The 55,539-nt window shown below is 71.2% G+C and carries 57 protein-coding genes (2 of these 57 running past the window's edge); 30 read left to right on the top strand and 27 right to left on the bottom strand.

The window, feature by feature from the left end:
• A protein-coding gene (locus FHS44_RS34245; RefSeq protein ID WP_312863926.1) for a Xaa-Pro dipeptidyl-peptidase crosses the window boundary here: on the top strand, positions 1–1,608 show its 3' portion. It extends 339 nt beyond the left edge of the window; 1,608 of the gene's 1,947 nt are visible here — the last part of the coding sequence; its start codon lies off the left edge, out of view; the stop codon is at positions 1,606–1,608.
• Positions 1,609–1,628: 20 nt separating this feature from the next.
• Here FHS44_RS34245 and FHS44_RS34250 read toward each other — a convergent pair whose 3' ends face one another.
• The 4 genes from FHS44_RS34250 to FHS44_RS34265 all read right to left on the bottom strand — a co-directional run bounded on the left by FHS44_RS34250 (position 1,629) and on the right by FHS44_RS34265 (position 4,595).
• On the bottom strand, positions 1,629–1,961 hold the full coding sequence (locus FHS44_RS34250) for a hypothetical protein (RefSeq protein WP_184722774.1): 333 nt from the start codon (positions 1,959–1,961) through the stop codon (positions 1,629–1,631).
• Positions 1,962–2,066: 105 nt separating this feature from the next.
• A complete protein-coding gene (locus tag FHS44_RS34255) occupies positions 2,067–2,924 on the bottom strand; it encodes a polysaccharide deacetylase family protein (protein ID WP_184722792.1) in 858 nt (285 codons plus the stop codon).
• Between the two features lie 86 nt (positions 2,925–3,010).
• The gene (locus FHS44_RS34260; RefSeq protein ID WP_312863927.1) at positions 3,011–4,159 is read right to left on the bottom strand and encodes an NAD(P)/FAD-dependent oxidoreductase; all 1,149 of its coding nucleotides are present in this window, start codon (positions 4,157–4,159) and stop codon (positions 3,011–3,013) included.
• Positions 4,160–4,418: 259 nt separating this feature from the next.
• A complete protein-coding gene (locus FHS44_RS34265) occupies positions 4,419–4,595 on the bottom strand; it encodes a hypothetical protein (RefSeq protein ID WP_184722794.1) in 177 nt (58 codons plus the stop codon).
• Positions 4,596–5,224: 629 nt separating this feature from the next.
• Here FHS44_RS34265 and FHS44_RS34270 point away from each other — a divergent pair.
• The 5 genes from FHS44_RS34270 to FHS44_RS34290 all read left to right on the top strand — a co-directional run bounded on the left by FHS44_RS34270 (position 5,225) and on the right by FHS44_RS34290 (position 9,892).
• Positions 5,225–5,506, top strand: a complete 282-nt coding sequence (locus tag FHS44_RS34270; RefSeq protein WP_184722797.1) for a metal-sensitive transcriptional regulator — start codon at positions 5,225–5,227, stop codon at positions 5,504–5,506.
• A gap of 38 nt (positions 5,507–5,544) precedes the next feature.
• Positions 5,545–5,757, top strand: a complete 213-nt coding sequence (locus tag FHS44_RS34275; RefSeq protein WP_184722800.1) for a heavy-metal-associated domain-containing protein — start codon at positions 5,545–5,547, stop codon at positions 5,755–5,757.
• A complete protein-coding gene (locus FHS44_RS34280) occupies positions 5,754–6,686 on the top strand; it encodes a DUF8832 domain-containing protein (RefSeq protein WP_184722805.1) in 933 nt (310 codons plus the stop codon). Before FHS44_RS34275 ends, FHS44_RS34280 begins: the two co-directional genes overlap by 4 nt.
• 36 nt (positions 6,687–6,722) lie before the next feature.
• The gene (locus tag FHS44_RS34285) at positions 6,723–8,978 is read left to right on the top strand and encodes a heavy metal translocating P-type ATPase (RefSeq protein ID WP_184722808.1); all 2,256 of its coding nucleotides are present in this window, start codon (positions 6,723–6,725) and stop codon (positions 8,976–8,978) included.
• A 74-nt stretch (positions 8,979–9,052) separates the two neighbouring features.
• A complete protein-coding gene (locus FHS44_RS34290) occupies positions 9,053–9,892 on the top strand; it encodes an LLM class F420-dependent oxidoreductase (protein WP_184722812.1) in 840 nt (279 codons plus the stop codon).
• Between the two features lie 74 nt (positions 9,893–9,966).
• Here FHS44_RS34290 and FHS44_RS34295 read toward each other — a convergent pair whose 3' ends face one another.
• A complete protein-coding gene (locus tag FHS44_RS34295; protein WP_184723283.1) occupies positions 9,967–10,239 on the bottom strand; it encodes a GlsB/YeaQ/YmgE family stress response membrane protein in 273 nt (90 codons plus the stop codon).
• A gap of 172 nt (positions 10,240–10,411) precedes the next feature.
• Entirely contained in the window at positions 10,412–10,933 is a 522-nt protein-coding gene (locus FHS44_RS34300; RefSeq protein ID WP_184722815.1) for a signal peptidase II, read from the bottom strand.
• Positions 10,934–11,145: 212 nt separating this feature from the next.
• Here FHS44_RS34300 and FHS44_RS34305 point away from each other — a divergent pair, with 212 nt between their 5' ends.
• Together FHS44_RS34305 and FHS44_RS34310 are read left to right on the top strand one after the other, a co-directional pair.
• Positions 11,146–11,994, top strand: a complete 849-nt coding sequence (locus tag FHS44_RS34305) for a hypothetical protein (protein ID WP_184722818.1) — start codon at positions 11,146–11,148, stop codon at positions 11,992–11,994.
• Between the two features lie 57 nt (positions 11,995–12,051).
• Positions 12,052–12,519 carry a MarR family winged helix-turn-helix transcriptional regulator gene (locus FHS44_RS34310; protein ID WP_312863928.1) on the top strand — a complete coding sequence of 156 codons (468 nt, stop codon included), beginning with the start codon at positions 12,052–12,054 and terminating at the stop codon, positions 12,517–12,519.
• A 12-nt stretch (positions 12,520–12,531) separates the two neighbouring features.
• Here the strand turns inward: FHS44_RS34310 and FHS44_RS34315 are convergent, their stop codons facing one another.
• The 5 genes from FHS44_RS34315 to FHS44_RS34335 form a co-directional block, all read right to left on the bottom strand.
• Complete coding sequence (locus FHS44_RS34315) at positions 12,532–13,161, bottom strand: LysE family translocator (RefSeq protein WP_184722822.1); 630 nt, start codon at positions 13,159–13,161, stop codon at positions 12,532–12,534.
• A 24-nt stretch (positions 13,162–13,185) separates the two neighbouring features.
• Complete coding sequence (locus tag FHS44_RS34320; RefSeq protein WP_184722825.1) at positions 13,186–13,833, bottom strand: LysE family translocator; 648 nt, start codon at positions 13,831–13,833, stop codon at positions 13,186–13,188.
• Between the two features lie 66 nt (positions 13,834–13,899).
• Positions 13,900–14,634 carry a GNAT family N-acetyltransferase gene (locus tag FHS44_RS34325; protein ID WP_221461642.1) on the bottom strand — a complete coding sequence of 245 codons (735 nt, stop codon included), beginning with the start codon at positions 14,632–14,634 and terminating at the stop codon, positions 13,900–13,902.
• 31 nt (positions 14,635–14,665) lie between these two features.
• A complete protein-coding gene (gene purB / locus FHS44_RS34330; RefSeq protein WP_184722829.1) occupies positions 14,666–16,096 on the bottom strand; it encodes an adenylosuccinate lyase in 1,431 nt (476 codons plus the stop codon).
• A gap of 78 nt (positions 16,097–16,174) precedes the next feature.
• Positions 16,175–19,438 (bottom strand): efflux RND transporter permease subunit, encoded by a 3,264-nt coding sequence (locus tag FHS44_RS34335; RefSeq protein ID WP_184722832.1) that lies wholly within the window; start codon positions 19,436–19,438, stop codon positions 16,175–16,177.
• Between the two features lie 126 nt (positions 19,439–19,564).
• On the opposite strand from FHS44_RS34335, the gene FHS44_RS34340 reads away from it, so the two are divergent.
• The 4 genes from FHS44_RS34340 (at position 19,565) to FHS44_RS41375 (ending at position 26,104) form a co-directional block, all read left to right on the top strand.
• Positions 19,565–20,032, top strand: coding sequence for a MarR family winged helix-turn-helix transcriptional regulator (locus FHS44_RS34340; protein ID WP_184722835.1), 468 nt, complete (start codon positions 19,565–19,567; stop codon positions 20,030–20,032).
• A gap of 56 nt (positions 20,033–20,088) precedes the next feature.
• Complete coding sequence (locus tag FHS44_RS34345) at positions 20,089–21,180, top strand: MFS transporter (RefSeq protein WP_246436552.1); 1,092 nt, start codon at positions 20,089–20,091, stop codon at positions 21,178–21,180.
• A gap of 48 nt (positions 21,181–21,228) precedes the next feature.
• On the top strand, positions 21,229–22,995 hold the full coding sequence (locus tag FHS44_RS34350; protein ID WP_184722837.1) for a phosphatidylglycerol lysyltransferase domain-containing protein: 1,767 nt from the start codon (positions 21,229–21,231) through the stop codon (positions 22,993–22,995).
• A 448-nt stretch (positions 22,996–23,443) separates the two neighbouring features.
• Positions 23,444–26,104: an RCC1 domain-containing protein gene (locus FHS44_RS41375; RefSeq protein WP_184722841.1), complete on the top strand. Its 2,661-nt coding sequence runs from the start codon at positions 23,444–23,446 to the stop codon at positions 26,102–26,104.
• 53 nt (positions 26,105–26,157) lie between these two features.
• On the opposite strand, the gene FHS44_RS34360 is transcribed toward FHS44_RS41375, so the two are convergent.
• Together FHS44_RS34360 and FHS44_RS34365 are read right to left on the bottom strand one after the other, a co-directional pair.
• Positions 26,158–26,565 (bottom strand): VOC family protein, encoded by a 408-nt coding sequence (locus tag FHS44_RS34360; RefSeq protein ID WP_184722844.1) that lies wholly within the window; start codon positions 26,563–26,565, stop codon positions 26,158–26,160.
• The gene (locus FHS44_RS34365; RefSeq protein ID WP_184722847.1) at positions 26,562–27,428 is read right to left on the bottom strand and encodes a helix-turn-helix domain-containing protein; all 867 of its coding nucleotides are present in this window, start codon (positions 27,426–27,428) and stop codon (positions 26,562–26,564) included. The genes FHS44_RS34360 and FHS44_RS34365 overlap by 4 nt, the downstream gene beginning before the upstream one ends.
• A gap of 137 nt (positions 27,429–27,565) precedes the next feature.
• On the opposite strand from FHS44_RS34365, the gene FHS44_RS34370 reads away from it, so the two are divergent.
• The gene (locus FHS44_RS34370) at positions 27,566–28,612 is read left to right on the top strand and encodes a hypothetical protein (RefSeq protein ID WP_221461643.1); all 1,047 of its coding nucleotides are present in this window, start codon (positions 27,566–27,568) and stop codon (positions 28,610–28,612) included.
• Here the strand turns inward: FHS44_RS34370 and FHS44_RS34375 are convergent.
• Both FHS44_RS34375 and FHS44_RS34380 read right to left on the bottom strand, forming a co-directional pair.
• Entirely contained in the window at positions 28,609–29,178 is a 570-nt protein-coding gene (locus FHS44_RS34375) for a GNAT family N-acetyltransferase (RefSeq protein WP_246436538.1), read from the bottom strand. The two genes, FHS44_RS34370 and FHS44_RS34375, sit on opposite strands and share 4 nt — an antisense overlap.
• Before the next feature lie 65 nt (positions 29,179–29,243).
• Positions 29,244–30,236, bottom strand: a complete 993-nt coding sequence (locus FHS44_RS34380) for a helix-turn-helix transcriptional regulator (protein ID WP_184722850.1) — start codon at positions 30,234–30,236, stop codon at positions 29,244–29,246.
• 155 nt (positions 30,237–30,391) lie between these two features.
• On the opposite strand from FHS44_RS34380, the gene FHS44_RS34385 reads away from it, so the two are divergent.
• Positions 30,392–30,679, top strand: a complete 288-nt coding sequence (locus tag FHS44_RS34385; RefSeq protein ID WP_184722852.1) for an iron-sulfur cluster biosynthesis family protein — start codon at positions 30,392–30,394, stop codon at positions 30,677–30,679.
• 209 nt (positions 30,680–30,888) lie between these two features.
• Here FHS44_RS34385 and FHS44_RS34390 read toward each other — a convergent pair whose 3' ends face one another.
• Positions 30,889–31,065 carry a hypothetical protein gene (locus FHS44_RS34390; RefSeq protein WP_184722855.1) on the bottom strand — a complete coding sequence of 59 codons (177 nt, stop codon included), beginning with the start codon at positions 31,063–31,065 and terminating at the stop codon, positions 30,889–30,891.
• Positions 31,066–31,079: 14 nt separating this feature from the next.
• Positions 31,080–31,952 carry a dioxygenase family protein gene (locus FHS44_RS34395; RefSeq protein WP_312863929.1) on the bottom strand — a complete coding sequence of 291 codons (873 nt, stop codon included), beginning with the start codon at positions 31,950–31,952 and terminating at the stop codon, positions 31,080–31,082.
• A 486-nt stretch (positions 31,953–32,438) separates the two neighbouring features.
• Here FHS44_RS34395 and FHS44_RS34400 point away from each other — a divergent pair, with 486 nt between their 5' ends.
• From FHS44_RS34400 to FHS44_RS34415, 4 genes are all read left to right on the top strand, one after another.
• Positions 32,439–33,200, top strand: coding sequence for a GNAT family N-acetyltransferase (locus tag FHS44_RS34400; RefSeq protein ID WP_184722858.1), 762 nt, complete (start codon positions 32,439–32,441; stop codon positions 33,198–33,200).
• 244 nt (positions 33,201–33,444) lie between these two features.
• Positions 33,445–33,750, top strand: a complete 306-nt coding sequence (locus tag FHS44_RS34405; RefSeq protein WP_184722861.1) for a hypothetical protein — start codon at positions 33,445–33,447, stop codon at positions 33,748–33,750.
• 119 nt (positions 33,751–33,869) lie between these two features.
• Positions 33,870–34,751, top strand: a complete 882-nt coding sequence (locus FHS44_RS34410; RefSeq protein WP_221461644.1) for an SAM-dependent methyltransferase — start codon at positions 33,870–33,872, stop codon at positions 34,749–34,751.
• Positions 34,748–35,953 (top strand): FAD-dependent monooxygenase, encoded by a 1,206-nt coding sequence (locus tag FHS44_RS34415; RefSeq protein ID WP_184722864.1) that lies wholly within the window; start codon positions 34,748–34,750, stop codon positions 35,951–35,953. Before FHS44_RS34410 ends, FHS44_RS34415 begins: the two co-directional genes overlap by 4 nt.
• A 27-nt stretch (positions 35,954–35,980) precedes the next feature.
• On the opposite strand, the gene FHS44_RS34420 is transcribed toward FHS44_RS34415, so the two are convergent.
• On the bottom strand, positions 35,981–36,265 hold the full coding sequence (locus FHS44_RS34420) for a DUF427 domain-containing protein (RefSeq protein WP_184722867.1): 285 nt from the start codon (positions 36,263–36,265) through the stop codon (positions 35,981–35,983).
• A 49-nt stretch (positions 36,266–36,314) separates the two neighbouring features.
• Positions 36,315–37,241, bottom strand: a complete 927-nt coding sequence (locus tag FHS44_RS42555) for an ArsR/SmtB family transcription factor (protein WP_184722869.1) — start codon at positions 37,239–37,241, stop codon at positions 36,315–36,317.
• Between the two features lie 193 nt (positions 37,242–37,434).
• Between FHS44_RS42555 and FHS44_RS34430 the strand changes: the two genes are divergently transcribed.
• On the top strand, positions 37,435–38,427 hold the full coding sequence (locus tag FHS44_RS34430; protein WP_184722872.1) for a DUF72 domain-containing protein: 993 nt from the start codon (positions 37,435–37,437) through the stop codon (positions 38,425–38,427).
• 14 nt (positions 38,428–38,441) lie between these two features.
• Here the strand turns inward: FHS44_RS34430 and FHS44_RS34435 are convergent, their stop codons facing one another.
• Positions 38,442–38,714, bottom strand: coding sequence for a WhiB family transcriptional regulator (locus tag FHS44_RS34435; protein ID WP_221461645.1), 273 nt, complete (start codon positions 38,712–38,714; stop codon positions 38,442–38,444).
• Positions 38,715–39,319: 605 nt separating this feature from the next.
• Between FHS44_RS34435 and FHS44_RS34440 the strand changes: the two genes are divergently transcribed.
• Both FHS44_RS34440 and FHS44_RS34445 read left to right on the top strand, forming a co-directional pair.
• Positions 39,320–39,601, top strand: a complete 282-nt coding sequence (locus tag FHS44_RS34440; protein ID WP_184722875.1) for a hypothetical protein — start codon at positions 39,320–39,322, stop codon at positions 39,599–39,601.
• Between the two features lie 365 nt (positions 39,602–39,966).
• Positions 39,967–40,608 (top strand): response regulator, encoded by a 642-nt coding sequence (locus FHS44_RS34445; RefSeq protein WP_184722878.1) that lies wholly within the window; start codon positions 39,967–39,969, stop codon positions 40,606–40,608.
• A gap of 21 nt (positions 40,609–40,629) precedes the next feature.
• Here FHS44_RS34445 and FHS44_RS34450 read toward each other — a convergent pair whose 3' ends face one another.
• Positions 40,630–41,394, bottom strand: coding sequence for a hypothetical protein (locus tag FHS44_RS34450; protein ID WP_184722881.1), 765 nt, complete (start codon positions 41,392–41,394; stop codon positions 40,630–40,632).
• A 106-nt stretch (positions 41,395–41,500) separates the two neighbouring features.
• Here FHS44_RS34450 and FHS44_RS34455 point away from each other — a divergent pair, with 106 nt between their 5' ends.
• From FHS44_RS34455 to FHS44_RS34495, 9 genes are all read left to right on the top strand, one after another.
• The gene (locus FHS44_RS34455; protein ID WP_184722884.1) at positions 41,501–42,505 is read left to right on the top strand and encodes an AAA family ATPase; all 1,005 of its coding nucleotides are present in this window, start codon (positions 41,501–41,503) and stop codon (positions 42,503–42,505) included.
• The gene (locus FHS44_RS34460; RefSeq protein WP_184722887.1) at positions 42,484–43,461 is read left to right on the top strand and encodes a DUF58 domain-containing protein; all 978 of its coding nucleotides are present in this window, start codon (positions 42,484–42,486) and stop codon (positions 43,459–43,461) included. The genes FHS44_RS34455 and FHS44_RS34460 overlap by 22 nt, the downstream gene beginning before the upstream one ends.
• Entirely contained in the window at positions 43,458–44,405 is a 948-nt protein-coding gene (locus FHS44_RS34465) for a VWA domain-containing protein (protein WP_184722891.1), read from the top strand. Before FHS44_RS34460 ends, FHS44_RS34465 begins: the two co-directional genes overlap by 4 nt.
• A 32-nt stretch (positions 44,406–44,437) precedes the next feature.
• The gene (locus tag FHS44_RS34470) at positions 44,438–45,049 is read left to right on the top strand and encodes a class I SAM-dependent methyltransferase (RefSeq protein WP_184722894.1); all 612 of its coding nucleotides are present in this window, start codon (positions 44,438–44,440) and stop codon (positions 45,047–45,049) included.
• A 72-nt stretch (positions 45,050–45,121) separates the two neighbouring features.
• The gene (locus FHS44_RS34475) at positions 45,122–45,688 is read left to right on the top strand and encodes a TrmH family RNA methyltransferase (protein WP_184722898.1); all 567 of its coding nucleotides are present in this window, start codon (positions 45,122–45,124) and stop codon (positions 45,686–45,688) included.
• 73 nt (positions 45,689–45,761) lie between these two features.
• Entirely contained in the window at positions 45,762–46,556 is a 795-nt protein-coding gene (locus FHS44_RS34480; protein ID WP_184722901.1) for a glycerophosphodiester phosphodiesterase family protein, read from the top strand.
• 55 nt (positions 46,557–46,611) lie between these two features.
• Complete coding sequence (locus FHS44_RS34485; RefSeq protein ID WP_184722905.1) at positions 46,612–47,964, top strand: MFS transporter; 1,353 nt, start codon at positions 46,612–46,614, stop codon at positions 47,962–47,964.
• Between the two features lie 146 nt (positions 47,965–48,110).
• On the top strand, positions 48,111–48,455 hold the full coding sequence (locus FHS44_RS34490) for an RNA polymerase-binding protein RbpA (protein WP_184722907.1): 345 nt from the start codon (positions 48,111–48,113) through the stop codon (positions 48,453–48,455).
• A 129-nt stretch (positions 48,456–48,584) separates the two neighbouring features.
• Positions 48,585–49,496, top strand: coding sequence for a LysR family transcriptional regulator (locus tag FHS44_RS34495; RefSeq protein ID WP_184722910.1), 912 nt, complete (start codon positions 48,585–48,587; stop codon positions 49,494–49,496).
• Positions 49,497–49,499: 3 nt separating this feature from the next.
• Here FHS44_RS34495 and FHS44_RS34500 read toward each other — a convergent pair whose 3' ends face one another.
• From FHS44_RS34500 to FHS44_RS34525, 6 genes are all read right to left on the bottom strand, one after another.
• Positions 49,500–50,933, bottom strand: a complete 1,434-nt coding sequence (locus FHS44_RS34500; protein ID WP_184722913.1) for an amidase — start codon at positions 50,931–50,933, stop codon at positions 49,500–49,502.
• A 177-nt stretch (positions 50,934–51,110) separates the two neighbouring features.
• A complete protein-coding gene (locus tag FHS44_RS34505) occupies positions 51,111–51,878 on the bottom strand; it encodes a serine hydrolase (RefSeq protein WP_184722916.1) in 768 nt (255 codons plus the stop codon).
• Positions 51,875–53,479 (bottom strand): N-acyl-D-amino-acid deacylase family protein, encoded by a 1,605-nt coding sequence (locus FHS44_RS34510; RefSeq protein ID WP_184722919.1) that lies wholly within the window; start codon positions 53,477–53,479, stop codon positions 51,875–51,877. The genes FHS44_RS34505 and FHS44_RS34510 overlap by 4 nt, the downstream gene beginning before the upstream one ends.
• A complete protein-coding gene (locus FHS44_RS34515) occupies positions 53,476–54,267 on the bottom strand; it encodes an amino acid ABC transporter ATP-binding protein (protein WP_281401668.1) in 792 nt (263 codons plus the stop codon). Before FHS44_RS34515 ends, FHS44_RS34510 begins: the two co-directional genes overlap by 4 nt.
• Positions 54,267–55,205, bottom strand: a complete 939-nt coding sequence (locus tag FHS44_RS34520; RefSeq protein ID WP_312863930.1) for an amino acid ABC transporter permease — start codon at positions 55,203–55,205, stop codon at positions 54,267–54,269. The genes FHS44_RS34515 and FHS44_RS34520 overlap by 1 nt, the downstream gene beginning before the upstream one ends.
• Positions 55,196–55,539, bottom strand: the final stretch of a protein-coding gene (locus FHS44_RS34525) for an ABC transporter substrate-binding protein (protein WP_184722921.1). Its footprint extends 541 nt past the window's final position; only the last 344 of its 885 coding nucleotides appear in the window; the start codon falls outside the window, past its right edge; it ends in the stop codon at positions 55,196–55,198. The genes FHS44_RS34520 and FHS44_RS34525 overlap by 10 nt, the downstream gene beginning before the upstream one ends.

Raw genomic sequence — 55,539 nt, forward strand, 5'->3', positions numbered from 1 at the left:
AAGATCTACGACGCCTCCGGAAATGTCACGAAATTTCCCCTCTTCTATGACAACTACTTCGTCCCCCGCGGCTACGCCGTACTCAACGTCGACATGAACGGAACCACCGGGTCGGACGGCTGTCCCGACGGCGGTGGCCGGGCCGACGTGCTGGGCGGCAAGGCCGTGATCGACTGGCTGAACGGCCGCGCCGTCGCCCGCCGCGAGGACGGCACCCCCGTCGCCGCGACCTGGACGACCGGCAAGACCGCGATGATCGGCAAGTCCTACGACGGGACGCTGGCCAACGCTGTCGCCGCGACCGGAGTACGGGGGTTGGAGACGATCGTCCCGATCTCGGCGATCAGCTCGTGGTACAGGTACCAGCGTTCCAACGGGGTGGTCTACAACTACGACTACATGTCCTGGCTGGCCTCCTACGTCGACACCGACCCCCTGGCCAAGTGCGCGGCGGCGCGGGCGGACATGGACGCCAGGGACGGTGACGAGACCGGCGACTACAACCCCTTCTGGGCCGAGCGCGACTATCTGGCGGGCACGCTCGCCGACGTCTCGAAGGTGCGCGCCAGTGTCTTCGCCGTGCACACGGTCAACGACCTCAACGTCAGGCCGGACAACTTCTCCACCTGGTGGAAGGCCCTGGCGGCGCGGAACGTGCCCCGCAAGATCTGGGTCGGGCAGTACCAGCACGTCGATCCCTTCGACTTCGCCGGGCGCAGGGACGTCTGGGTCGACACTTTGCACCAGTGGTTCGACCACTGGCTGCTGGGCGTGGACAACGGCGTCATGCGCCGGCCCCGCGCGGACGTGCAGACCGGCCCCGATCGCTGGATCACCCAGCGTGACTGGCCCGAGCCGCTGGCGCTGAAGGTTCCCTTCCACCCGGCGGCCGACGGCTCGCTCGGTCTCGTCCCCGCGCGCAGGGGCCAGACGGCCTCCTTCACCGACCAGCGCCAGCCCGAGGAGGCGATGGTCGCCGACGTCGGCACCGACGCGCCCGGCAGGGTGGCCTTCACCACCGGCCGCCTCCCCCTCGACCTGCGCCTCTCCGGGACGCCCGTCGTCGATCTGCGGGTCTCGCTCGACAGGCCGACCTCGAACCTGACCGCGCTCCTTGTCGACTTCGGGGAGGACACCCGGATCGACTGGCGCCGCGGCCAGGGCATCTCCACCCTCCCCGAGGAGAGCTGCCACGGCGAGAGCACCGCGGCCGACGACGCCTGCTACCGGAAGGTGGCCGCCAACCTGGCCACCCGCCCGCTGGAGATCGTCGCCAGGGGCTGGATCGACGTGCAGAACCGTGACTCGCTCAGCGCCCCGAGGCCGCTGCCGCCCGGCACGTACGGCAGGGTCCGCTGGGAGACGCTGCCGCAGGAGTACGTCTTCAGGAGGGGCCACCGGCTCGGCCTCGTGATCGCGGGCACGGACGGCACCTACAGCGGGGAGCTCGCGACCGGCGCGGCCGTCACCGTCGACCTGGCCGCGAGCAAGGTGGTGCTCCCGCTGGTGGTCGGCGCGCTGCACAGCGCCGACGTGCCCAGGGACCTGAGTGTCTGGCGCGGTCCCGGCAGGATCACCCTGCCGGTTCCCGAGCCGAACTTCTCCTGAGACCTTCCCGGCGTCCGGGTTCAGACCCGGGCGCCGGGACGCAGGTCGGCGAGCAGGTGCTTGGCGGAGAAGGTCTCCCAGTCCTCCTGCCTCGGAGCCGCGGTGTACTCCCTGTGCAGTTTCACCAGCTCGTAGACGAGTTCGCTGCGCACCGGCGTCGTGCCCAGCAGCTCCGGCAGCGCGGAGAGGTTGATCAGCCACTCGGCGTACCACGAGGCCCAGTCGTCGTCGGCGCCGTCGACGAAGCGGTAGACCTCGTGGTGGGTGGCGGCCGCCTGGCTCAGGACGTCGCGGATCCTTCCGACGCGCTCGTCCGTCCCGCTGTTCTTCTGGCTGTCCGCGTGGTGGTCCATGCGGCCCCCTTCCGGCTCGGGCGCTACGGCCGTTCCCAGTGTAACGAAGCGCCTTTGACCTGGGCCGATGCCGTACGGCCCGGCCGGAAGGGGGCCGCGCGAAGGTCAGCAGGGGCCGAGGTCGGCCCACACCCACCAGGCGTTGCCCGGGTCCTCAAGCTGGGTCCACCAGCGGGCCTGGTAGACGCGCCCGTTGCGGGAGACCCGCTCGCCCTGGACGTAGCTGTCACGGCCGCGCCAGGTGGGCGAGGTGCACGCGGGCGGGTACGGCCCGCCGGTCGTCGCGGGCAACTCGAAGCCCCAGCCCGCCTGCTGCCACCTGGGGATCAGCTCCTGGTAGGCGGCCAGGGTCGCCGAGCGGTCACCGCCGCCGTCGTGGGAGAGCGAGACGGCCGTCGGGTAGATCTGCGCGCTCAGCCGCTGGACGAGCACGTCCGCGGGTGAGCCGTCCCAGTCGGAGGGGTCCATCGTCCAGGCCAGGGCCGACATGCCGAGGGAGGCCGCGACCTGCGGGGAGGCGCCCCAGGCGGCGTAGGGCGCCCTGAAGTACCTGATGGGCAGGTTGGGGTCGCCCGCCGCCGCGCGGATCGCGTCGCTGGTCGCGGTCAGGTCGGCGCGGATCGCCTCGGGGGTCAGACCGGCCAGCGAGTCGTGGTTGAAGGTGTGGTTGCAGACGGCGTGGCCGTCGGCGACGATGCGGCGCACCAGCTCGGGGTGCGCCTTGACCTGGTTGCCGAGCAGGCAGAAGGTGGCGCGGATCTGCCTGCTGCGCAGCAGGTCGAGGACCTTGGGGGTCCAGTCGGGCGAGGGGCCGTCGTCGAAGGTGAGGGCGACGACCTTACCGCCGGTACGGGTGGCGTAGACGATGTCGCCGGTCGGGCCGTCCGCGAGGGCGGGGGTACCCGTGGCCACCACCGCCGTCAACGCCACGATCAAGCTCAGGACACGCGAACGCAGTCGCATTGGGGGCCTTTCGATGGGGGGAGTCGAGGCGCCTTACTGGAAACCTTCTTTACCATAAGAATGATCAAGGCGACAGACCCGGAAATTTAGACTCCCCGTACGGCCCGGCCGAGCCAGCCGCGGGCCACGGCGAGAAGGAGCGACGGCGGCACGGTCCCCGCGCCGAGGCCCACCTCGACCAGCAGGTCGAAGACCTCTTTGCGCCGGGCGGCCACGCCGATCGCGGCGTCGATGAACCGGGGCGAGCGGGCGGCCAGGGCGAGCGCGTCGGTGGTCCGCAGATGCCGTCCCAGCGCCCTGCCCAGCCGCCCTCGGTAGGCGGTCAGCGGGTCGCCGGGGGCCTGGACGGCGGCCTCCCCCGCGAGCCTGCCGGACAGCAGGGCGTAGTAGATGCCCTCGCCGGTCAGCGGGTTGATCAGCCCGGCCGCGTCCCCGGCGAGCAGTACCCTGCCCGCGCCCGCCCCCGGCCTGCCAGGGGACAGGGGCAGGTGGTGGGCCCGCAGGTCACGGGCGGGCAGGTGGGGCAGCAGTTCGGCGAGCCTGCCGTGCAGGACCTCGCGCCCCGGCAGGCCGGTCGCCCGGAGGCGGGGCAGCAGCATCCCGAAGCCGACGTTGGCGCTGCCGTCCCCGACCGGGAACGACCACGCGTAGGCGGGCCATCCCCGTCCCTGCATGGCGATGCGCTGGACGTCGTCGTCCAGCGGCACGTCCGCGTAGCCGCGCACGGCGATCGCGGTGTGCCTGTCGGGGACGTCGGCCATGCCGATGAGGCGCCGCACGACGGAGTTCGCCCCGTCCGCGCCGACGACCGCGCGGGCCGCGATGGCCTCGTCGAGGACGACGTGCCCGTGCCGTACGGCGAGCGCGCGGACGCGGTGGCGCCTGACCTCGACGCCCCTGGCCCTGGCCGCCTCCACCAGGCGGGCGTCGAAGACGGCGCGGGGGACGACGTGGTTGGGCCTGGCGACGGTGGCGTGGACCTCCGCTCCCCCCGGCGAGACGATCGACAGGTGCCGGGTCGGCCGGTAGTCGGCGATCAGGTCGGGCAGGCCGAGCAGGGCGAGTTCGTCACGCCCGTGGGCGGCGATGCCGTCGCCGCAGGCCTTGTCGCGGGGGAAGTCGGCCCTGTCGAGCAGCAGCACCCTGGCGTCGGGGCGGAGCTGCCTGGCCCGCAGGGCGGCGGCCGATCCCGCGGGACCGCCACCGACGACCACAAGATCCCACACGTCGTCCACGCCGATGAGCCTCCCACCGTACGGCCCGGCGAAACCCCCGCCGGGAAATCCGTCATCGGCCGTGGATTCAATTGTCCCGTCGGAACTTTTGTTTTTCGCCCCTCCATTTCACGCCTCGCCGTACCGGAAAGACAGCGGAGACCGCCTCCGGTAGGCGGGGGAATCCCCCGTCACCGGAGACGGTCTCAGGAACGGATGACGTACGGCGTGGAGGCCGTGCCCTCCTCCCGCCGGTCGGCGGCCGTGCGGCCCCGGCCGGTCAGGAGGACATCCGCGGTGGGTGATGGGTCCCGACGGACTCAGCCGCCGCCCCCACCACCGCCTCCGCCGCCACCGCCGCCACCTCCACCGCCGCCTCCGCCACCGCCGCCGCCTCCGCCGCCGCTGTGGCTGCCACCGCCACCGCCGCCGCCTCCGCCGCTGTGGTTACCGCCACCGCCACCTCCTCCGCCACCGCCGCCTCCGCCACCACCGCCACCTCCACCGCCGCCGTGACGACGGTGGTAGCACCGGCCGTTGTAGCAGGGCCGCAGGACGAGGTTGCTCTGGGTGAGGGTCGCGGCGGCGCCGGACGTCAGAGCCTGGGGCGTCGTCGACGCGTTGGCGAATTGAGCCGGCATCGTCACGGGGGCGGCGAGAGCGGAAGCCACCATCGCACCGGCAGCGAGAATCTGCTTGACCATGAGTGATCACTCCATGTCGTGATGGATGCGCCCTGGCGGTTCCCAGGTCGCTGGGAGCGCCGGATAGGCATCTCGAAAAGACGCCGACACGGCGTGGACCTAAAGTCCACGCTAATGAGAAAGACCTTGAAGGGGTCACCCCAGAGAGGCAAAGGCATTGATTCCGTATTATTACCCCAAACAAGACAATAACTATAGGTAATTATTTAGCTACTCTCAGTAAGCATCACGGCTCTCCTCGGAGGGACAACCCCACGGGGGTATGTTATGGTCGCCGATATACCCCCTAGGGGTATGAATCCAGTGCCCCGGATGCGTCGGGAATACGGTAGGGGGGTACCGTGTTGTGGAGGGTGAAGCGACCACCGGAGAGGAGAAGGAGATGGCCGGTTACACCGCCGACAGGCAGGAGCACCTCCGGCGGCTGCGCAGGATCGAGGGCCAGATACGCGGCCTGCAGCGGATGGTCGAGGAGGACAAGTACTGCATCGACATCCTCACCCAGGTGTCCGCCGCCGACCACGCGCTGAGATCCTTCGCCCTGTCCCTGCTTGAGCAGCACATGGCGCACTGCGTCGCCGACGCGGCCGCCAAGGGCGGCGCCGAGGCGGATGCCAAGATCAAGGAAGCCTCCGACGCCATCGCGCGCCTGGTCAGGTCCTGACAGAGCACGACCCCGTGGAACCGAGAGAAGAGACGACGATGAGCACCACCACATACACCGTCAAGGGCATGACCTGCGGCCACTGCGTAAGCTCCGTCAAGGAGGAGGTCGGGGAGGTCCCCGGCGTCACCGGCGTCGAGGTGGACCTCGCGACCGGTCTGCTGACGGTGAGCGGCCAGGGCCCGGTCGGCGACGAGGCCGTCAGAGCCGCCGTCAGGACCGCCGGATACGAAGTGGCCGACCCGGCATGAACACCCCGGCCAGGCTGGGGGCCTATCTTCTCGGTCTCGCCGTCCTGTTCGGCGGGGCCCTCGGGGCGGGCAGGGCGGCGGACGCCGCGGGTCTGACCCCCCGGGTCACGACCCACACGTCCGCCTCACCCGTCCCCCAAGAGGCGTCCGTACCGGAAGGACTTCAGGTGTCGAACAACGGCTACACGCTGACCCCACGGACCACGACCGTCCAGGCGGGCCGGGAGACGGACTTCCGCTTCACCGTCACCGCCCCCGACGGCGGGCCCGTCACCGGATACCGGGTCCAGCACGACAAGAAGATGCACTTCATCGTGGTCTCCCGCGACCTCGGCGGCTTCTGGCACCTGCACCCGAAGGAGACCGGGGGCGGCGAGTGGTCGGTGCCGCTGACGCTGCCCGCCGCTGGCGTCTACCGGGCCTTCGCCGACTTCGCCCCCGAGGGCGGCGACGCCATGACCCTGGGCGTCGACCTGCGCTCCCCCGGCGACTACACCCCCGCCGAACTGCCCGCGGCGAGCCGTACGGCCACCGTGGACGGCTACACCGTCACCCTCGACGGCGACCTGGTCCCCGGCGCGTCGAGCAGGATCACCCTGAACGTCGCCAAGGACGGCCGTCCCGTCACCGACCTGCAGCCCTACCTGGGCGCCTACGGCCACCTGGTCGCGCTGCGCGACGGGGACCTGGCCTACCTGCACGTCCACCCAGACGGGGAGCCCGGCGACGGCAGGACCGCCCCGGGACCCGGCATCACCTTCCACGCCGAGGTGCCCAGCCGGGGCGCCTACCGGCTCTTCCTGGACTTCCAGCACGCGGGGGTCGTGCGCACCGCGAGCTTCACCGTGCACACCGGACAGACCGCTCCCGCGAGCCCTGCCCCGTCCCCCTCGGGGAGCGGGCACGGCCACGGGGGACACGCCCACTGAGGGCGCCGACCCGGCAAACCCGAGAAAGGAGAGACGATGTCCCCCCTCACCGACGACAGGGCCCCGGTTCCCGGCGGCGCGGTCGAACTCTCGATCGGCGGCATGACGTGCGCGTCCTGCGCCAACCGCATCGAGCGCAAGCTCAACAAGCTCGACGGCGTGACCGCGACGGTCAACTACGCGACCGAGAAGGCCAAGGTGACCTACTCCGGGGACATCAGCCCCGAGGACCTGGTCGCCGAGGTGGCCAAGGCTGGCTACACCGCCAAGCTTCCCGAACCGCCCGCCACCCCTTCCGAGGACGGCGACCGCGACGAGGCGGCCGAGGAGCTTCGGCCGCTGCGGGCCCGCCTGGTCACCGCCGTGGTGCTCGCCGTACCGGTGATCGCGATGGCGATGGTCCCCGCGCTGCAGTTCCCGAACTGGCAGTGGCTGTCGCTGACGCTGACCGCGCCGGTCGTGGTCTACGCGGGCTGGCCCTTCCACCGGGCCGCCTGGACCAACCTGCGCCACGGCACGGCCACCATGGACACCCTGGTCTCCATCGGCACACTGGCGGCCTTCGGCTGGTCGCTGTGGGCGCTGTTCTTCGGCAGCGCGGGCACGCCGGGGATGACCCACCCGTTCGCGTTCACCATCGAGCGCACCGACGGGTCGGGCAACATCTACCTGGAGGCCGCCGCGGGGGTGACGGCGTTCATCCTGGCGGGCCGTTATTTCGAGGCCCGTTCCAAGCGCCGGGCGGGTGCCGCGCTGCGGGCCCTGCTCGAACTCGGCGCCAAGGACGTGGCCGTGCTGCGTGACGGGCGCGAGATCCGCGTCCCCGCCGACCGGCTCGCCGTGGGCGACGTGTTCGTGGTACGGCCCGGCGAGAAGATCGCCACCGACGGCGTGGTCGAGGAGGGCTCCTCGGCGGTCGACGCCTCGATGCTGACCGGCGAGTCGGTCCCGGCCGAGGTGAAGCCCGGCGACGCGGTGACCGGCGCGACCGTCAACGCCGGAGGCCGCCTGCTGGTGCGCGCCACCCGCGTCGGCGCCGACACCCAGCTCGCCAGGATGGCCAGGCTCGTCGAGGAGGCCCAGACCGGCAAGGCGCAGGTGCAGCGCCTGGCCGACCGGGTCTCCGGGGTCTTCGTGCCGATCGTGATCGCGCTGGCCGTGGCCACGCTCGGCTTCTGGCTCGGCACGGGAGGCGGCGCCTCGGCGGCCTTCACGGCGGCGGTCGCGGTGCTGATCATCGCCTGCCCCTGCGCGCTCGGCCTGGCGACCCCGACCGCGCTGCTGGTCGGCACGGGACGCGGCGCCCAGCTCGGCATCCTGATCAGGGGCCCCGAGGTGCTGGAGTCCACCCGCAAGGTGGACACCGTGGTGCTGGACAAGACCGGCACCGTCACCGAGGGCCGGATGACCCTCACCGGCGTGCACCCGGCCGACGGTGAGGACCGTGACGAGGTGCTGCGCCTGGCCGGAGCCCTGGAACACGCCTCCGAGCACCCCATCGCCAGGGCCGTGGCCCGCGCCGCCGCCGAGCGAGTGGGCGAGCTGCCCACCCCGGAGGACTTCGCCAACGTCGAGGGGCTCGGCGTCCAGGGCATCGTGGACGGCCACGCCGTGGTCGTCGGCAGGCCCAGGCTGCTGGCCGACTGGTCGCAGCACCTGCCCGCCGAGCTTGGGCGGGCGGTGGAGACGGCCCAGGCCGCGGGCCGTACGGCTGTCGCGGTCGGCTGGGACGGCAGGGCCCGCGCGGTCCTCGTCGTGGCCGACACCGTCAAGCCGACCAGCGCCGAGGCGATCGAGCGGCTGCGCGGTCTCGGACTGACGCCGGTGCTGCTGACCGGCGACAACGAGGCCGCGGCCCGCGCGGTCGCCGCCGAGGTCGGCATCGACGAGGTGATCGCCGAGGTGCTGCCCGAGGGCAAGGTCGAGGTGGTCAGGCGGCTGCAGGCCGAGGGCCGCTCGGTGGCCATGGTCGGCGACGGGGTCAACGACGCCGCCGCGCTCGCCCAGGCCGACCTGGGCCTGGCGATGGGCACCGGGACCGACGCGGCGATCGAGGCCGCCGACCTGACCCTGGTCAGGGGCGACCTGCGGGCCGCCGCCGAGGCCATCCGGCTGTCGCGCCGTACACTGGCGACGATCAAGGGCAATCTGTTCTGGGCGTTCGCCTACAACGTGGCCGCGCTGCCGCTGGCCGCGCTCGGGCTGCTGAACCCGATGATCGCCGGAGCCGCGATGGCGTTCTCCTCGGTGTTCGTGGTGAGCAACAGCCTCAGGCTCCGCCGCTTCAGATGACCTCGGGGCGGGCGCGGCGCACACGTGCCGCGCCCGCCCGCCCACCGTAGAAGACCGCAGGGAACGGGGAAGCCATGGAAACGGGTTTCGGGTACTTCGCCACACACGACGCGGTCCGTCCGGGCGTGCTGGCCCAGCTCGTCGAGCAACGGGGCCACGACGCCCTCTTCTTCACCGAGCACACCCACATCCAGGCCTCCGGGGAGCCGCCCGTGCCGCCGGAGGGCGGGACGCTGCCGCGCAGGTACGCCCACACCTACGACGCCCTGACCGCCTGCACGGCCGCGGGCGTGGTCACGAGTCGGCTGCGGGTGGGGACGGGCGTCTGCCTGGTCCCGCAGCACCACCCGATCAGCCTGGCCAAGACGGTGGCGAGCATCGACCACCTGACCGGGGGCCGGTTCGAACTCGGTGTGGGAGCGGGCTGGAACGAGCCCGAGATCCGCAACCACGGGGTCGATCCGGCGCGGCGCTTCGCGGTGATGAAGGAGAACGTCGAGGCCATGCGCCGCATCTGGACCCAGGACGAGGCCGAGTACCACGGGAGGTTCGTCTCCTTCGACCCCATCTATTCCTGGCCCAAGCCCGCGCAGCGCCCCCATCCCCCGGTGCTGGTCGGCGGCACCGGCCCCCGGGTGCTCGACCGGGTGCTCTCCTACGGCGACGGCTGGCTGCCGAACTACGCGCCGGACGTCCTCGACCGGGCGCGTGAGCTCCAGCGCAGGGCCGCCGACGCGGGCAGGCGGGTCGTGACGGTGGTCATGGCGGCGCCCGCCGACCCCGCCGTGCTTGAGGCGTGCGAGCGGGCCGGGGTCGCCCGGGTGATGGCGTGGCTGCCGTCGGCGGGCCTGGACCGCCTCCAGCGGGAGATGGACACCTTCGAGGCGGCGCTGGCCGAGGCGCGCGGGGAGTGACATGAACACACCGGACGGCCCCGGCCAGGTCTCCCCTGGCCGGGGCCGTCCGTGAGTTCACGTGCCGGGCTGGGTCACCGCACGCCGCGCCTGCCGTACAGGCCCGCCGCGGCGATGACGCCGACGGCCGCGAGGGCGATCTGGATGAGCAGCTCGATCCAGTCGATTCCCCTGGTGCTGGAGACGCCCAGCGCACCGGCGATCGCGGTCCCGATGAGGGCCGCGACGATGCCGATCACGATGGTCAGCCAGATGGGGATGCCCTGACGCCCGGGGACGACCAGCCGGCCCAACGCGCCGATGATCGCTCCGATGACGATGGCGGTGATGATGCCGGTGACTGTCATGGTCCACTCTCCCTCTTGCTCGGCTGCCATGCGTATGCCCTTGAAAGTGAAGACAACACATGAAAAATCACGATCTACCGAGGATGAGGGTGACCGAAATACCCGGAGAAGGGTTCGTGAACCGATCGCCGCTGGTCAACAGCGGTGGTGCCCCCGGGAATCCGGCCGGCGGCTAGACGGCCTCCTCGGCCGGTGCCTTGGCTGATGCCTTGGCGAACGGCACCCCGCGCAGGGTGAGCAGCACCAGCGCCACGCCCCCGCCGACGAGGGCGATGTCGGCGACGTTGCCCACGAACGGGCCGTAGTCGATGAAGTCCACGACGTGCCCGCGGGCGAAGCCCGGCTGGCGGAGGAGCCGGTCGCCCAGGTGGGACACGGCGCCGCCGAGCAGCGCGCCCAGCACCAGCGCCCAGCCGGGAGAGGCCAGGCGGCGCGCGGCGTACAGGATGCCGGCCACGGCGCCCGCCGCCACCAGGGTGAACACCCAGGTCGCGCCGCTTCCTATGGAGAGCGCGGCTCCGGCGTTGTACAGCAGCCTGAAGTGGATCAGCGGCGGGAGCACGGCGACGCGCTCGTCACCGGACAGCGTGGAGACCGCCCAGAACTTGGTGAGCTGGTCCAGGAGCACGACCACCACGGTCAGCGTGAGCATCATGGCGTACAGCCGACCCGAACCCCGCTCCAACCGCATCATTCATGCCTCCGTGCTGTGCCGATATCCGAACCAGGATTTTCCCGAGACTACCGGGACGCTTCCCCAACACCGAAGATCGTGTGGCTTGCGCGCGTTTCCCCGCATTTGGCACCTGTTTCTGATAACAGGTCAGTAGGACAGTACTGTCACCGGCGATACACGATGTGTGATCGAGGGCAGGCTGATCAGGACGGATGCGTGTGGGAGGCGAGATGCGCGGTGAGCACGAACCCACCCGGACCAGGCGTCCCCGTGCGACCCCCAGGGGCAGACATCCCTACGACAACCCGCCCCCGCCCGCTCCGGTTGCGCCCGTGCCGTACGGCACCGCGGGCGATCCGTTCTCCTACGGGGACTGGGTCGGCCTGGATCTCACGGCGCTGCGCACCCGCCGCAGGCGGCCGTCGGAGCCTGAGCCGTGGTCGTGGCGGGAGTTGCCCCGGGACCGTCTCCTGCGGTCCGCGCTGCTGATCGGGTTCCTCGCGGCGGCCGGGGTCGGCGTCTGGACGTCCGGCTGGGCGCCGCCGTACTGGCCGCAGGGCATCCGGGCCGCCGTCCCCACCCCCGCCGCAACCACCGAGACCAGCGAACCCCCCAGGGTCGTCGAGGCCAGTGCGACCCCGGCCGCCGTGCCCGTCCCGACGGTCACGGCCGCGCCGGGCCGCCCCCCTGCCGAGAAGGAGCGCCCGAGGAAGGTGACGAGAGAGCGGGACACGACACCACCCCGGGACCCGGTGAGAACCGTGGCACCGCCCGAAGAACGGCCCACGATGACCAGGCCCACCAGGACCACCCGGGCGGCCGGGAGGGAACGGCGGCAGCGGCACGCCCTGCGGCGGGCGAACAGCTGGGGCAGGGGTCACACCGGCGCGGACAGAAGGGGCGCCCGGTCGCGCACGCAGGACGGCCGGACGAACGAGCCCCCGGCCCCCCAGCCCCGGCCCTCGCCGGGCGCCGTCGGCGCCGCCTATGCCTGCCGCCACCTGTCCCCCGGCGACTGGCGCTACGGCTACTGCGTCACGGCGTGGAACGAGTACAGACGCAGGACCGGCTCGCCGTGACCGCTAAGGTGGGAAACGTAAACATAGTTGTCGAAATGGCGAACCAGGTTACCGACCGTGTCCAGTGATCCCCCCGGCTTCGAGCTCCCGCTCAGGCTCCTGCTCGGCTTCCGGATGCTCATCGACGATCTCCACGCCGAACTGGCCCGCCGGGGGCACCCGGACGTACGGCCCATGCACGGCTTCGTCATGCAGGCCATCGGCGTCGAGGGCACGACCGCCGTGGAGCTCGGCAGGCGCCTGGGCATCTCCAAGCAGGCCGCGGGCAAGACCGTCGGCACCCTGGAGCAACTGGGCTACGTGGAGCGCGCCTGCGACCCCGGCGACGCCCGGCGCAAGATCGTACGGCTCACGCCGTACGGGCTGGAGAGTCTGGCGCTCTCCGCGCGCGTCTTCGACGAGCTGCGCGCCCGCTGGGCGGGGACGCTGGGGCCGGAGCGCATGCGGGCGTTCGAGACGGACCTGCGCGCGCTCACCGAGGGTGAGACGTTCCGGCTCGACGTGCCCGGCTGGTTCGGCGCCTGAGAGGCGTATGACTCAGCGCGCCTCGGCGGCCAGGCGGATGCCGAAGCCGACGAACACCAGGCCGGTCAGCCGTTCCATGTGGCGGCGCACCGACGGCCTGGCGAGCCCGCCGCGTACGGCGTGCGCGGCCGTCACCACGAGCGCGAACCACGCGATGCCCAGCAGGCTGTGCACCGTGACCAGCAGCAGGGTCGTGGGGAGCACGGCGGCGTCGTGCGGGACGAACTGCGGCAGCAGGGTCATGTAGATGACCCCGACCTTGGGGTTGAGGAGGTTGGTCACGAACCCGGCCCGCATGGCCTTCCACGCGCCGGTCGCGAGTTCCGCCTCCGGCCGCTCCTGCCGCGTCGCGGCGCCGGGACGGCTGTTCCACAGCGCCCGCGCGCCGAGCCACGTCAGGTAGGCGGCACCGGCGATCCTGACGGCGGTGTAGGCGAGGTCGGAGGCGGCGAGCAGGGCCGTCAGGCCGAGCGCGGTCGCCACACCCCACACGTAGCAGCCGAGGATCACCCCCGTCCCGGCGAGCAGCCCGGCCCTGCGGCCCGAGGCGACCGTCGTGCGCAGCACGATCACGGTGTCCGGACCGGGAGAGACGGTGAGAACCAGTGCGACGGCGGTGAAGGCGAGCACGGCGGTGAGCACGGCTGAAATGTAGCACCGTGCGTCTTATGGGACGGCGGCCAGGGCGCGCGAACGGTCGGTCGCGACGCGCACCGCGATCCCCGCCAGGACGGTGGCCGTCAGGTAGCGCTGCACCCGCGCCCACATCGGCCGCCGCGCCAGGAAGGCGGCGACAGAGCCCGCGGCCAGCACGATCAGGGTGTTGACCGACAGCGAGACGACGACCTGCACGAGGCCGAGGGCCAGACCCTGCGCGGCGACGTTCCCGAGGGCGGGATCGACGAACTGGGGAAGCAGCGACACGTACATCACCGCGATCTTGGGGTTGAGCAGGCTGGTGAGCAGCCCCATCGAGAAGAGCCTGCGCGGCGGGTCGAAGCGCGTCTCCCCCGGGGCGAAGACGTCGTTGCCGGGCCGCAGCGCCTTCCAGGCCATCCACAGCAGGTAGGCCGCGCCCGCGAGCTTGACGGCGGTGTAGACGGCGGGCACAACCGCGAAGACCACCGCGATCCCCGCCGCGGTCGCGGCCAGGTAGACCAGGAACCCGGTGGCGACGCCCGCCAGGGAGACCATGCCCGCCCCCCTGCCCTGCGTCACCGACCGTGAGATCAGATAGAGCATGTTGGGCCCGGGGGTGAGGACCATCCCGAGGGCGATCAGCGCGACGGCGGCGAAGGAGGTGAGCGAAGCCATGTCCGCATCCTGTCCCGCGTCCCCGCCCGGGAAGAACGGCCAATTCCACGAAGTGGACCGCTCGCCTCAGACGGGCACCGCCAGGGCCGCGACCGGGCGCAGGCGCATGCCGAGCCGCTCGTAGACGCCGATCGCGGCGCGGTTGTCGGTGTCCACGACCAGCGCGACCCTGCCGTGCGTGGCGATCAGCGACCGGAAGACGAAGGCGCACACCCGCCGCCCGTATCCTCTGCCGCGCAGCGCCGGGGCGGTCGCGACCCCGGCGACGAACCCCACCTCGGGGCAGGACCAGGCGTCGGCGGCCGTCGCGACCAGCCTGCCCTCGGCGGAGCGCACCCCCGCCCACCTGCGGATTCCCGGCAAGCCCGGTACGGCCCACGCGGAGGGGGCGGCCTCGGTCAGCAGGGCGCTCACCTCGGCGTCGGTCTCCAGGAGCCACCCGGTCTCCTCGTCCCCGGCGTCGTGGGGGGCGGGTGGGGTGGCGGTCTCCATCCACTCGAACGGCCGGACCGGGCCGGAGCCCGGCAGCAGGTCCGCCAGCTCACCGGCCAGGTCCCGTTCGGCCATGACGCGGTAGGAGGGGGCCAGTTCCGGCAGCGCCCGCCGTACGAGAACGGCGACCTGGTCGGCGGGGCCGCGCACGGTGAGGCGGTCGCGGCGGTTGAGGTCGGGGCTGGCGACGGCGACCGCCTCGCCGTGCGCCCACGCCCGGATGCCGTCGCGCATCCCCTGCGCCGCCCACATGACGATCGTGTCGTCCTGGCAGGCGGCGGCGACGTCCTCGACGGAGGTCAACTCCATGGGGGGCTCCAAAAAGCTCCAAGAAGAAGGTCTACAGGATCGCGCCGGGGACGTAGGCCGCGGCGGCCGGGTGGCGGGCGACGACCTCCTGGATCCTGGCCACGACCGCCTCGACCTGGTCGGCGGCGGCGCCGGTGAAGGACAGCCGCTCGCTCAGCAGTTCCCGCAGCTCGGCCTCGCCCAGCGGGAAGCGCTCGTCGGCGGCCAGGCGCGCGACCAGCTCGTTGCCCGCGCCGCGTTCGCGCATCGCCAGCGCGGAGGCGACCGCGTGCTCCTTGATCACCTCGTGGGCGCTCTCCCTGCCCACCCCGGCGCGCACCGCGGCCATCAGCATCTTGGTCGTGGCCAGGAACGGCAGGTAGCGGTCGAGCTCGGCGGCGATGACGGCGGGGAAGGCGCCGAACTCCTCCAGCACGGTCAGCATCGTCTCGACCAGCCCGTCGAAGGCGAAGAAGGCGTCGGGCAGGGCGACCCGCCGTACCACCGAGCAGGAGACGTCGCCCTCGTTCCACTGGTCACCGGCCAGCTCGCCCGTCATGGAGGCGTAGCCCCGCAGCACGACGGTCAGCCCGTTGACGCGCTCGCAGGAGCGGGTGTTCATCTTGTGCGGCATGGCCGAGGAGCCGACCTGTCCCTCGGCGAAGCCCTCGGTGACGAGCTCGTGCCCGGCCATCAGCCGGATGGTCTTGGCCAGCGAGGAGGGGGCGGCGGCGAGCTGCACCAGCGCGGTGACGACCTCGTAGTCCAGCGACCTGGGGTAGACCTGCCCGACGCTGGTCAGCCGGTTCGCGAAGCCCAGGTGGGTGGCGACGTGGTCCTCAAGCTCGGTGAGCTTCGCCCGGTCCCCGCCGAGCAGGTCGAGCATGTCCTGCGCGGTGCCGACCGGACCCTTGATGCCGCGCAGCGGGTAGCGGGCGATGAGCTCCTCAAGGCGGGCCAGGGCGACGAGCAGCTCGTCGGCGGCCGAGGCGAACCGCTTGCCCAGGGTGGTGGACTGCGCGGCCACGTTGTGCGAGCGCCCGGCCATCACGGTGCCGGAGTGCTCGGCGGCCAGGGTGCCCAGGCGGGCCAGCAGCGCCACGCAGCGGTCGCGCACCAGCAGGAGGCTGTCGCGGATCTGCAGCTGCTCGACGTTCTCGGTGAGGTCGCGCGACGTCATGCCCTTGTGCACGTGCTCGTGCCCGGCCAGCGCGTTGAACTCCTCGATGCGGGCCTTGACGTCGTGGCGGGTGACCCGCTCCCGCTCGGCGATGGAGGCCAGGTCGACCTGCTCGACGACCTTCTCGTAGTCGGCGACGGCCTCCTCTGGCACCGCGATCCCCAGCCGGGCCTGCGCGGCCAGCACCGCGAGCCACAGGCGGCGCTCGGCCACCACCTTGTACTCCGGGGACCACAGGCGGGCCAGCTCCGCCGAGGCGTAGCGGGCGGCCAGAACGTTGGGGATGCGAGGCTTGGCAGTCACGTTGCCTCAGTCTATTGCCGCCCGCGCTCCCGGCCCGCCACGGGGTACGGCGACGCCCGCCGTACCCCGTGCGAGAGGTCAGCCGACCGGGGTCAGGTCACCCTGGGACTTGACCTCGGCCTCGTGCTTACCTGCCTTGGACCCGCGGCTGAAACGCTCCTTGGTCCGTTCGAGGATCACGTACAGCGTCGGCACCAGCACCAGCGTCAGCAGCGTCGAGGACAGCAGACCGCCGATGACCACGATGGCCAGCGGCTGGGAGATGAACCCGCCGGAGCCGGTCAGGCCGAGCGCCATCGGGATCAGCGCGAAGATCGTGGCGACCGCGGTCATCAGGATCGGCCGCAGTCGCCTGCGTCCGCCCTCGATCACCGCCTCGACCACCCCGAGCCCGCTCTCGCGGTACTGGTTGATCAGGTCGATGAGCACGATGGCGTTGGTCACGACGATGCCGATCAGCATCAGCATGCCGATCAGGGCGGGCACGCCGAGCGGGGTGCCGGTGGCCAGCAGCAGGCCGATGGCGCCGGTCGCGGCGAACGGTACCGAGACCAGCAGCACCAGCGGCTGGGCGAAGCTGCGGAACGTCGCCACCATGATCATGAAGACGATCGCGATGGCGGCGAGCATCGCCAGGCCGAGCTGGCCGAACGCCTCGTTCTGGTCGGCGCTCACCCCGCCGATGGTGTAGCGGGCGCCGTCGGGCAGCTTCAGGTCCTGCATCTTCGTGGTCAGCGTCGCGGTCAGGGCGCCCAGGTCGCTGGCGGTCGAGGTGCCGGAGACCGTCGCGCTGCGCTCACCGTCGACCCGGGTCACCTGGGTCGGGCCGTCGACCCTGGCCACCTTGGCGACCTCGGACAGCTTGACCGTGCCGGTCGCGGTCGGCAGCTTCAGCCTGCCGATCTGCGCCATGTCCTCGGGGGCGTCGCCGCTGCGCAGGATCAGGTCGCTGGCCCGGCCGTCGAGGGTGACCTGGCCAAGCGGCGCGCCCCTGAAGGCCTGCGCGACGAACTGGCCGATCTGCGCCTCGGTCAGGCCCTTCTCCGCGGCCTTCTTCCTGTCGACCTGGACCTCGACGCGCTTGGCGCTGGCCTCCAGGTTGGAGGAGACGTCCCGCAGGCCGCTCATGCCCGCCATCGCGCCGCGGACCGTCTCGGCCGCGCCGCGCAGCGTCTCGAGGTCCGGCGCCTGCACGATCACCTGGAGCTGGTTGGTCGAGCCGCCGCCGGGGCCTCCCTGGGAGCCGCCGACGGTGATCTCACCGGCGTCCTTGAGCCCGCCGAGCCGGTCGCGCAGTTTGTCCTCAAGCGCCGTGGTGTCGGTGCCCTCGGCCACCGTCACCGAGTAGGAGGCGCGGTCCCCGCCGCCGCCTCCGGCGGCCGCGCCCATGAAGCCGCCACCGCCGCCCACGTTGACCTGGTAGGTCTCCACCTCCCTGAAGGAGGAGAGCACCTGCTCGACCTTCTTGGCCGCCGCGTCGGTGGTGGCCAGGTCGGTGCCGGGGGGCATCTTCTGGGTCAGCGACAGGGTGTTCTGGCCCGAGGAGTCGAGGAAGTTGGTCTCCAGCCGCCCGGCCAGGCCCATCGTGCCGACGAAGACCAGGATGCCGACCAGGACGGTGATCAGCCTGCGCCGGGTGGCGAAGCGCAGGACCGGCAGGTACATCCGCTGCAGGGGGCTGCGAAGCTCCTTGGCCTCGGCCTCCTCGCGCATCACGCGCGCCTGCTCGGGGGTTAGCACGGGCGCCTTGAGGAACCAGTACGCCAGGACCGGGATGATCGTCAGCGACACCAGCAGCGAGGCCAGCAGCGCGACCGTCACGGTGATGGCGAACGGGGCGAACAACTGCCCGACCATGCCGCCGACCACCGCGATCGGCAGGAAGACCGCGACGGTCGTCAGGGTCGAGGCGGTGACGGCGCCGCTCACCTCCCGCACGCCCGCGAGCACGGCGTCCCGCTTGGCCTCGCCGTACCCCAGGTGGCGCTTGATGTTCTCCAGGACCACGATCGAGTCGTCGACCACGCGGCCGACGGCGATGGTCAGGGCGCCCAGGGTCAGCATGTTCAGCGAGTAGTCGCCGAGCCACAGCGCGATCAGCGCGATGACGACCGACAGCGGGATGGACATCGCCGTCACCAGCGTCGAGCGCACCGACAGCAGGAAGATCAGGATGACCAGCACCGCGAAGGCCAGGCCGAGCAGACCCTCGGTGGTCAGGTCCTCGATCGAACGCTCCACGTAGGGCGCCTGGTCGAAGATCACGCTCACCTTGGCGGCGGCGCCGATCTCCTTGGTCAGCTCGGGCAGCTTCTCGCGCACCGCGTGGGAGATGGCGACCGCGTTGCCGTCCGGCTTCATGGTGACCGAGACGCCCAGGCTGGGCTCGCCGTCGGTGCGGGTCAGCGAGGTGCTGTCGGCCTGCGAACGCTCGATCGTGGCCACGTCGCCGAGCTTGACGGGCTTGGGCGGCTTGGGAGCCGCGACCGGGAGGCGCTGCGCCGCCGTCCCCCGGGCGCCCTGCGCCTGCGCGGCCTGCGCCGCCTGTGCCTGTGCCGTACGGCCCTGAGGGGCCCCCTGCTGCTGGAGCTGCGCCGGGGCGGCGGGCTGCAGGTAGAGGTTCTCCAGGTCCTCGACGGAGGTGATGCGGCTGCCGACCTGGACGGTCAGCGACGTGTTGTCCTGGGTGAGGCTGCCGGCGGGGATCGACTGGCCGTTGGCGCGCAGCACGTCGGCGACCGCGGTCGGCGCGAGGCCGTGCTTGGCGAGCTTCTTGGTGTCGGGGGTGACCACCACGGTCTCCTCCCGCGTGCCGGTCACCGTGGCCTCGCGCACCCCGTCGATGCCCTGCAGCTCGGGCACCATGGTCCGCCTGAGCCTGTCCTCGGTGGTCCGCTGGTCACCGCCCGCGGACACCGCGAGCACCAGCACCGGGATGTCGTCGGTGCCGCCCGCCAGAACCTGCGGATCGACGCCGTCGGGTAGCTGGGAGCCGATCCGTGAGATCGCCTGCTGCATCTTGTTCACCGAGGCGTCGATGTCGGTGCCGTACTCGAACGACACCTGGACCTGCGCAACCCCCTCGCTGGAGGTCGAGGTCACCTCGGTGACCCCCTCAAGTCCCTGGAAGCTGTCCTCGATGGGCTTGGTGACCTGTTCCTCGACGATCTCGGGGGAGGCGCCCGGGTAGGGGGCGACCACGAAGGCACCGGGGAACGAGAGGGAGGGCAGCAGCTGTTGTTTGAGCGAGGGGATCGCGAAGGCGCCGAAGGCGCTCAACACGACCGCGATCATTATGACGAGGCTGCGGTTGGCAAGACTCAACCTGGCCAGGGCGGTCATGGGGGCGGACTCCTAAAGGGGCCTGAAGGGGCATTGCACATAAGTTCGCCCCAGCCTAACACTTCGCTTTACGCGAATATTTAACGTCGTCTTGCGATCCTGATAACCTTCTCAGGAAGCGGAGAGGTGAGTGTGGACGACGAACGCGACCGGCTGATCAACCGCATCGGCGAGCTGCAGCGGGACCTTGGGCGATTCCTCGCCCAGCGCAGGCCGCCGTCTCCGCTCTTCGACTCCAACCTCACGATGCGCCAGCTCAGCGTGGTGATGCTCCTTTCCTACCAGGACTCCGCCTCGGGCCAGGATCTGGCCCACTACCTCGGCGTCGGCCTCGGCACGGTCACCGGCATCGTCGACCGCCTCGTCGGCCACGGCCTGGTAACCCGCCGCGAGGACCCCAACGACCGTCGCGTCCGCCGCGTCGAACTGACCCCGGCGGGCCGTACCCTCGTCGAACGGATCACCGACGCCGGGCTCGCCGACTTCCGCCACCTCATCGGCCTGCTCGACACCCAGACCCTGCGCGACCTGCTGAGCGTCATGGACAGGATCGAGGCAGCGACCGTCGCCCTCTGCCGCCAGGACGCCTCCTGACCGGGCCGGGGGGCGCCTCCCTGACGGGCCCCCGCCTGGCCGTCTCGTTCTTCTTCCTGGCGCTGGGCACCCTCTCCGGCGCCTGGGCCGCCCGCATCCCCGCCGTCAAACAGGACCTCGGCCTCAGCAACGGACAGCTCGCCTACGGCCTGTTCGCCCTCACCACCGGCCTCATCGTGGGGATGCGCTTCGCCGGGCGCCTCACCGACCGCTTCGGCAGCGCCCGCGTCATCACCCCCGCCGCCGTCGTCACGGCCCTGGCCGTCATCCCGCCCGGCTACGCCCCGACCCTGCCCCTGCTCATCGCCTCCCTCTTCCTGTACGGCGTCGTCAACGCCTCCCTCGACGTCTCCATGAACGCCCACGGCGTCGAGGTCGAACGCGCCTGCGGCCGCCCCCTCATGTCCGGCTTCCACGGCATGTACAGCGTCGGCGGACTCCTCGGCGCCGGAGTCGGCGGCCTGTTCGCCTGGTTCGGCGCCGGGGCCGGACCCACCCTGGCCACGACCGGCGTCACCCTCGCCCTGGCCTGCCTCCTGGCCGGACGCCACCTGCTGCCCCCCGCCCCGACGGTCAGGGAGAACCCGCCTCCCAGGACACGCAGGACCGGCTGGATCATCCTCATCGGCGTGGTCGCCTTCGCCGGGCTCGTCGGGGAGGGCGCCGCCGTCGACTGGACCGCCGTCTACCTCTTCGAGGACCTGCACGCCTCACAGGGCGTCGCCGCCCTCGGCTTCGCCGCCTTCTCCACCGCCATGACGGTCGGCCGCCTCGCCGGTGACCGGCTGGCCCTGCGTTTCGGCCCGGTCCGCCTGGTCCGCGTCTCCGGCCTGCTGGCCGCCGTGAGCCTGGGCGCCGCGCTGCTCGTCGGCCAGGTCCCCGCCGCCGTCGCGGGCTTCACCCTCTTCGGCCTCGGCCTGGCCACGATCGTGCCCCAGGTCTTCTCCGCCGCGGGCAACCACGACCCGGAGCACGCCGGAGCCTCCATCGCCCAGGTCGCCACCATCGGCTACGCGGGCCTGGTCGCGGGACCGGCCCTCATCGGCGGGGCCGCGGAGATCGTCGGCCTGCCCGCCGCCCTGGGCATCCCGGTGCTGCTCGCCGCGTTCATGTCCGCCTCGGCGGGAGCCCTGCGCCCACCCCGCTGAATCCGGGCAGGACGGTCGTACGGCAGCGCCGCACTAAGATCACGACCCATGCTTCCGGATGGTTTATGGCGGATCGCCGGGTTTGGAGTCGTCGGTCTGGTCCTCGCGGCGGCGGTCGCGGGCCTGGTGCTCGGCGACGCCTGGCTCTGGTTGGCCGTCAACTGGTCGTTGCCGGGCTACGTGCGATTCCACTCGTCCGACGGGTTCGACGCCCCGACGACCGTGGCGCTGCTCGGAGCCGCCCTGGTGAAGGCCGCGTTCCTGTGGCTGATCCTGCGCACCCCCGTGCGGGGACCAGTGAACCGCCGGGAGAAGGCGCTGCGCCGCCTGTTGTACCTGGCGGTGGCGTACAGCCTCGTGCTGCGGTACCCGGCCGACATACTCCCCGACACGGTGATCGCGGCGTTCCAGCTCGCGCTGTGGACCGCGATCGACATCCTCTACCTACTCGTCATCCGCTGGCGATCCCGCCTGCTGCGCGTGGCGGCCGGGGCGATGTTCGCCGTCGAACTGGCCGGACTGGCCGACGCGCTGCTCTACGAACTCGACCTCCCCGATCTCGGAACGGGCGTCGGCGTCCAACTGGCCCTGACGCTGGGCGGGTTGGCGGTGACCGTCGTCACGGTCATCGGGCAGCGGCGCGACGGCCGGTGGAGCCGCGGCACGCGGGCCCTCGGTTGGTCGTCTGCGGGTCTCCAAGTACTGATCTCGCTCGGCTTCTTCGCCGACGAGATCTTCGACAACCTGGCGATGCTCGTCATGGTGAAAACGGTGATGCTCGTCAACGTCGTGTGGATCGCGGCGACCGCCCGTGAGCTTCCTCCCGAGGGCCAACCGGCGGATCTTCCGCCCGCGCGGCGGCGCGCGGTCCGCCTCACGGTGGCCGCCGTGGTCCTGCTGCCGATCATCGCGATGATCCACCCGGAACGGACCCCGCACCTCACCTACACCGGCGGATCGACGGACTGCTACGACCGGCCCGCCTTCGGCGACCTGAAACCCGCGGAACGCGACGCCGTGTTCCTGTGCCTGGCGCGGAGCACGGACGACGGAACCCCGCCCATGTTCCCGGACAGCATGTCGGACCAGGGGATCCTCGCCTCCGGGCAGGCGCTGTGCCGGGCGAGGAACGGCGAGGAGCATGAGGCGATCCTGAAGCGGGCCGGGAGCGAGCGGTCCTCCTGGGGCGTGGATCCAGAGGACCTCGTCTACGTCTGCCCGGAGATCATCGGCGCGGCCCATCCCGAACTGCTGCGCTCCACCGAGGAGACGCGGGAGGCGAACGCCGCCTACCTCACCGCGGCGAACGCCGGTTGCCGTGACCCGTGGCCCAGGACGAAGGGGGTCGTCCAGGCCACGGCCAAGTACTTCCTGTTCGCCGACGGCGACTTCGGCTATCTGGTCCACGACCCTGGGGACAGGGTGACCGAGGAGCAGGCGGAGGAGGCGATGGACAGGATCCACGACGACGGCGCCCTCTTCGGGGTCGCCGAGAGCGCGGTGCTCGTCGGGCACGTCGAGGACGTCGTCGATCTGTGCCTCACGGTGAAGGCCATGCGCACCGCACCACCACGGCGAACGGCCGGGTGGGAGCAGATCAACGAGATGCCGATCGTCAGCCGCAGCGGCCGGCTCACCGTGCCGGAGATGGGCGAGGACGAGGTGGGCGCGGGCGCCCCGATGCCGAACCTGGCGATCGCGGGAAAGGGCCACTACCGGCTCCGCGTCTACGTGCGGTTCGGCGACACGGGTGAAGAACACCTGGTCGTCGTGTTCCCCGGCGCGTCGAAGAAAAGGCTCACACTGAAGCCGTGAGAATCCCGGACGCGTGCCTACGTCGAGGATCCGGAACGCCGTCCATTTACCGGGAAAATCAGGACGGCGTTTTCCCTTAGGCAGCCTTCGCGACCCACAGGAATCCCCCCATCACAGAAACACACCTCCCCCATTGGGAAAGTCCCTGCTCATCGGGCTTCACAGAAAGCCTCAATACGACGAGGAAACCGCACTGTCAAGCGACAAAAGTATCTTTCAACGATCATCGCAATAACACTGGGCGCCCACCCGGAAGCCGACCGTGTAAATCGTTTCAACAGTTGATTTTCATACCGATGATCAGCCTATGCTGACCCGTCTGCTCCCTTGGTTCCACACCGCACATCCACCGCGTGGGAAACGCGCCCTCCGGCGTGCCCGCATGCCCGAAAAGCCACAAGCACCGGCGGCGCCCACGCACCACGGAAAGACGAAAAAGGAGAATTCGGTGTCAGCTCACTCCGCCACCCGGGGTCGCGCGGGCTCTCCCTCACCCCGGCGAACAGGACGGCGACTCGCCACCGCCCTGCTCGCCGTGGCCGTCGGCGCCCTGTCCTGCGTGGTCACCGCGGGTCCCGCCTCAGCAGAACCCGCCCCCGCCTACGACCACGGCAAGGACAAGAACACCGCCCCGGGCACCCACGGCCCGCTGCCCAAGGGTTTCTCCACGACCCAACTGACCGTGAAGTTCAAGCCGGGCCTCGCCGTACGGCTGCGCGAACAGGGACTGGTCGCCAAGGACTCCGGGGACGCCACCGAGATCCAACACGTGCTGGGCAAGTACCGGGACGCCACCATCCGGCCGCTGTCCTCGACCCCCGAGACGAAGATCACCGAACAGCGCCTCCAACTGGAGAAACGGACCGGCCGTGAACTGCCCGACCTGAACTCCTGGTTCGTCGTCACCGCCCCCAGGAGCGGCGTCGAAGGACTGCTCAGGGACCTCAACGCGCTGCCCTCGGTGGAGATCGCCCAGGCCAGGCTCCCCCTCGCGGCCCCCACCGAACCCCTGCGCACCCACCAGAAGTATCTCAACCCCGCCACCTCCGTCCTGGGCGGAGGAGTCGACGCCGACTACGCCCACACCCAGACCGGCGGCAAGGGCGACGGCATCACCGTCACCGACATCGAGTACCAGTCCAGCATCATCCCCCAGTACGGCGCGCAGACCGTCTCCGCAGGCGCCAACCACTCCCTGATGGTGGCCTGGGGCGCCACCCTCGGCGGAGAGGCCTGGTCCTGGGGCGACAACGGCCAGGGACAGCTCGGCATGGGCGACACCACGACCAGGAAGGTCCCGGCGCGCGTCCCCAGCCTGTCCCACGTCCTGACCGTCTCCGCGGGCAACGACTACTCCGTGGCCCTCAAGGACGACGGCACCGTCTGGACCTGGGGCGACAACAGCCAGGGCCAACTCGGCAACGGCACCCTGACCGACAGCAAGGTCCCCGTCCAGGTCGCCGGAATCTCCAACGCCGTGGCCATCAGCGCCGGACCCGGCCACGTCCTGGCCACCCTCTCCGACGGCACCGTACGCGCCTGGGGAGACAACAGTCAGGGCCAGCTCGGCTACGGCGGATCCGACTCCCCCGTCGCCATCACCGTCCCCGGCCTCACCGGCGTCTTCACCGGCGCCGGAAGCGTCGCGGCGGGCACCGCCCACTCCGTCGCCCTCCTGGCCGACGGCACCGTCAAAGCCTGGGGCGACAACAGCCAGGGGCAACTCGGCGACGGCACCACCACCGACCACATCACCCCCGCCGCCGTCACCGGCCTGACCGACGTCACCCAGGTCAGCGGCCGCGGCGACCACGTCCTCGCCCTCCTGACCGGCGCCACCGTCAAGGCGTGGGGAGACAACGGCCAGGGGCAGATCGGCGACGGCACCACCACCGACCGCAAGACCCCGGTCACCGTCCCCGGCCTGACCGGCGTCAACGGCGTCTCCGCGGGCACCCTGCACAGCGTCGCCACGACCTTCTCCACGACCACCTACGCCTGGGGAGACAACGCCCAGAGCCAGCTCGGCGACGGCACCATCGTCGACCGCACCTCCCCCGTCACGATCTCCGTCGCCGCGGACCAGATCGCGGCGGGCGCGATCCACAACGTCGGCAAGGCAGGCCAGTGGTTCTACGTCTGGGGCGCCAACGGCAGCGGCCGCCTCGGCGACGGAACCACCACCCCGAGAACCGCCCCGACCCAGCTCAACGGCCTGGCCACCCGCTGGAACCTCTGCCACGAGGACCTCGCGGCACACGTCGCGACCGGTCAGATCGTCCAGGTGCCGCCCGTCTTCGGCGACGCCTGCGTCAACGACCCCGCCATCTACCACGGCACCGCCGTCGCCGGAGTCATCGGCGCCCAGGACGACAACGGCCTCGGCATGGCGGGCATCGCACCGCACGCCACCCTCCACCTGTCCGGCACCGACGTCCCCGACTCCGTCGCCTACGCCACCGCCCACTCGGGACCCGGCGACGTGATCCTCTACGAGATCGGGGTGACCCCCACCGGCTCCGGCGGCCCCTGGTACCCCTGGGAGGTCGAGAGCAACATCTACGACCAGACCGTCCTGGCCACCGCCGCCGGAGTGACCGTCATCGAGGCCGCGGGCAACGGCGGCAACAACCTCGACGACCCCACCGACACCTACGCCACGACCATCATGGGCCGCCCCGACTCCGGCGCCATCATGGTCGGCGCCGGAGCCTCCCCCAGCCCCGGCGGCGTCAACTGCCACGGATCCGGCGCCCCCACCGAACTGACCGCGATGAGCTTCTCCACCTACGGCTCCCGCCTCGACGTCCAGGCCTACGGCGTCTGCGTGGCGACCCTCGGCATCCCCTCGGTGCGGGACCTGACCCCCTCGGAGAGCAACCCCAACAAGAACTACACCGGCACCTTCAGCGGCACCTCAAGCGCCAGCGCCATCGTCGCCGGAACCGTCGCCGCCCTCCAGGGAGTCGCCAAGGCCGGAAGCGGCGTCCTCACCCCCGCCCAAGTCCGCGACACCCTCAAACTCACCGGCACGGCCCAGCCCACCGGCGACCCCCACCACATCGGCCCCCGCCCCGACCTCCACGCCGCCATCGACTCCCTGCCATAAAGCGCCGTAGACACACAGGACGGGCCACGGGGGTGTCTCCCGTGGCCCGTTCCTCACCCCGCCGGATGCCCCCGGTAGGTACCGAACGACCACCGGTTGCCCTCCGGGTCGGCGACGATGAAGTCACGCGAACCGTAGTCCGTGTCCGTGAGCTCACGGACCGGACGCGCCCCCGCGGCGACCGCCCTGGCGAACAGCTCGTCGGGCGAGTCCGTCACGACGTAGGCGCCGAACGTGCCCGGCCTCAGCCCGCACGGATCGTCCGCCACCTCACGCGTCCCGCCGAGCATCACCCCGCCGCCCAGCGGCCAGGACAGCTCGGCGTGATCGACCCGCTCCCCCTCGCCGTAGACCACGGTCTCCTCGAAACCGAACGCCTCCACGAGGAAGCGGATGAGGCCACGGGGATCCCGGGCACGCAGCATGGGCCACACCTGGGGCCGTGGAGTTGTCTCGTTCATGCACCCGAGTCTTCCGCCAGCGCGGCACCCCAGGCTTGGACGTTTCGGAACTCCTCCGCCAGCCACCGGCTCGGCGGACACCCCGCGAGCGCGCCGAACTCCCTGGCCAGATGGGCCTGGTCACAGTAGCCGGACCCGGCCGCCAGATCGGCGAGCGTCAACCGCCCACCCAGCTCCCCCAGCGCCGCCGCCCGCCGCAACCGGCGCCGCGCCCGGTCGAACCGCACGACCCGCGCCGCCTCCTTCGGCCGCAGACCGATCTCCTCGGCGAACCTCCGGCTCAGGTAACGGCCACTCCAGCCAACCTCCCGGGCCAGCTCGGCCACGCTCACCGAACCCTCCGAGGACATCAGCAGCCCCCACGCCCGCGCCACCTCGGCCGGCATCGTCCGCTCCACCCGCACCCGCGCCAGCAGCTCGGCGTCCAGGGCCGCGAACCGCCCCGCCCAGTCCTCGCCTTCGAGCATCCGCTCGCGCAGCCGTCCCGCCCAGTCCCCCATGACCTCCGACAGGTGCAGGTCGGCCCCGGCCAGCTCCCCCGCGGGAAGCCCGAGCAGCGCCCGCGCCCCCGGCGGGGTCAGCGTGAGCTGGACACCCGACTGCCGCCCGTCATGGGTGATCAGCGCCGACGTGGTGTGCAGGCCACCGACCAGCGTGTCGTAGCGCTCGGGCCCCGCCCGCCCGTCCGAGCGCACCGAGAGCACCAGCGGCTCGTCGAGGGTGACGATCAACGTGAGGTACGGCGAGGGCAGGCCACGGTGGCGTCCCGGCTCCCGCCCCACCTCCCGGTAGCCGGTGTAGCTCGCGACGAACTGCCGCAACACGGGCGGCGGGCGCCGTACGGTGAACTCGGGCTCGGTCATCCGTCACCTCCGACCGCTCGTGGACCCGCGGCCAGCCTACCCACGGCCCTCGTTGCGATTTGTCTGTCCTTTTTGCCGGGAAAATCATCTAACCCGGCGCCTTTACAATGTAGATCAACTTCAGAGAAGATGGGTGGATGACGATGAACGCCGCGGAGGCACGGGCGACGGCGGCCAGGTGGATCGCCGAGCACTCCCCGGGCATCCCGGGCTTCGTGGGCGCCTTCCTCAGCGGCTCCGTGGCCTGGCTGCCCGCCGACGCCCCCCTCTCCCCCGCCTCCGACGTCGACGTCATGGTCGTCCTCTCGACCCGGCGTCCCCCGCCGAAGCCCGGCAAGTTCCGCTACGGCGGAGCACTGCTTGAGATCACCTACCTGGGCTGGGAGCCGGTGCCGTCGAGCGAGGAGGTCCTGGGCTCCTACCACCTGGCGGGCGCGCTGCGGGGCGACACGGTCCTGGCCGACCCCACGGGCGCGCTGGGCGCGCTGCGGGAGGCGGTCTCCAGGGGCTACGCCAGACGGAAGTGGGTGCTCAGACGCTGCGAGGAGGCGGAGAACAAGGTCACCGACGGGCTCGCGGCGCTCGCAGCGCTCGACGTCTTGGCCCCGCCGTACGACCGGGTGACGGGGTGGCTGTTCCCGACCGGGGTGACCACGCACGTGCTGCTGACCGCAGGGTTGCGCAATCCCACCGTACGGCTGCGCTACCTGGCGGCGCGGTCGCTGCTGCTGGAGTACGGCAGGCCGGAGGTCCACGAGGAGCTGCTGGAGTTGCTCGGCTGCGCGCACCTGGACGCGGAACGCGTGGCGCGCCACCTGAGGACGATGACGGAGGCCTTCGACGCCGCCTCGGCGGGTCCCGCGACGCCGTACCCCTTCGCCTCGGACATCGCGGAGGCGGCGCGGCCGGTCGCGGTCGGCGGCGGCCACGACCTGCTGGCGCGCGGCCACCACCGGGAGGCGGTCTTCTGGATCGCCGCGACCTACGCCCGCTGCCTGAAGATCCTGGCCCACGACGGCCGGGAGGCGGCCTTCATGCCCGGTTTCCTCGACCTGGCCGGGGACCTGGGGGTCGAGACCGCCGCGGGCCTGCGTGAGCGCGCGCTGCGGGTGCGCGCCTACCTGCCGCGCCTCAGACGGGTCAGGGACGACATCCTCGCGGCGAACCCGGACATCACCGGTTAGCGGCGGGCACGCCACTCGCGCCGCAGGATCGCGTAGACGACCTCGTCCGTCCACTCCCCCTTGACGAACTCGTTCTCCACCAGGTGGGCCTCGCGGCGCATGCCCACGCGTTCGAGGACGCGGGCCGAGGCGTCGTTGCGGGCGTCGATCCGGCCGAAGATCCGGTGCAGGCCCATGCCGTCGAAGCCGAGTTCGAGCAGGGCCGCGACCGTCTCTGTGGCGTATCCCCTGCCGTGGTGGCGGGGGTGGAAGACGTAGCCGACCTCCGCGCTGCGGTGCTGCTCGCTCTGCCAGAACAGCATCGCGTCACCGATCAGCTCGCCGGTCTCGGCGAGTTCGACCGCCACGGTGATCGGCTGCTTCTCCTCGGTCAGCGTCGTCTGCCCGATCCTGATCTCCAGCGCCTCGGCGGACTCGTCGAGGTCGCGGGGCTCCCAGTACACGTACCGGGCGACCTCGGGCAGCGACTGGATGGCGTTCAGCCCCTCCAGGTCGTCATGGTTGAAGGGGCGCAGGATCAGGCGGTCGGTACGGATGGGGAAGGTCGGGGAGAAAGGCATCAGCATCCGGACAGGCTAGGGCACCCAGCCCGTAACGGGCGACAGCGTTTTCCCTCCGGCGTTTCCGCTGGTCAGGAGCCCTCTCGCGGGCCGGGGCCGTACAGGTCGCGGAGTCCCGCGGCTGTTTCGGTCATCATCTCGCGCAGTTCCGGTGGTTCGAGCACCTCAAGGTCCGCGCCCATGCGCAGCAGCAGCCAGTGGGCGTGCCTGGTCGACTCGGTCGGCAGGCGCAGCGTGGTCCAGCCCCGCTCGTCCGGTGGCTCCGCCTCCATCAGGGCGGTATCGACGAGTTCGGCGCCCACGGCGTAGCGGAGCATCTTCATGGCCTCCGGCGCGACCCGCACCAGGGCGTGCCCGGTGTGCATGCGGGCGCGGAACTCGGCCGAGTAGTTCTCCCAGAACGCGGACAGGTCGAACCCGGCCGGCCGTTCGAAGCGGCCGTCGAGGATCTCGGCGGTCACGATCCGTGATACGCGGTAGGTGCGCGGCCCTCCCCCGTCGGCCGCCGCGACGAGATACCACGTCCCCCCTTTGAGGACCAGCCCGTACGGCTGCGCCAGCCGCTCGACCTCGCGCGGCCCCCAGCGCCGGTAGACCATGCGGATCGGCCGCTGCTCCCAGACCGCCTCGGCGACGTCGGACAGGAAGGGGGTCTCGTCGGCGTCGCGGTACCACCCGGGGACGTCGAGGTGGAAGCGCTCACGCATCCTGGTGGCGTGGGACCGCGGCTCGGGGGGCAGGGCGGCGAGCAGCTTGAGCTCGGCGTTCGCCGCGATCTCCCCGAGGCCGAGTTCGGCCGCGGGCCCCGGCAGCGCCGCGAGGAACAGCGAGGAGGCCTCCTCGGCGGTCAGGCCGTTGAGCCGGGTGCGGTAGCCGTCCAGCAACTGGTATCCCCCGGTGGGTCCCCGGTCGGCGTAGACGGGCACGCCCGCCGACGACAGCGCCTCGACGTCCCGGTAGACCGTGCGGACCGAAACCTCCAGCTCCCCGGCGAGCTCGGTGGCCGTCATCCGCCCCCGGGTCTGCAGAAGCAGCAGCAGGGACAGCAGACGACTCGCACGCATACGCCCATTGTCCCGCAGCCTTGCGCCCTACGAGCTTCGCGGAAAGGCTCCTCGCGTGGAGGCGTCACGGGAGAAATAAGGACAAGGGAAGCGGTTGGGCACTTTCACAGCGGGCAAGGGCGAATAATCAACCCAGATCCCGACAAGGAGTCACGATGCTCACATTGACGGACACCGCTGCCCAGGTGATCAGGGACCTCAGCTCTCAGGTGGCGGAATCGGAGGACACCGGCGTCCGGATCTCCTCACAGCCGGACGGCACGGGCTCACTGACGCTGTCGGTCGTGAACGGCCCGGAGACCGATGACAAGGTGGTCGAGACGGACGGGGCCAGGATCTTCCTGGACCAGGCCGCCGCTGACCTGCTCGACGACAAGGCACTGGACGCCGACGTGGACGAGGGCGGCTCCGTGGCCTTCCTGGTCACCGAGCAGAACCGCTGACCGCTTCCCGGTGTCGCCTCTCCGGTGGTCGCCGGGAGGGGTGTCCTGACGGACGAGCCACCTCCCGGCGTTCCCCGGAAAAGGGGGGTGCGGACCGGAGGTCCGGGCGCACCGGGGAAGACCACGACGGGACCGGGCGCCACGTGTGCACGTGACACCCGGTCCGCGGACGCGACGCCGGTCCCCGGCCACCCGCGCGTCCCGTCACGTCACCGGATGAGCGCCCGCCCTGGCACGGTGACGACGGGGTTCGCGCGGCGGCCGGGGACCGCCGCCACGGCGGGACGGCTGACCGCCCCGCCCACCGGTCCGCGCTGCACCGGCCCCACGGTGCGCCGGCCGGAGTATCCGGCACCGGTGTCCGCGCGCACGCGGGCACCGGTCATGACAGGCCGGTGCGTCAGACGCGCTGCCACAGGGCGGGAACGTTCGGCGGCTCCCAGCCGGGGTAGGCGGTGTGCGCCTGGATGCACCGGTAGTTGGAGCCGCCGTAGCTGACGACGTCACCGGCGTTGTAGCTCGTCCACGCGGCCCAGGTGCCACCGGGGTTGCCGGTCTGGGTCGGCGTCGGAGTCGGAGTGTTGCTGTTGGTGGGGGTGGGAGTGGGCGTCTGCGGCGTGCCCGTGAAGTTGAGCACGAAGTCGTAGGTCGCCTCACGGCCCGAGCCGACCGTCTTGACGTTCATCAGCAGGCGCGGGTCGTAGATGGTGTCCGTGTTGTTGCGCGGCTCACCGGGGAAGTAAAGCTGGGTGGTCAGGATGCTCCGGCCGGGGGCCTGCACCTTCACGTGGATGTGACGGGTACGGCCCGGGTACAGACCCGGCACGATCGTGGTCAGCTTGAAACCACCCTGGGCGTTGGTGAACTGGTGCCCGCGGAAGGTGTAGCCGCTGTTGTCGTAGTTACCGGCGTTGTCCGCCTGCCAGAAGTCCAGCAGCGCGTTGGCGACCGGCTGGCAGGAGCGGTTGAACACGAAGCCGCTCACGGTCAGCGCCGTGCCCGCGCCGGTCAGCGTGTCGCGCAGCGGGGAACCCGGCTTGAAGTACGGGCCCTCGGTCTGGGCGATCGTGGCGGGGTCGCCACTGCCGCAGTACGGCGTCGGGTCGAGCAGCTTGCCCTCTTGCTTCGCGTCCCGGGCCAGGGCGGGAACCCCGCCCATGAGCAGCGGGATCGGGGCACCTATGATGGCGGCCTTCAGCAGGGTCTTACGGCTGATGCCCCTGGTGTCATTCTCTTCGTCGAATTCCTCGACGGGGGTGTTCTCGGCGTCCACAATGGCCTCCTTGGCCTTCGGGGGGTCGTGCCTGGCCGCTCCTCCCGGCCGCGCACGGCGCCGACGAGGCCGGTGAGGGACCGGCGATGTGCGATGCCGCCACGGGGCGGGCCGAACGAACCAGGCAGCCTGGACTGGACCAAAGCTGACACCGTGCGGGAGTGGGTTGAACCCCACAGTTTTCTATAACTTCACGCTATGCACCTTTTCCCAGTAAATGACCAGGTCAAGGCGTCCGCAGATGGTTTTCATGTCATGCCCTCTGTTTTCGGCCATGAAGGAATTGCGACAAGAGGGCGTCCGCAATAGCATGCCGGGCCGTTCGACCTCGCCCGGCTTTCTGCCGTCTTCGGGATGTTACGCCTGGAGAGGCCACTGTAGACCGTTCCATCCTGCTCTTTTTTCACCCCCTTCGGGCGCGGGACGGACCCCGGGGGAGGATGGGGGATCGTCCGACGTGATGGCCTCCGACCACGGGGAGACGACATGACCGGTACCGGCGGTGACACGACGGTCAGGGGGATCGAACGGCGGGCCGCGGCCGCCTGGCCCGCGGCGTTCGCCGAGGAGCGCGACGGCTGGCTGCTCCGGCACACCCCCGGGGTCGGCAGGCAGCGCAGCAACTCCGCCCTGCCTCCCCCGCCGAGCACCGGCACGCCCGGGATCGGCCTCGTCGAGCGCTTCTACGGCGAGCGCGGCCTTCCCGTCCGCGTCCAGGTCAGCCCCGCCGAGGAGCACGGCGAGCTGGACGCGGCCCTGGCCGAGGCGGGCTACCGACGCACCGGGATGACCGCCGTGCTCACCGCCCCGACCGAGAAGGTCGTCGCCGCGACGGCGTCCGTGCCGCCCCTGCCCGTGCGCCTGGCGGACGCCCCGGACCGGTGGCTCGGCGTCTTCACCGAGCTGGACGGCCACGACGACAGCGCCGCCGTCGGCCGCGAGGTGCTCTCCCGCGTCCCCTCCCCCGCGGCCTTCCTGAGCGTCGCCGTCGAGGACCGCCCCGCCGGGATGGGGCTGGTCGTGGCCGACGGGGAGTGGGCCGGCGTCTTCTGCATGGCGACCGCTCCCGAGCGCAGGCGCACCGGGGTGGCGGCCGCCGTACTGGCCGCGGGGGCGAGGTGGGCGCGCGGGCGGGGAGCCGAGCGGCTCTACCTCCAGGTCGAGCGGGACAACGAGGCGGCCCTCGGGCTCTACACCCGGGCGGGCTTCTCCCCCTCGCACGGCTACCACTACCGGGTCCGCCCCTGAAATCGCGACGGAGAACACGTTCCCCAAAAGGGATATTGACGCCCTCCAGAGCCCGGTTTATCTTTTCTTTAAAGAAACTTTCCTAACCAGAACCGCGCTGACCTGCGTTAATTCCCTTAACTAACCGTCATCGACGGTGTATCCGGCGTATCCCCTTTCCCAGGGGGCCGCCTTTCGCCCACCCCCGCGGGCCGCGATCTCAGCGGGGCTCCAGAAGCCGACGCTCACCCCCCAGGAGTCACGCATGAACGCCAGAAGTCGGCTCGCGGCCGTCTGCGCCACCGCACTGCTGACCGCCACGATGGTGACCGGCACCGCGACGAGCGCCTCCGCCGCCCCCACGGGCTGCAGCTACCAGATCGTCGACCGGACCGCCAGCAGCTACTGCTCCGGCGGCACCGGAGAGCACCGCGTCTTCGTCCTGCAGAAGCACTTCCTCGCGGAGGTCGGCTACATCCCGATCTACAGCGAGTGGGCCCCTGCGGGCACGACCTCCTCGACGTGGATCACCGCGCACGAGATCGTCTCCGTCCAGGTTCAGACGCGCTGAGAACCTCCTTCCTGTACGGCTCGCGCCCATTGGCGGGGCCGTACAGGAGAGGCGGGAAAGGAATAGTGAGAACGGATACTTGGTCCAGATAAGCCATCCTGGGCGGTAATTCGACCAGTATGATCAACGCGCTGGCCTTCGCCGACGGAGGAGTCGCGGTGACCGAGTTGGAACGTGTTCCCCCGGGGGTCGATCCGACCGTGCCCAGCTCGGCGCGTGTCTACGACTACCTGCTGGGGGGCAAGGACAACCTCGCGGTCGACCGCACCTTCGCCGACCGGCTGCTGACCGTCGCCCCCGACGCCAGGCTGACCGCCAGGGCCAACCGCGACTTCCTGGTCAGGACGGTACGGACCATGGCCGAACGGGGCATCCGCCAGTTCGTCGACCTGGGCACCGGCATCCCGACCTCCCCCAGCGTGCACGAGATCGCCCACGCCGCCGACCCCTCGGCCACCGTGGTCTACGTCGACTACGACCCCGTCGTACGCCTGCACGCCGAGGTGCTGCTCTCCAGCGGCAAGAACGTGACGAGCGTCCAGGCCGACGTCCGCAGACCAGGTGACATCGTGGAGGACCCCGAGGTCACCCGGCTGATCGACTTCTCGGAACCGGTCGGGTTGATCATGGTCGCGGTGCTGCACTTCGTCACCGACGCGGAGGACCCGGACGGCGTCGTCGAGGAGTTCGCCCGGCGGGTGGCCCCCGGCAGTCATCTCGCGCTCTCGCACGTGACCTCCGAGAGCTCACCGGCCGCGCGGGCACAACTGTCCTCGGGTACGGCGAACACCCCCATGCAGGTGACCTTCCGCCCGCACGAGCGGGTCCGCGCGCTCTTCGGTCCCTTCGAACTGCTCGACCCGGGGCTGGTGGCCGTACAGGACTGGCGTGCCGACGACGACGGCCTGCCGCCGTTGCCCGGCGGGGGGCCGCCCAGGATCAGAGTCGACGGAGGGCTCGGCCGCCTGGCGGGCCCGGGAAGCAGCGGAGGAGCCCGATGAGAGTCGCCGTCGTCGGAGGAGGACTCGGCGGGCTGACCACCGCCCTGCTGCTGGACCGGGCGGGCGTCGAGGTCACCGTCTACGAGCAGGCCGGTGAGCTGCGCGAGGTCGGCGCGGGCATCATCGTCGCCCCCAACATGGTGCGCCCCCTGACCCGGGCCGGGCTCGGCGAGCGGCTGGCCGACTTCGCCGTACGGCTCGACGTCGCCTGGGAGATGCGCCGCTGGCAGGACGGCAGCGTGCTGTTCGCCCAGCGGATGGGCGCCGAGTGCCGCAGGCTGTACGGCGCCGACTGCTACGTCGCGCACCGGGCCGACCTGCTGACCATGCTGGCCGAGGCCGTGCCGAAGGAGCTCGTACGGCTCGACCGGCGGCTGACCGGGCTGCGGCAGGACGGCCGGGAGGTCGAGCTGACCCTCATCGACTCCGCGGGCCGGGAGAGCACGGCCGTGGCGGACGTGGTCGTCGGCGCCGACGGCATCCACTCCACGGTGCGGCCCACGGTCGTGGCCGAGGCGCCGCCGCGCTTCTCCGGGCTGTGCGCCTACCGGTGCCTGGTGCCCGCCGAGGCCGCCCCCTCCCTGATGCTCAGACCGGCGCAGACGATCTGGCTCGGGCCGGGAAGGCACTTCGTGCACTACCCGGTCAGCGGGGGACGGCTGGTCAACGTGGTCGCGGTCGTGCCCGCCGGGGAGTGGCGGATCGAGTCGTGGACGACGGACGGCCGTCTTGAGGACCTGGCCGCGGAGTTCGAGACGTGGGACCCCCGGCTCGGGCAGCTCATCGCCGCCGCCTCGGAGACCAAGCGCTGGGCCATGTACGACCGCAGCCCGCTGGACCGCTGGACCGACGGGCGGGTGACCCTGCTCGGGGACGCCGCCCACGCGATGCTGCCCTTCCTCGGCCAGGGAGCCTGCCAGGCGGTCGAGGACGCGGCGGTCCTGGCCGGGTGCCTGCGGGAGGCGACGCCGGAGACCGCGGACCGGGCGCTGCTGCGCTACGAGGAGATCCGCAAGCCGAGGGCCTCGCAGGTGCAGCTCGGCAGCCGGGGCCGCGAGGCGGTCAACCACCTGCCCGACGGTCCCGAGCAGCGCAAACGTGACGAGGGCCTCGCCAACGGCGACCCGCTGCGGCAGAACGCCTGGCTGTACGGTCACGAGGTCGAGACCGAGCTGGTTCTCATGGAGAAGGGGACGGCGTGAGGCCGTCCCCCGTGGTTTCCGGTGAGCTCAGTCGGTGACCTCGACGCCCTTCCAGAAGGCCACCCGTCCCTTGATCTCGGCGGCCTCCGCCTTCGGGTCCGCGTAGTACCAGACGGCGTCGGGGTTCTCCTGCCCCTCGACGTTCAGCGTGTAGTAGTTCGCCGTGCCCTTCCACCCGCAGACGGTGGTGGTCTCCGACGGCTTGAGGTACTCGGAGGAGACGGACTCGACCGGGAAGTAGTGGTTGCCCTCCACGATCACCGTCTCGTCGCTTTCCGCGATGATCTCGCCGTTCCAGCGCGCAGTAGCCATGGGCCAAGGTTCGCACACGTCCCCGGCGACGGCCATCGCCGCCCGGATCTCAGTGGCGGAACAGGTCCAGCAGTTCCTCACCCCTGCGGGTACGGACGATCCACACCTCGCGGCCCCGCCGTTCGCGGCTGACCAGGCCCGCCGCGACCAGCCGCTCGCAGTGGTAGGTGATCGCGCTGGGCACCATCCCCGCCCCCGAGGCCAGGGCGCTCATCGTGGCGGGCCGGTCCAGGGTGTGCAGCAGCGCCGCGCGCACCGGGCCGATCAGCGCCGCCAACTCGTCGGCCGCCCTGGGGTCGCGTTCCCGCCACAGCGTCTCCGCCCCGGGGACCGGGTAGGCGATCCACACCACCTCGGGGTGGTCGAGCTTCACGATCACCGCGTCCCGCCCGGCCAGCATCGGCACCAGGATCATCTTCCGGTCGCCGAGGTCGTACCGGCTCGGTTCGAGGTCCGCGATCAGCAGCCCGTCCTCGCCGTACTGGATCCGCTCGCTCAGTGAGCTGAGCAGCACGTCGAGGCCGCCCCTGACGACGGCGGTGCCGACCCGCTCGACCTCCCGGTCCAACAGGGAGGAGGCCCGTTCCCACAGCGGCCCCGTCACGTCCCACACGTCCTCAAGGGCCGCCGCGTATCCCGCGAACCACCGTTTCGGCCGGTCGGCGGCGGGCCGCCAGTGCTCGGGCACTCCCCCGCCGAAGACCTGTTCGAGGTCGGCCGTCAGTTGCTCCTCGGGCACCGCGCGCAGCAGTTCGGCCTGTGAGGTGACGGAGAAGCCCTCGATCGGGGTCTGGGGCACCACGCTGTCGGGGACGACCGAGTATCCCGGTGCCCCCAGCGGCCTGACCGCCTCCCGTGCCCTCGGGCCGACCGACTCCTGGACCGCACGACGCCACCGCTCGGGCAGCCCCCTCCGTCTGCCCGCCAGTGCGTCGGCGATCACCGCCAGTGCCGTCAGGTTCGGCGAGATCGACACCGAGACCCTCGGCGCCGAGGAAACCCGCAGTTCACTCCACACCCGTGTGCCCGCATCCGCCCCCACCCCAGTCACCCTAGTGACCGGTGTCCGGGAAACCGAGATATTTCACCAAAGCTGGAAACATGGGGGAAGCGCCCTCACCGGCGGGTTCGCGGCGTGAGAGGAGCCGGTACGCGGGCAGGGGCGGGACATGACACACGCCATCCACCGACCGGCCCGTCCCATCCCCGGTGGCGACGGCTCGGGCCGGATCCTGGTCGGCACGGCCTCCTGGACGGACAGGTCTCTGCTGGAGTCCGGCTGGTATCCCAAGGAGGCCTCGACCCCGGCCGCGCGGCTGGCCTGGTACGCCTCACGGTTCCCGATCGTCGAGGTCGACTCGACCTACTACCACCCGCCGTCGCTGCGGACCGTGGAAGGATGGCGGGACCGCACCCCGAAGGGCTTCGTCTTCAACATCAAGGCGTTCTCGCTGCTGACCGGCCATCCCACCCGGCCCGAGGCGCTCTACAAGGACCTGCGGGAGACGCTCGGCGAGACCCCGGAGCGCCTCTACCTGGACAACGTCGGCCCGCGGATCGCCGACGAGGTCTGGCGGCGCTTCCTCGCCACGCTCGCCCCGCTGCACGAGGCGGGCAAGCTGGGCGCCCTGCTGTTCCAGTTCCCGCCGTGGCTGCCCGCCGGGGAACACGGCAGGCGCCGGGTCCTCGAATGCGTGCGCCGGTCCGCCCCGATGCGCGTCTGCGTCGAGTTCCGCAACGGGACCTGGATGGACGAGGGCAACCGAGCCGCCACCCTGGACTTCCTCACCGAGCACGACATCCCCTACGTGTGCGTCGACATGCCCCAGGGCCATCCCTCCTCGATCCCGCCGGTGCTGGCCGTGACCGCCTCCGACCTCGCCGTGGTCCGCCTGCACGGCCACTCGCCGCACTGGGCCGGTGGCAGCGTCGAGGAGCGCTTCGCCTACCGCTACACCGAGGACGAGCTCCGGCCGTGGGCCTCGCGGGTCCTCGCGCTCTCCCGGCACGCGGAGACCACCCACGTGATCACCAACGTCTGCTGCGGGGACACCTCACAGCGCACCGCCGCCCGGCTCACCTCCCTGATCGAGGAGGAGAGCACCCGTCCCGCCCGTGGCGGGGTCCTCACCCGCCCCGCCGTACGGCATCGCCCCCGCTGAGGAGGCGCTTCCCGTCATCTGGCCCCTTGTCTGGGCGCCGTCATGGCCGCCCTGCGCTCGTCGGGGGTCGTCCCGCCCCACACCCCGTACATCTGGTAGGTGTTCAGGGCGTACTCCAGGCAGCGGTGCTGCACCGGGCAGCGACGGCACACGGCCTTGGCCCGTTCGTACTGCTCACGCCCCGGTCCCTCCGTCGAGACGGGGAAGAAGAGCTCGGGATCCTCGGTGAGACAGAGGGAACGGCGTGACCAGTGGATGATCGGGATGACGTTGCCCTGAAGAGACATAGGCGATCCAATGACGGTGAGGAAGCTCGACGGTTGGCGGCTCGGCTTCTGGATCGCGTGCCCGCAGAGAGTACATTCATACCTTTTCGGGGGAAAAATCAGGGCGTCTTGACCTCGGGTTTCCCTGAGAAGCCGCGTGTCAGCGCCATGATCCCCGGACCGGCCCACTTTCCCGCCGACCGGTGACGACCCCCGGAAAACCCGGCTCCCCCGCCCCTCCCCGCCTCCGCCAGGCCCCCCGAAGCCCCCCGCCGGGCCGTACGGCGTGCTCCACGCGACCGATCCCACTGGACATATCCGGAAATCTCCACCCCCGGAATCCCGCGAAGGGTCCATTTGTCGCACTTTCACGATATGTCGGCACCGCCGTCGACGGAAGCGAAAAAAGCGCCATCGATGACATATCACCGCCTTCTCCAAAGGTTCAAATCGATCATATTCTATTTTTTGAGATAAACCCTCAGTACTTTACTTTCCAGTTGCTCGACAAAGTTGAAATCCAGACCCTCGATGCACAATCATTGTCCGTGGCGATCCGCAGTGGGCCGAAAGGCACTCACGTTGATTCGCCCAGAATTTCCCATTAGTCTCCATGGAGGAATACCATGATCCGTCGCGTTATCGTCGGCGCAGCCGTCGCAAGCGCCCTGGCTGTCGCCGCCATGACGCAGGCCACCGCGGCCTCCGCTGCCACCGACCCCTTCCCGTCGCCCTACCACGTGCCGCCGTTCCACGTCGGTCACGACCAGGACGTCGACGTCACCAGCAGCGAGACCACCTGCTCCACCCAGAACCAGGGCCTGGGCCTGCTCCTCGGCCTCGGTCTCGGCCTGAACCTGTGCGACGTCAACATCCCCATCCTCAGCCCCAGCAGCGACAACAACTAAGCGCCTGTGACGGCCGCTCATGTGCACAGCGGGCACCGTCATAGAGGCTCGAGGATTTCTACGTAGCACCAACCCCTGACGCGAAGAGTGACTGGCCAGCGCTTTTCTCGTCAGGGGATTTTCATCTCTCCAGAACGACAAAACCGGCACAGTCCGTTTTTTCATCTCACTTCACGAACTTGAAGGTCGAGATCCGACTCGACGGGCATGCCTCCCAAAAGGCGACAACCGGAATCTCGCGGCAAGCACCGGAGTAATTCCTGACCGCCAATCCCGTCATTTCTCCCCGCACGACGCACTGCCGGAGAAACCTCGCAGACGAGGCGGGGAGGGACGGTTCGGACACGGTCTGTATGGTCATGGCCATGACCCTGCGCGTGGTGATCGCCGACGACGAGGACCTGACCCGTACGGGACTGCGGGTCATCATCGACTCCGAACCCGGGCTCACCGTGGTCGGCGAGGCGGTCAACGGCGCGCGGACCCTGGCCGTGACGTGCGAACTGCGCCCCGACGTGGTGCTGATGGACGTGCGGATGCCCGCCTTCGACGGCCTCCAGGCCATCCGGCACCTGCTCTCCCTGCCCGAACCGCCCAAGGTCGTCGTGATCACCACCTTCGGCAACGACGACCTCGTCTACGAGGCGCTGCGGGCCGGAGCGAGCGGCTTCCTGCTCAGGCGGACCCGCCCCGACGAGCTCGTCCAGGCGATCAGGACCGTGGCAGCCGGGGAATGCCTGCTCTTCCCCTCGGCCGTGCGCACCCTCGCCGCCCTGCACGGCGACGGCAGGACCGTCCCCGGCATCGGCAGGCTCACCACCCGCGAGGGCGACGTGCTGCGCCTGATGGCCCGCGGCCTGTCGAACGACGAGATCGCCACGGAGCTGGCCGTCGCCATGGACACGGTCAGGACACACGTCAGCGACGTGCTGACCAAACTCGACGCCCGCGAACGCCCCCAGGCCGTCATCGCCGCCTACGAGTCCGGCTTCGTCTCCCCCCGCTGACAGCTCTCGGGGACAGGCGCCTCAGATAGGGGAGCCGTCGTCCTCGTCGCCCTCCCCAGGGCCCGGCCTGCCGCTGCCGCTCTCCGAGGGGGACGGCGAGGGGGTCGGCTGCCCCGGCTCCGTCGTCGCAGGCACCGGCGGCGGGGTCGGCACGAACGTCGTCTGCGGGCGCGGCCTCGGCGGCGGCGCCCCCTCCTCCTGCCTGCGGAACAGCACCAGCAGCATCACGGCGAGCAGCACCAGCAACACGCCGAGCGCCACCGCGGCGAAGATCACCGAGTGGCGGGTCTCGACGGGCGGCGGCGCGCCGACCGGCGGCGCGGGCAGCGCGGGCGAACGGTCGCTCACCCAGTGCGGCGCGAAGTCGGGACCGTGCCGCTCACCGATCAGCGTGCCGCGCACCAGCACCGGTTCCAGGAAGCGCTCCGCCCCCGCCCTGCCCGGCTCGTACGGCGTCGCCACCCACGGCGCGCCTCCGCCGTCCATCGCCAGCACCTGGGGCATCGTGTCCGCGACAGCCGTACGGCCACGTGCCGCCCTGACCATCCAGCCCCGCATCCCGGAACGGCTCGCCGCGGCCTCGCGGATGCCGGTGACGAAGCGGTCGCGGGCGGCGGGATCGTGCGCGGCGCCCTTGGTGAGCACCGCGACCGACACCTGCCTGCCCTCGGGGCCCTGACCGAGGTAGACCAGCCCCGCGGGACCGACCCTCAGCCGCGCCCGCAGCACGAAGGGCCCCAGGTGGGGCGGGTCACCGTACTGAAGCGGACTGGCCACGCCTGCCATGAAAGCACACGACGCCGACCCCATCCCCGCACCGTTGTGGGTAGGAACAGGAAATGGGCACCCGACCAGCCGTGCGACCCGGCACTTCATTTGGTGGAATGTCAACATGACCGTCGCGGAAGAACTGCCGAGCGAGACCGACGCCGGACTGCTGCGCGAGGCCCTGGCCGAGGTCCGGCGGGTCATCGTGGGGCAGGAGCACATGGTCGAACGCCTGCTCGTCGCCCTGCTCGCCCGTGGCCACTGCCTGCTCGAAGGCGTGCCCGGGGTGGCCAAGACACTGGCGGCCTCGACGCTGGCCACCGTCGTCGGCGGTGAGTTCGCCCGCATCCAGTTCACCCCCGACCTGGTGCCCAGCGACATCGTGGGGACCCGGGTCTACCATCCCTCCCGCGAGGCCTTCGACGTCGAGCTCGGCCCCGTCTTCGTCAACTTCCTGCTGGCCGACGAGATCAACCGCGCGCCCGCCAAGGTGCAGTCGGCGCTGCTGGAGGTCATGGCCGAGCGCCAGGTGACGCTCGCGGGACGGACGCACCCGCTGCCGAAGCCGTTCATCGTGCTCGCCACCCAGAACCCCATCGAGTCGGAGGGCGTCTACCCGCTGCCGGAGGTCCAGCGTGACCGTTTCCTGTTCAGGATCCGGGTCTCCCACCCCAGCGCCCACGAGGAGCTGGAGATCCTGCACCGGATGAGCGTGACCCCGCCCGAGCCGAAGACCGTGCTCGACCCGGCACAACTGACCGCCCTGCAGGCCGCCGCCGACCAGGTCTCGGTGCACCAGTTGGTCGCCGACTACGTGGTCCGGCTGGTGATGGCCACCCGCTCCCCCGCCGAGTACGGCCTGGCGGAGCTGGCCGACGACATCGAGATCGGGGTCAGCCCCCGCGCCACCCTCGGCCTGGTCGCCGCGGGGCGCGGCCTGGCCCTGCTGCGGGGCCGCGACTACCTGCTGCCCGACGACATCCGCGACGTGGCCGCCGACGTGATGTCCCACCGCCTGATGCTCACCTTCGACGCCCTGGCCGACGGGGTGAACCCCGAGGACGTGGTCGGGCGGGTGCTGGCCGCCGTACCCCCGCCCCTGGTGGTGTGGAACCAGGGCGCGCGGTGACGGGCGTCACCGGCGCCTCCGAGCGGGCGCTGCGGCGGCTCGAACTGACCATCGTCAGGCGCCTCGACGGCCTGCTGCACGGCTCCTACCAGGGGTTGCTGCCGGGGCCCGGCAGCGAGTTCGGCGACAGCAGGGTCTACGTCCCCGGCGAGGACGACATCCGCAGGATGGACTGGGCGGTGACGGCCCGCACGACCGTCCCGCACGTGCGTGACCTGGTCGCCGACCGGGAGCTGGAGACCTGGGTGCTGGCCGACCTGTCTCCGAGCATGGACTTCGGCACGGCCACCATGGAGAAGAGGGACCTGGTGGTCGCCGCGGTCGGCGCGATCGGCTTCCTGACCAGCCGGATCGGCAACCGGTTCGGCGCCTACGTGCTGCACGACGAGTACGTCCACCGGATGCCCGCCAGGGGCGGCAGACCCGCCCTGTACGGCCTGCTGAACTCCCTGGCCCAGGCCCCGAGAGGCCGTCCCGTCGCGGACGCCCCTGACCTTGCCGAGGCGATCGAGGTGCTGGCCTCCGCGCGGCGGCGGCGCGGCCTGCGGGTTGTCGTCTCCGACTTCCTGGACGCCGAACCGGTCCTCGGCCCCGGTGCCGAACCGTCCTGGGAGAGGCCGCTGCGGCGCCTGGCCGCCCGGCACCAGGTGCTGGCCGTCGAGGTGATCGACCCGCGCGAGCTCGAACTCCCGCCGGTTGGCCTGGTCACCCTGACCGACCCCGAGACGGGCCGCGACCGCAGGATCCGCCTGACCCCCAGGGTCCGCACGGCCTACGCGCGGGCCGCGGCGGCGCAGCGGGAGGCTACCGCGACGGCGCTGCGCCGCTGCGGCGTCGGGCACCTGGTGCTGCGCACCGACCGCGACTGGGTGGCGGACGTGGCGCGCTTCGTCCTGCGGCAGCGGCGCACGGCCCACCTGGCGCACCGGTCCCTCGTTCCCGGAGCGGCCAGATGACCTTCCTCTCACCGGCGTGGCTGTGGCTGTTCGCGCTGCTCGCGCTGCTCGTCGCGGGCTACGTCGTCGCCCAGTTCGCCCGGCGGCGCTACGCGGTGCGCTTCACCAACCTGCCGCTGCTGACGCTGGTCGCCCCCTCGGGGCCCGACTGGCGCAGGCACCTGGCGCCGCTGCTGTTCCTGCTGATGATGAGCCTGCTGGTCCTCGGCGCCGCCCGGCCCGCCGACTCCGTGCGGGTCCCGCGCGACCGGGCGACGATCATCATCGCGATGGACGTCTCGCTGTCGATGGAGGCCGCCGACGTCCCGCCGAGCAGGCTGAGCGCCGCCAAGGAGGCGGCCCAGCGCTTCGTCAGGGACCTGCCTGAGCGCTTCAACGTCGGCGTCGTCGCCTTCGCCCGCTCGGCCTCGGTCGTGGTCTCCCCCACCACCGACCACCAGGCCGTCGTCACCTCCGTCGGCAACCTGACCACCAGGGCCGGCACCGCCATCGGCGAGGCGGTCTTCAGCTCGATCGACTCGCTGCGCTCCTTCGACCAGCAGGCCGTCACCGACCCGCCGCCCGCGGCGATCGTGCTGCTGTCCGACGGCGACAACACCTCGGGCCGTTCGGTCACCGACGCCATCGACGCCGCGATGAACGCCCGCGTGCCGGTCTCGACCATCGCCTACGGCACCCAGGAGGGCACCGTCTCGATCGACGGCCGCGACGTGAACGTGCCGGTCAACAAGACCACCCTGCAGACCCTGTCCGAGGGAACCTCGGGGCGGGCCTACGAGGCGGAGTCGGGCAGCCAGCTCCGGGAGGTCTACGAGCAGATCGGCACCTCGCTGGGCTACCGTACGGTCAACCAGGAGATCAGCCAGTGGTTCGTGGTCGCGGCGATCGTGACCGGGCTGCTGGTCGCCGTGACGGCGGGGCTGCTGGGATCACGGCTGCCCTGACCCGGTCCCGGCCGTTGGTAACGTTCTACGACGTGGCCCACTACTTCGAGGAGCGTCCCCAGACCGCCAGCCGTCCAGGCTCGGTCACGCTCGTGCTCCCCGACCTGCACCTGAGACTTGAGACCGACAGCGGGGTCTTCTCCCCCGAGCGGATCGACCAGGGAACCCGCATCCTGCTGGAGAGCGTCCCGGCCCCGCCCGCGATGGGCGACCTGCTCGACCTGGGCTGCGGCTACGGGCCGATCGCGCTGACGATGGCCTCGCGTGCCCCCGGGGCGACGGTGTGGGCCGTCGACGTCAACCGCAGGTCGGTCGAGCTGTGCGCGAGGAACGCCCAGGCCGCCGCCCTTGACAAAGTAAGGTCGGTGCACGTCGACGAGGTTCCGCCCGAGGTGCGCTTCTCCGCGATCTGGTCGAACCCGGCGATCCGTATCGGCAAGACCGCGATGCACGAGATGCTGGCCCGCTGGCTGTCCCGGCTCACCCCGGACGGCCAGGCCCACCTGGTCGTCCAGAAGCACCTGGGCTCCGACTCCCTGCAGCGGTGGCTGAACGAGCAGGGCTGGCCGACCGAGCGCGCGGTCTCCCGCTCCTCCTACCGGGTCCTGCGGGTCGGCGCCCGCCCTGCCGACCGGGAGCGGTGAGCGGCCCCCGATGAGCGAGACGGTGGGCGAGACGAAGAACGAGAACGGACGACGAGGAACGGTGAACGACCGATGACCGCCAACCCGCGCAGGCAACTGCGGCCGACCGACGTCAAGCGGCTCAACCGCACCTGGCGCAGGAACACCGAGGGGCGCCTGGCGCTGATCGTGGAGTCGGTGACGGGCCCGTTCAACATCGGCTCCATCTTCCGTACGGCCGCCGCCTTCGGGGTCGACCGCGTCTGGCTGGCGGGCAACGCCACTCCCCCGACCAACCCGAAGGCGCAGAAGACCGCGCTCGGCACCGACCGCCTGGTCGCCTGGGAGGAGCCGGTCCCGGTGGCCGAGGCGGTGCGGGCGGCCAGGGCCGACGGGTTCACCGTGGTCGCGATCGAGCTGACCGGCGACGCCGTACCGCTGCACGAGGCCAAGCTGGACGGCGACGTGTGCCTGGTGGTCGGCGGGGAGGACCACGGCTGCTCCCCCGCGCTGCTGGAGGCCGCAGACGCCGTCTGCTACATCCCGCAGGTGGGCCGGGTCGGCTCGCTCAACGTGGCGGTCGCCACCGCGATCGCGGTCGCCGAGGTGCGCCGCAGGGAGTGGGCGGGCCGCCCCGCGCCGGAGTCCCCGGCCTCCTGAGAGCGGGGCTGGCACCCGAACGTTCATCTTCCGGCGATGACGGGCCGTGCCCGCACCGGGCATACTCCTGCACGTGCAGCGCCGTTACGCCTTCCTCGACCATCCCGGCCCGCTCGCCTTCGCCCACCGGGGCGGGGCGGCGGAGGGCCGGGAGAACACCCACGCCGCGTTCGCCCGCGCCGTCGAGCTCGGATACACCTATCTGGAGACCGACGCGCACGCCACCTCGGACGGGGTGCTGCTGGCCTTCCACGACCACACCCTCGACCGGGTGACCGACCGGCGCGGCCGGATCGCGGAGCTGCCCTACCGGCTGGTACGGCAGGCGCGCATCGACGGCGTTGACGAGATCCCCCTCATGGACGACCTGCTGGGCTCCTGGCCGGAGGCGCGTTTCAACATCGACGTCAAGGAGGCCTCGGCCATCGCCCCGCTGGCCGAGGCGATCAGGCGGACCAACTCCTACGACAGGGTCTGCCTGACGTCCTTCTCCGACGAGCGGCTCGTCCGCGCCCGTGCCGCCGTCGGCAGGCCGGTCTGCTCCTCCCTCGGCCCGCGCGGGGTCGCGGCCCTGCGCGCCGCGGCGAGCACCTCGGGCTACGGCCGGCTGCTGGCCCGCCTGGCGCGGGCGGGGGTGCCTTGCGCGCAGGTCCCGCTGGGCTTCCGCGGGCTGCGCGTCACCACGCCCGCGCTGGTGCGCACCGCGCACGCCCTCGGCATGCAGATCCACGTGTGGACCGTCAACGACCCCCGGGAGATGGAGCGCCTGCTCGACCTGGGGGTCGACGGCGTGATGACCGACAACATCTCCGGCCTGCGCGGGGTGCTCCAGGCCCGCGGACAGTGGCACCCCGGCGCGGCCGCCTGACCGTCCCCGTCCCCTCCCCCCGTCTCCCCGTGACCCCCGTGAGCAAAGGACGCCCATGACCGCAGAACAGGCAGTCGGGGAATCCCCCGCCTCCCGCCGCAGGCAGCAGCGCGGCTGGTACTTCTACGACTGGGCGAACTCCGCCTTCAACTCCACCGTGCTGACCGTCTTCCTCGGCCCCTACCTGACGACGATCGCCGAGAACGCCGCCGGGGGCAGGCCGTACGTCCAGGTGCTCTGGTTCGACGTGCGGCCCAGCGCCTACTACTCCTTCGTGGTCGGGGCGGCGGCCGTGCTGCAGATCGTCCTGATGCCCGTCGCCGGGGCCCTGGCCGACCACACCGGGCGTAAGAAGGAGCTGATGGGGCTGTTCGCCTACATCGGCGCCGGGGCCACGGTCTGCATGTGGTTCGTCTCCGACGGGAGATACCTGCTGGGCGGGGTGCTGTTCATCGTGGCCAGCGTGGGGTTCTCGACGGCGTTCGTCATCTACAACTCGTTCCTGCCGGAGATCTCGACCCCCGACGAGCGTGACCGGGTCTCGGCGCTCGGCTGGGGTTTCGGCTATCTCGGCGGCGGCCTGCTGCTGGCCCTCAACCTCGCCCTCTTCCTGGGGCACGAGTCCCTCGGCGTCTCCGAGGCCGACGCCGTGCGCATCTGCCTGGCTTCGGCGGGCCTGTGGTGGGCGGGGTTCACGGTCATCCCGATGCTGCGGCTGCGCAACCTGCACGCGGCGGCCGGGACGCCCACCATGGGCTCGGCCGTCACGGGGAGCTTCAGGCAGCTCGGCCGTACCATCGCGGGGCTGCGCAACTATCCGCTGACGCTGGCCTTCCTGGTGGCCTACCTGGTCTACAACGACGGCGTGCAGACCGTGATCTCCTTCTCGGCGACCTACGCCGACAAGGAGCTGGGGCTGGGCCAGACCACGCGGATCGCGGCGATCCTGATGGTGCAGTTCGTGGCCTTCGGCGGCGCGCTGCTGCTGGGCAGGCTGGCGGCCTCCTACGGGGCCAAACGGGTCGTGATGAGCGCGCTGGTCGCCTGGATGGCCGTGGTCGGCGTGGCCTACTTCCTGCCGAGGGGGTCGGCGCTGCCGTTCTTCGCGCTGGCCTTCGCCATCGCGATCGTGATGGGCGGAACACAGGCGCTGTCGCGTTCGTTGTTCTCCCACGTGATCCCGTCGGGCAAGGAGGCGGAGTACTACAGCCTCTACGAGATCAGCGACAAGGGTTCGACGTTCCTTGGATCCTTCGCCCTCGGCCTGGCGCTTCAACTGACCGACAGCTACCGGCTCGGTGTGCTGTCGCTGCTGGTGTTCTTCCTGGTCGGCCTGGTCATCCTGGGGGCCGTCAACCTGCCGAAGGCGATCAGGGCCGCGGGCAACCCGGTTCCCGAGCGCATCTGAGCGTCCGGGGAACGGCTCTCGCCGCAGACCGGGTCAAGAACGCGCGATTGGATCACCCCGTGTGTGGGAATCCACACACGGTATCAAGCGTTGTACGCCGTGGGAGACGAACCCCTCACGACGGGGCCCTCAGGAGGCATTGAGACATGGGCGAGCGTGCGCTACGCGGCACCCGACTCGGGGCGACCAGCTACGAGAACGACCGCAACACCGATCTGGCTCCGCGCCAGGAGGTGTCCTACACCTGCCCGAAGGGCCATCGATTCGACGTTCCCCTCGCCGCCGAGGCGGAGATCCCGGCGACCTGGGAGTGCCGGATGTGTGGTGCGACGGCGCTGCGGGTGGACGGTGAGCTACCGGAGGCGAAGAAGGTCAAGCCTCCGCGGACCCACTGGGACATGCTGCTTGAGCGCCGCACCATCGAGGACCTTGAGGAGGTCCTCAACGAGCGGCTGGCGATCCTGCGCGCCCAGCGCCGCAAGAGCGCCTGACCAGGGTCACACCCTTCCCCGGTTCCTCTCACGTGGAGCCGGGGATCGGCCTCTCCGTCTCCCCTCTCTCACCTTTCTCGTCTCCGCACGCCGTGTCCGGCACCGCCTGCCCGCGCCGATACTGAAGACGTGCTGAGCAGTCAACGCCTGCGGGTGCTCCTTGAGGTCTTCAGGACGGGAAGCATCGCCGGTGCCGCGCGGGTCCTGCGTCTTTCGCCGTCCGCCGTCTCCCACCAGCTCTCGAAGCTGGAGGAGGAGGCGGGGGTCGGCCTGGTCGAGCGGGGCGCGCAGAGCCTGCGGCTGACCGGGGCGGGGCGGCGGCTGGCGACCAGGGCCCAGGAGGTCCTGGACATCATCGAGGCGGCCGAGAAGGACCTGCTGGCCCAGGCCAGGGCGGACGCCGGGCAGCTAAGGATCGGGTTCTTCGCCTCCGCCGGATACCGGCTGCTGCCGCTGGCCCTTTCAACCTTCACCGCCCGTCATCCCGCCGTCGAGCTCGACCTGGTGCTCGGCCAGCCGCACGAGCTGCTGCCCGACCTCGAACGCGGCGCCCTGGACGTCCTGGTGGTCTTCGAGCACGCCCTCGACCCGTGGAAGGCTCCGGAGGGGGTCGAGGTGACCCACCTGTTCGACGAACCCCAGCTGCTCGTCGTGCCGCTCGGTCACCCGGCGGGCCAGCGCCAGCGGGTACGGCTGGCGGACCTGGCCGAGGAGCCCTGGATCACCACCTACGGCACCGACACCCCGGTCTCGGTGCTGGAACGTGCCAGCGCGCTTGAGGGGTTCAACCCGACGATCCGCTGCCGCAGCGACCACTACGAGGTGACGCTGGGGCTGGTCAGGGCCGGGCTCGGGGTCGCCCTGGTGCCCAGTCTGGGCGCGCAGGGCGCCTCGGGCATCCAGGTGTGCCGCCTGGACGGCCCGAGGCTCTACCGCAGGATCGGCGCGGCGACCCGCCCGACGAACCCCAATCCGGCGCTGCGGTCCTTCATCGACTATCTGCGCGACGCCTCGGCCCAGATCCGCAACGCGCTGCGCTGAGGCTCAGGCCCCCGTTCCCACGAAGACGCCGGGGGTCCTGTCCCGCCAGGGCACGGCCTCCTCAAGGCGGGAGGCGAGCCGCAGCAGCAGGTCCTCCCTGCCGTACGGCGCGACCAGCTGCACGCCGATGGGCAGGCCGTCCCGGCTCCAGCCGAGCGGCAGGCTGACGGCCGGGAGCCCGGCGATGTTGAACACCACCGTGAACGGGCCGTACGCGAAGAGGCTCTCGTGCCAGGTGGTCATGGTGTGGCCGGGGTCGTCGTAGCGCAGGGTGCCGTGCGGCGCGGGAAGCTGCCCCAGGGTCGGGGTGACGAGGATGTCGTGCCCGGTGAAGAAGGCGCCGACGGAGCGGGTGACGCGGTTCTGCGCGGCGAGGGCGGCCATCAGGTCGAGGGCGCCGAGGTCGCCGACGACGTCGAGGGCGTGCCTGGTGACGGCCTCGAACCGCTCGGAGTCCGGGAGGGCGTCCGGGGGTGTCGGACCCGAGGCTGCCGCTGAGGCGACGCAGGCGATAGCGACGGGCACGACGCCGCCGAGCACGAGGTCCCAGTCCACCTCGGGGCTCGCCTCGGTGACGAGGTGGCCCATGCCCTCCAGCACCTTGCCGGTCGCGACCGTGGCGGCGGCCACCTCGGGATCGACCGCGACGCCCGACCAGGCAGTGGTGGTGACGGCGACCCGCAGCCTGCCGGGGTCGGCGCCGACCTCCTCGGTGTAGCGCCTGGCCGGGGGTGGCGCGGTGTACTTGTCGCCGACGGCGGGGCCGTGGACGGCGTCGAGCAGGGTCGCGGCGTCCCTGACCGTGCGGGCGAGTCCGAAGTCGCAGGACATGCCGAACGTCACCTCGGCCGCGTCGGGGCCGCTGGAGACGCGGCCCCGGCTGGGCTTGAGCCCGACCAGGCCGCAGCAGGAGGCGGGCACGCGGATGGACCCGGCGCCGTCGGTGCCGTGCGCGAGGGGTACGGCTCCCGCGGCGACCAGGGCGGCGGCGCCGCCGCTCGACCCGCCGACGCCGCGTCCCAGGTCCCAGGGGTTGCGGGTGGGCCCGTGCCTGAGCGACTCGGTGGAGAAGCTGACCACCAGCTCCGGCACGGTGGTCAGGCCCAGGGTGACCAGGCCTGCGGCCCGCAGCCGGGTCATCAGCTCGCTGTCGTGGCCGGGAACCGTCTCCAGGCCCCTGCTGCCCAGGAAGGAGGGCACGCCCCGCGCCATCGGGCCGCTGTCCTTGATCAGGAACGGCACGCCCGCGAGCGGCCCGTCCGCCGCGTGGTCGAGCGCCGGGGTGAACGGTGGCAGCGCCAGGGCGTTGAGCTCGGCGTCCGCCTCGGCCAGCGCCCTCCTGGCGGCCTGTTCGATCTCGTCCGCCGTGACCTCGCCCGACGCGATCAGGTCCCGCAGCCCGACGGCGTCATGACGTGCGTACTCGTGGAGCTCCACTGGCGTTCCTCCTGTTGGCGGGCCCTGTGCCTTCGAACAGTGTTAGCGCGTTCCAGCGATGGATTTCCACTGTTTCGTGGCCTTTTCTGGCGAAGATTGACAAACGCGCCAGTACGGCGGGCGGCACTCCTGGCCGCCCGCCGTACGAGACCGTCATGTGCGGCCGGGCCGGAACCGTCAGGGAAGTCCGGCGAGGTGGCCGATGGTCTGGCCTGCCGCGCGGACGCGCCGGACCAGGGACTGCTCGCTCCCCGCGGGGCCGTTGGCCAGTACGGCGTAGCCGAGCCTGCCGCCGGGGCCGATCATGACCCCGACGTCGGTCCGTACCCCGGTGTCGGTGCCGGTCTTGTTGGCCACCCACACCAGCTCCCGGGGAGGCTCCCCGGGGACCTCGCGGTCCTCGGCCTCGTGCGGCAGCAGGGCCGGGACCAGGCTCCGGTCGCCGTTGTGCGCCATCCAGCGCAGCATGAGCCGGGTCCACTCCTCACGGCCGTCGAGCCCGGCCGCGAACCCGGCCAGCTCGCCCGCGGTGCCGACGGCGAAGGTCGGCGGGTGCGAGGGCAGCCGGGGCTCGCGGATCCGGTCGAGGACGCGGGTGCGGACGAGGCCCAGCTCCGCCGCGCCGTACGCCACCTCGTCGAGGCCGACGCGGCGCAGCAGCGCGTTGGTCGCGGTGTTGTCGCTCACCGAGGCCACCAGCACCGCGAGGTCGGCGACCGTCCAGGAGGGGGCGGACAGCAGCCCGAGCAGTCCCGAGCCGCCGCAACGGTCCTCCTGGCGCAGTTCGACGGGCTCTGCGGGGTCGAGCAGCCCCGAGGCGATCCGCCGGGCGGTCACGGCCAGCAGCAGCAGTTTGCCGACGCTGGCCAGGACCATCTCGGTGTCCTCCTGGACGGCGAGCCGCCCCGGGACCGAGACCGCGAGGGTGCCCGGTTCTTCCATCATGTGGCGAGCACCCTTCCCGGCCTGGCGCCGGTCTCCATCCCGTCGCGGACCACGGTCAGGCCCGCGACGACCACCCGCTCGATGCCGGTGGGCGGCAGGAGCGGGTCGGTGAAGGTCGCGTGGTCGGCGATCTTGGCGGGGTCGAAGACGACCAGGTCGGCGTGGGCGCCGTCGGCGATCACCCCGCGCCCCTTCAGACCGAACCTGGCCGCGGCCATACCGGTCATCTTGTGCACGGCCGTCTCCAGGCTGAGCAGGCCCAGCTCCCTGACGTAGTGGCCGAGCACCCGGGGGAAGGTCCCGGCCCAGCGCGGGTGGGGACGCCCGCCCGGCTTGGGGACTCCGTCGGAGCCGACCATCGAGTACGGCGCGGCGAGCACCCGCCGTACGTCGTCCTCGACCATGGAATGGCTGATGATCGTGACCTCGCCCTGCTCGGCGACGAGCAGGGCGGCGGCCACGTCGAGGGGGTCCTGGCCGCGGGTGACGGCCAGCTCGGCGATCGTGAGCCCCTCCGTTTCGGAGTGGCGCGGCGCACAGGCGATCGAGATGCGATCCCAGCCACCGTTGCCGACGGTGTTCTCCCAGCCGGGAACACCTTCGGCGATGGCGAGGCGCATCAGGTCGCGCTGGCCGGGATCGGCCAGGCGTGCCGTCAGCGCGGAGATCCCGCCCTCGGAAGCCCAAGGCGGAAGCATCGCGCCCAGCGCCGTACTCCCCGCAGTATAGGGATAGACATCACATGTCACATCCATCCCCTCCGCACGAAGTGTGGAGATTCTAGGAAGAGTACGCCTTGTGCGGCCCCATGCGTACTTTCCCGCGGTTTTGTGGTGGGAGACGTGCAGTGGGGCGCCGCTCCTGGCGGCGATCTCCACGGCCTCCTCAAGGGCCTCCTCGACGCGGGACATCTCGTCACGCAGATGGGTGACGTACGGCTTGCCGTACCGGGCCGCGACGGCCGCGAGCGCGACGACCTCGTCCGTGCCCGCGTAGGTGCCGGGGGTGTAGATCAGCCCGGTTGACAGGCCCGCGGCCCCCGCGCCCAGCGCCCGGTCGAGCAGCAGGCACATGGTCTCCAGCTCCTCGGGGGTCGCCGCCCTGTCGACGGGGCCCATGACGCCGCTGCGCAGCGTGCCGTGCCCGACCAGGGAGGCCAGGTGGTTGGCCCTGGGCACGGCGGTGTGCGCGGCGCCGAACTCGGCGAACCCCTCGTACATGCCGACGTCGCCGCCGAAGTAGACGCGGTTCTCCGCGCCCATGGCGGCCAGCCGTCCCGGCAGCGCGGGGAACAGGCTGGAGCCGCAGTTGCCGGAGATCTCGGTGGTCACGCCCTGCAGCACCGAGGCCAGGACCATCTCGCGGCCGAGTTCGCCGTCGATCAGGGTGACGCCGTCGGAGTGGGTGTGCACGTCGATGAAGCCGGGGGTCACGGCCAGGCCGGTCACGTCGGCGACCTCGTCCGCCTCCGCCGGGGTGCCCGGGGCGAGCAGGGTGAGGCGGCCCCCGGCGACGCCGACGTCGGCAGGTCGGGCCGCGTCGGGGGAGGCCGTGCCGTCGATCACGAGACCGCCGCGCAGCAGCAGGTCGAAGCGGCTCACAGCACCTGCCCGAGGAAGGCGCGGAAGCGGTCGTTGGCGGGGTTGGCGAGCACCTGCCGGGGATCACCCTGCTCGACGATGACGCCGCCGTCGATGAAGACCAGGTTGTCGCCGACCTCACGGGCGAAGCCCATCTCGTGGGTCACCACCATCATCGTCATGCCGCTGGCCGCGAGGTCCCGCATGACGGCCAGGACCTCCTGGACCAGTTCGGGGTCCAGGGCGCTCGTCGGCTCGTCGAAGAGCATGAGCTTGGGGTCCATGGCCAGGCTGCGGGCGATCGCCACGCGCTGCTGCTGGCCGCCGGAGAGCTGGGAGGGGTAGTGCCCCGCCCTTCCTGACAGGCCGACCCGGTCGAGCAGTTCCATGGCCCGTCTCCTGGCGGCGGCCTTGGGGACGCCCTTGACGACGACCGGGCCCTCCATGACGTTCTCCAGCGCCGTGCGGTGCGGGAAGAGGTGGAAGCGCTGGAAGACCATGCCGATGTCCTGGCGCTGGGCGCACAGTTGGGAGGGCCGCAGGTGGTGCAGGCGCTCGTCCTTCTCGGCGTAGCCGATCAGGTCGCCGTCCACCCAGATGCGGCCGGAGTCGATGGTCTCCAGGCGGTTGACGCAGCGCAGCAGCGTGGACTTGCCCGAGCCCGAGGGGCCGACGACGCAGACCACTCCGCCGACGGGCACGTCGAGGCTGATGCCCTTGAGCACCTCGACGGGGCCGAAGCACTTGCGCACCGAGCGGATCCGCACCATGGGCCGTGCGGATGCGCTCTCCGTGACTGCCGCGGCCATCACACGCTCCCCTTGCCGAAGGGCCGCAGGTTGCGGCGGACCCTGGTCCGCAGCGCGTGGTGGCCGCGCTCGAACCGCTTCTCGATGAAGTGCTGGCCGACGCTCGCGATGGTGGTGAGCACGATGTACCAGACGGAGGCCACGATGAGCATCGCGATGACCTCGAAGTTGCCGAGGTAGATGCGCTGGGAGACGGTCAGCAGCTCGGCTCCGGCGATGACCGAGACCATCGAGGTGGTCTTGAGCATCGAGATGAACTGGTTGCCGGTCGGCGGGATGATCACGCGCATGGCCTGTGGGAGGACGACCCTGCGCAGCACCTGCCGGTGTGTCATGCCGAGCGCCTCCGCGGCCTCGCGCTGGCCGGGGTCGACCGAGCGGATGCCCGCCCTGACGATCTCGGCCATGTAGGCGCCCTCGTTGATGGCCAGGCCGAGCAGCGCCGCGGTGAAGGGCGTGATCAGCTCGTTGGCCTGCCACTCGATCAGCTTGGGGCCGTCGAAGGGCACGCCGATGCCGAAGGAGGGGAAGACCAGCCCGATGTTGAACCAGAAGATCAACTGGACCAGCAGCGGGGTGCCCCTGAAGAACCAGGTGTAGAGTCCGGAGGCGGCCCGCAGGACGGGGCTGCCGGAAAGCTGCATCACGGCGGCGAGGATGCCCAGCGCCAGGCCGATCACCATGGACAGCACGGTGAGCTGGATGGTGACCCACAGCCCGCCGAGGATCCTGCCGTCGGTCAGGTACTCGGCGATGACGTCCCAGTGCAGGTTCTCGTTGACGATGATCGTGTAGAGCAGCCACACCATGGCGAGGACGGCGACCGCCGCCGCGACCCACCTGCCGGGCCTGGGCGGGCGGATCGCGTCGATGGGCAGGTGCGGTTCCGGCGCCGTCCGCGTGCCGGTGGCCGCCTCGGGGACGCCGGTCACTTCCACGGCTTGGTGTTGACCATCGTCTCGGACACGGCGTTGGAGGCCACGCCGTACTCGTCGAGGACCGCCTTGTAGCCGCCGTCGGCGAGCAGTTCCTGCATGGCCTTGGCGACGGCGTCGCGCAGACCGGCATTGTTGCGGTCGATCGCGATGCCCCAGGGGCCGGCGTCGTACTGCTCGGACAGCACGTCGTACTTGCCGGTCTCCTTGGCGTACATGGCGGCGACGGGCGAGTCGACGATGGTGGCGACCGCGCGTCCTGAGTCGATGCTCAGCAGGCCGGTCGGCGCGTCCTCGCTCTGCATGATCTGCATCTTCTTGGCACACTTGTCGTTCT

Origin of the sequence: Streptosporangium saharense, assembly GCF_014203715.1 — a bacterium.
GTDB lineage: Bacteria > Actinomycetota > Actinomycetes > Streptosporangiales > Streptosporangiaceae > Streptosporangium > Streptosporangium saharense.

Bases quoted from the DNA above. Each gene is read 5' to 3' on its own strand.
- FHS44_RS34440 (WP_184722875.1), top strand. From the start codon at position 39,320: ATGATCCGTCGCGTTATCGTCGGCGCAGCCGTCGCAAGCGCCCTGGCT.
- FHS44_RS34385 (WP_184722852.1), top strand. From the start codon at position 30,392: ATGCTCACATTGACGGACACCGCTGCCCAGGTGATCAGGGACCTCAGC.
- FHS44_RS34290 (WP_184722812.1), top strand. From the start codon at position 9,053: ATGGAAACGGGTTTCGGGTACTTCGCCACACACGACGCGGTCCGTCCG.
- FHS44_RS34465 (WP_184722891.1), top strand. From the start codon at position 43,458: ATGACCTTCCTCTCACCGGCGTGGCTGTGGCTGTTCGCGCTGCTCGCG.
- FHS44_RS34370 (WP_221461643.1), top strand. From the start codon at position 27,566: ATGACGATGAACGCCGCGGAGGCACGGGCGACGGCGGCCAGGTGGATC.
- FHS44_RS34515 (WP_281401668.1), bottom strand. From the start codon at position 54,267: ATGGCCGCGGCAGTCACGGAGAGCGCATCCGCACGGCCCATGGTGCGG.
- FHS44_RS34375 (WP_246436538.1), bottom strand. From the start codon at position 29,178: ATGCTGATGCCTTTCTCCCCGACCTTCCCCATCCGTACCGACCGCCTG.
- FHS44_RS34485 (WP_184722905.1), top strand. From the start codon at position 46,612: ATGACCGCAGAACAGGCAGTCGGGGAATCCCCCGCCTCCCGCCGCAGG.
- FHS44_RS34320 (WP_184722825.1), bottom strand. From the start codon at position 13,833: ATGGCTTCGCTCACCTCCTTCGCCGCCGTCGCGCTGATCGCCCTCGGG.
- FHS44_RS34335 (WP_184722832.1), bottom strand. From the start codon at position 19,438: ATGACCGCCCTGGCCAGGTTGAGTCTTGCCAACCGCAGCCTCGTCATA.
- FHS44_RS34285 (WP_184722808.1), top strand. From the start codon at position 6,723: ATGTCCCCCCTCACCGACGACAGGGCCCCGGTTCCCGGCGGCGCGGTC.
- FHS44_RS34300 (WP_184722815.1), bottom strand. From the start codon at position 10,933: ATGATGCGGTTGGAGCGGGGTTCGGGTCGGCTGTACGCCATGATGCTC.
- FHS44_RS34350 (WP_184722837.1), top strand. From the start codon at position 21,229: ATGCTTCCGGATGGTTTATGGCGGATCGCCGGGTTTGGAGTCGTCGGT.
- FHS44_RS34445 (WP_184722878.1), top strand. From the start codon at position 39,967: ATGACCCTGCGCGTGGTGATCGCCGACGACGAGGACCTGACCCGTACG.
- FHS44_RS34420 (WP_184722867.1), bottom strand. From the start codon at position 36,265: ATGGCTACTGCGCGCTGGAACGGCGAGATCATCGCGGAAAGCGACGAG.
- FHS44_RS34250 (WP_184722774.1), bottom strand. From the start codon at position 1,961: ATGGACCACCACGCGGACAGCCAGAAGAACAGCGGGACGGACGAGCGC.
- FHS44_RS34450 (WP_184722881.1), bottom strand. From the start codon at position 41,394: ATGGCAGGCGTGGCCAGTCCGCTTCAGTACGGTGACCCGCCCCACCTG.
- FHS44_RS34400 (WP_184722858.1), top strand. From the start codon at position 32,439: ATGACCGGTACCGGCGGTGACACGACGGTCAGGGGGATCGAACGGCGG.
- FHS44_RS34280 (WP_184722805.1), top strand. From the start codon at position 5,754: ATGAACACCCCGGCCAGGCTGGGGGCCTATCTTCTCGGTCTCGCCGTC.
- FHS44_RS34360 (WP_184722844.1), bottom strand. From the start codon at position 26,565: ATGAACGAGACAACTCCACGGCCCCAGGTGTGGCCCATGCTGCGTGCC.
- FHS44_RS34405 (WP_184722861.1), top strand. From the start codon at position 33,445: ATGAACGCCAGAAGTCGGCTCGCGGCCGTCTGCGCCACCGCACTGCTG.
- FHS44_RS34380 (WP_184722850.1), bottom strand. From the start codon at position 30,236: ATGCGTGCGAGTCGTCTGCTGTCCCTGCTGCTGCTTCTGCAGACCCGG.
- FHS44_RS34275 (WP_184722800.1), top strand. From the start codon at position 5,545: ATGAGCACCACCACATACACCGTCAAGGGCATGACCTGCGGCCACTGC.
- FHS44_RS34455 (WP_184722884.1), top strand. From the start codon at position 41,501: ATGACCGTCGCGGAAGAACTGCCGAGCGAGACCGACGCCGGACTGCTG.
- FHS44_RS34270 (WP_184722797.1), top strand. From the start codon at position 5,225: ATGGCCGGTTACACCGCCGACAGGCAGGAGCACCTCCGGCGGCTGCGC.
- FHS44_RS34255 (WP_184722792.1), bottom strand. From the start codon at position 2,924: ATGCGACTGCGTTCGCGTGTCCTGAGCTTGATCGTGGCGTTGACGGCG.
- FHS44_RS34430 (WP_184722872.1), top strand. From the start codon at position 37,435: ATGACACACGCCATCCACCGACCGGCCCGTCCCATCCCCGGTGGCGAC.
- FHS44_RS34325 (WP_221461642.1), bottom strand. From the start codon at position 14,634: ATGGAGTTGACCTCCGTCGAGGACGTCGCCGCCGCCTGCCAGGACGAC.
- FHS44_RS34490 (WP_184722907.1), top strand. From the start codon at position 48,111: ATGGGCGAGCGTGCGCTACGCGGCACCCGACTCGGGGCGACCAGCTAC.
- FHS44_RS34390 (WP_184722855.1), bottom strand. From the start codon at position 31,065: ATGACCGGTGCCCGCGTGCGCGCGGACACCGGTGCCGGATACTCCGGC.
- FHS44_RS34505 (WP_184722916.1), bottom strand. From the start codon at position 51,878: ATGATGGAAGAACCGGGCACCCTCGCGGTCTCGGTCCCGGGGCGGCTC.
- FHS44_RS34475 (WP_184722898.1), top strand. From the start codon at position 45,122: ATGACCGCCAACCCGCGCAGGCAACTGCGGCCGACCGACGTCAAGCGG.
- FHS44_RS34435 (WP_221461645.1), bottom strand. From the start codon at position 38,714: ATGTCTCTTCAGGGCAACGTCATCCCGATCATCCACTGGTCACGCCGT.
- FHS44_RS34305 (WP_184722818.1), top strand. From the start codon at position 11,146: ATGCGCGGTGAGCACGAACCCACCCGGACCAGGCGTCCCCGTGCGACC.
- FHS44_RS34365 (WP_184722847.1), bottom strand. From the start codon at position 27,428: ATGACCGAGCCCGAGTTCACCGTACGGCGCCCGCCGCCCGTGTTGCGG.
- FHS44_RS34415 (WP_184722864.1), top strand. From the start codon at position 34,748: ATGAGAGTCGCCGTCGTCGGAGGAGGACTCGGCGGGCTGACCACCGCC.
- FHS44_RS34410 (WP_221461644.1), top strand. From the start codon at position 33,870: ATGATCAACGCGCTGGCCTTCGCCGACGGAGGAGTCGCGGTGACCGAG.
- FHS44_RS34295 (WP_184723283.1), bottom strand. From the start codon at position 10,239: ATGACAGTCACCGGCATCATCACCGCCATCGTCATCGGAGCGATCATC.